Below are 57,671 nucleotides of genomic sequence, written 5' to 3'. Positions count from 1 at the left end.
GCCGATACAGTCGGCAGGTCGAACGCCCAGATTCGCAGCCCCGGCGAGGAAAATCTCCGGGTCAGGCTTGCCATTCCGAATGGCAGTAACATCCACCACACTGTCAAAATAGTGTGCCAGCTCCAGCCGATCCAGTATAAACGCTGCATTTTTGCTCGCAGAGGCGAGCGCGATGCCGATTCGGGCTTCACGAAGCTCCTTCAGAAGCGCTTTAATACCGGGAAGAACGTCTGCGGGCGTTAAAGCTGAGATAAGCCGCTGATACTCGGTGTTCTTTTGCATGGCCAGTTCTTGCTTGCCTTCTTCTGATAACGTATCGGACAGGTTACCACGCACTAGTATTTTTTCGAGCGATTCCGTACGGCTGATTCCTTTTAACTGTTCATTAAATTCCCGATCAAAAGGGATACTGAGCGCTGCCGCCAAGCTACCCCATGCCTGAAAATGATATTCAGCCGTATCTGTAATGACTCCATCCAGATCAAAAATAACTGCTTTCATTTGCTTTCCCCCTATCTGGTCCATTTATGAAGCACTGCTCGCCATTAACGACTGCCCACTGGTAATGTGCGTTGGCTGTCCATACAGCTCCAGCGTCAGCGGTTCTCCGTCCAGCAGGGTAATGATTACTTCATTTTCCTGTACGAGAACGCTTAGCAAGCGGCCACGATAGTTGATTTTAAACGTATATTTGTTCCAGTCCTGCGGCAGAAAGGGGGAGAAGCTCAATGTTTCATTATAGGTTCTCATCCCGGCAAATCCCTGTACAATCGCCAGCCAGCTTCCTGTCATGGAAGTGATATGAAGTCCGTCTTCGGTATCGTTATTATAGTTATCCAGATCTAGACGGGCCGTCCGCTTATACATTTCGACTGCCTTTTCCTCCATTTTCAATTCAGCGGCCAGCACGGCGTGAATGGAAGGAGACAGACTGGATTCATGAACGGTCATTGGCTCGTAAAATGCAAAATTGCGTGCTTTTTCCTCCAGCGTGAACTGGTCTCCAAAGAAATACAGCCCTTGCAGCACATCTGCTTGCTTAATGAAGCAGGAACGCAGGATTTTATCCCATGACCATTTCTGATTAAGTGGCAGATTGCTGGGATCCAGAGTGGATACAGGCTGCAAATCCTTATCCATAAAGGTATCGTGCTGTACGAAGATGTCTCGTTCTTCATCATACGGATAATACATGTTGTTGATGATATCTTGCCAATGTGCAAGCTCATCAGCTGTAACTGCCAGGCGCTGAGCTTTCTCCGTCGAAATTTGCGGCAAGACCGATAATGTATATTTCAGAACCCATGCAGCCAACGTATTGGTATACCAGTTGTTATTGACGTTATTTTCGTATTCGTTCGGCCCGGTAACCCCATGGATCATATACTGCTGACGACTGTTGGAAAAATGCACCCGGTCGGCCCAGAAGCGGCTAATTTCGACCAGTACATCAATTCCGTAGTCATGCAGATAGCTCAAGTCACCTGTATAGTTGGTGTAATTATAAATGGCATAGGCAATGGCACCGTTACGATGAATTTCCTCGAACGTAATTTCCCATTCGTTATGGCATTCCACCCCTGTAAAGGTGACCATAGGATACAGTGCCCCTCGAAGCCCTTGCTGAGCTGCGTTGTGCTTGGCACCCTCCAGTTGTTGATGACGGTACAGCAGCAGATTTCGCGTTACGTCCGGGTCTGCAAGCGCCAGGTACATAGGTACAGCATATGCTTCTGTATCCCAATAGGTGGCACCGCCATATTTTTCACCCGTAAAGCCCTTCGGTCCGATATTCAGACGGGCATCTTCACCGTAGTACGTAGAGAATAGCTGGAAAATGTTAAAGCGTATTCCTTGTTGGGCCTCCGTATCTCCCTCGATTTCGACATCTGCCTTGTCCCAGCGTCTGGCCCAAGCGGCGATATGCTCTTGCTTAAGAGAGTCGTAGCCTTTGTTCACAGCTTCCACGGCGATGCGTTCAGCTTGCGGAATCAATGCATCCTTTTCCATATCGCGTGAAGTGGTGACGGCCACAATTTTTTGCAGTTGGATACTGTCACCCGCAGCGACGGTGTATTGATAGTGGCGAGCAGCATATAAAAAGCCCTCTTCCGTCGTCTGCTCATCCTGTCCCTCGGTTACAATACCCATGGTAGCGTTTACGGTAAAGCGCGGAATACCAAAGGGATTATCTATAGTTGTTGTAGACAGGCTGATGAATTGTTCTTGAACCTCACGGGCCTCTTCCAGCCAGAATACCTCGTCATAGTTCGTGTCCTCATTTTTCGTATTGCCGTCCAAATAAGGAACAAGCTCAATGGCTAAAGGCTGATCGCTTATATTCTTGACCTGGTAATCAATCAGACATAGCTCACGAGTAATAATGCTTAGAAAACGCTCCGTAGTGATACGGACCTGACCGTTCACAGTACAAGCGCGCCGTAGGATCCCCTGCTTCATGTCCAATTCCTGCACAAAATCGCTGATCTGTGCCGTGAATAAATCCACTTCCTGCTGGTTTACGAACAGACGGATGCCGATAAAGTTCATGGCATTGATAACCTTGCCAAAATATTCAGGATAGCCGTTCTTCCACCAGCCTACCTTTGTTTTGTCAGGGAACCACACGCCAGAGATGTACGTTCCTTGATGATGATCACCTGAATAAGCTTCTTCAAAATTGCCGCGCATGCCCATATAGCCGTTCCCTATGGACGTGATGCTTTCTTGTAATCGCATGTGTGTGCTATGTAGAGTGTGTGTTGTCAGCTTCCAACTATCTACGTCAAATAATCGGTTGTAAACCATGATTGCGTACCCCTCTCGGAAAATGAGATCGTTGCTTTAACGAAACCAATATATGAGCGAGTTCAGTATATAGTGCAACCGTTTGCCCTGTCAACGCAAAAAAACTGATTTTATGGATGTCCACAAAATCAGTTTTTGTTCATTCTTTGAACAAATCACAGTGCCCGGCTGGATTCGCGTTCCACAATTCGGTGGGGAACAATGATGTGCTTGGTTAATTCCTTCGGGTCTTCAATTTTTTCGATCAGGCTTTTGGCAGCCTGATAGCCGAGGCTGAAGATATCAATATCCACGGAGGTAAGTGGGGGATTCATCAGCTCCGCCAGCATCAAGTTATTAAAGCTCACCATGGATAGCTGCTCTGGCATGGACACGCTGAGCTGAGCCAGCATTTTTTGTACGGCCATCGCTACAAGGTCGTCGCTAACGATCATCGCAGTAGGTGGCGGGGCAGCCTGCAACAACGTGCGCATGTCCTCCAGATTAAAGGGCTCCCTGACCACGTATTCTTCTGGCAGAGGCAAGCCAGCTTCTCGCAGCGCATCTTGGTAGCCTCTAAGTCTGTCAAGATTGACGATGTGCTCCTGATCACCGCCAACATAAGCGATGCGCTGATGATTCAGCCCAGTCAAATAAGTGACCACATCCTTGGCAGCCTGGTAGTTATCGTTGTCTACATGGGTGGTTTCACTGACAAACTGCTGAGGCTTGCCGATTACGGTATAGGGGATTTTTTCTTTATGGAGATACTCCACGATGCTATCCTTTTGCTTGGAGTACAGGACAATGTAGCCATCCACGCGTCCGGTCCGGGTCATCAGCCTGACGCGGGATAGCAATTCATCACTCGTTTTGCCTGTGACAATCGACAGTGTGTAGTTGTGCTCGTTTACCCATTCGCTGATCCCGCGAAGGCTTTCCGGAAAGAACGGATTCTGAAAAATCGCCACATCCGATTCAGGCATAATAATGCCTATCGACTGTGTGACACGGTTAGCCAGGCTTTGAGCCGAATAGTTGGGTTCATAGCCAAGCGCCTTCATTTCTTTACGGACGCGTGCCTTGGTGGCTTCGCTGATTTTGGGGCTGTCTTGAATGACACGGGATACGGTGGAAGTAGCAACGTTAGCACGCTTTGCGACATCTTTGATGGTTACTGCCATCGTCTTCGTCTCCTTTTGCTATTTCAAGCAGAAAATATTATGTTCTATCATACGATATTGCTCGAAAATCAACAAATTCGCGGCTTTTTTTCGTGTTTATTCATCGTAATTAGCCAAGAAGTTGCAAACAGGGTATTGCCAATAGAAAGCGATATCATTATAATAATCGTGCAACCGATTGCATAATATTTATTGAGTACGAACCATGCTATACATACTATAAGGGATGGAGACTGAAGGAGCATGAAAAAACTTCTATCATTTGATTTTTGGCAAAAGCTTGGGAAAGCACTGCTTGTCGTTGTTGCTGTCATGCCGGCTGCCGGGATTATGATTTCGCTTGGTAAAGTAGTGGCGATGTTGGCTGGCGACATTCATTTTTGGGTGACTGTTGGCGGGGTCATGGAGAATTTGGGTTGGGGGATTATTAACAATTTGCATATCCTGTTTGCCGTTGCGATTGGTGGTTCTTGGGCTAAGGAACGGGCAGGCGGGGCTTTTGCGGCTTTAATTGCTTTTGTTCTCATCAATATATCAACAGGAACGATTTTGGGCGTATCCTCGAAGATGCTAACCCAAGAAGGAGCAACTACTCATACACTCTTCGGTGCATCAATTCCAGTCAGTGGTTATTTCACCTCTATTTTGGGGGCACCTGCGCTTAATATGGGCGTGTTTGTCGGTATCATCTCCGGCTTCGTCGGGGCCGTTGTATTTAATAAATATTATAATTATCGCAAGCTTCCCGATGCTCTAGCCTTTTTTAACGGTAAACGTTTTGTTCCGTTTGTCGTAATTTTGTGGTCTGTGATCGTTAGCTTGATCATGTCTGCTGTCTGGCCATTTGTCCAAGGAGGGATTAACCAATTCGGTGTCTGGTTGGCGACTTCGGGAGAGTCGGCTCCTTTTGTAGCGCCATTTGTCTATGGTACACTGGAAAGACTGCTGATCCCTTTTGGTCTTCATCATATGCTGACCGTCCCTATTAACTATACTCAACTTGGTGGCGTTTACACGGTGCTCACGGGTTCTGGAGCAGGAAGTGTTGTTGCTGGGCAAGATCCACTATGGCTGGCTTGGGCTAGTGATCTCAGTGCGCTTCGTGGTACTGATCCGGCAGCCTACAACAGCTTGCTGGGAGACGTGACGCCTGCCCGTTTCAAGGTAGGACAAATGATCGGCGGAGCGGGTATCCTTATGGGGCTGGCCGTGGCTATGTATCGCCGTGTAGACAAAGATAAACGCAGCAAGTACAAATCGATGATTTTCTCAGCTGCAGCAGCTGTCTTTTTAACAGGGGTGACAGAGCCGCTGGAATTCATGTTTATGTTCGTGGCGCCTGTGTTGTATGTAGTGTACGCTATTCTTACCGGAATCGCGTTCGGAATGGCTGATATCATACATTTGCGTTTACATTCGTTTGGTATGATTGAATTGATGACTCGATTGCCATTGTCTATAAATGCAGGCTTGGTGCAGGATATCATTAACTTTGTGCTGACTTGTGTTGTGTTTGCAGTAGCAACCTACTTTATCGCTTATTTTATGATCGGTAAATTCAAAATGGCTACACCAGGTAGACTGGGGAACTATACAGATGAGGAGCCTCAGGGGACTTCCGAGGCAGAGAGTACGAAGACGGACGGTGTGGCAGCTGCTTCCACCCAAAATCAACTGGCTACAGATATCATTAAGACGCTCGGAGGCGAGCAGAACATTGTCGAGGTGGATGCTTGCATGACCCGTCTGCGTGTGACGGTGAAGGATACGGAAGCCGTCGGGGATGAAAAGACGTGGAAGGCGCTGGGTGCTCTGGGCCTAATTAAAGTAGATAATGGGGTACAGGCGGTTTACGGACCGAAGGCTGATGTGCTTAAATCAGATATACAAGACATACTCAACAGGTGATTAGTTTGAAATTGTTAACCTTAAATGCACATGCTTGGATGGAAGAAAACCAACACGATAAGCTGAAGCAATTGGCTGCTTTTATTGATGAACAGCAGTTTGATGTCATTGCTTTGCAGGAAGTAAACCAATCCATGGAAGAGACTCCGTTGTCGCCGGACGATTTGGGCACTTACTATAGCGCAGACCCTGAAGTTGTCATTAAACGTGATAACTATGCCTATGTGCTGAACAGTCTGTTGTCCGATGCCTACCACTGGACGTGGGCTCCCGCGCATATTGGTTTTGCCAAATACGACGAGGGTTTGGCGATTCTGTCCAAAGCACCGATTACAGCTACGGTGAATGAATATGTTTCCTCACTACAGGATTACGACAACTACCGCTCGCGTAAAATTGTGGGCATTCAGACTGTGGTGGACGGAGCGCAAGCCTGGTTTGTCAGTGGACATTATAACTGGTGGAATGATGAGGAATCCTTCCATGGACTATGGGATCGTACAACCAAAGTGCTCGATTCCTTGGCTCCGACTCCTGTGTTTGTGATGGGGGATTTCAACAACGCGGCTGAAGTGCGCGGAGAGGGATATGACTATGTCCTGCAATCCGGTTGGTCGGACACTTATTCGAACGCAGCTGTACGTGATGCAGGACACACGGTTATCAAGGCTATTGCTGGCTGGGAAAGTAATGCGGAGCCGCTTCGTATTGACTATGTTTTCTCCAGTAAGGCAGCGCAGGTTCAATCCTCAACGGTTGTACTGAATGGGAAAACAGGACCCGTTGTATCCGATCATTTCGGCGTTGCAGTCGAGTTGGAACTGTGATGAACGCAAAAGAAGGCCAATTGCTTATGCGATTGGCCCTTTTCTTCCGAATTTCGATTTTGATCGAATGACATATTGGATAACAACCGCGATCAATACTAACATCATATTGTAATAAAAAGGAGTATTGATGCTAAAACGGTCCATGAGCACGCCTGCAATAATTGGAGACACAATGGCCCCCAATTCGGACAAAGATACGACGTTGCCGATGAATGAGCTTCTATTATCTTCAGGAATAACATCCCCTAGCTGCGAGTAAAAGGAATCCAGATAGCTGGCTCCTCCTATACCTCCGATGAACATCCCCAAGTATACGATCCATGGTTCTGTGAACCACAGAAATAGGATGATTTCCATCATGATCAACAATAGACCGATGATACATAGCAGCAAGCGATCCTTGAGTATATCAGATATTTTGCCAATAAAGGGTGCTGATACAAAGGTCGATATGCCGATGATTGTAAAAGCTAAGCTGATTTCTGCTGGCCTCCAATGGAGCTTGTAGGTCGCATATATAGAAAAGTATGTTAAAAATATAGCAAATGCACTCATTTCAAGAAAATGAACGGTGGAATAAAGCAACAACTGTTTCGTTAATCGAATTGTTTTTTGCGTTTTTTGAAGAGGATGCTGTTGTGGCTTTGAGGGAGGATTGGTGAAGGTCATTCTTGAAACAGCAATGAAGGATATACATGCAAAAATAGCAACGAAGTAGAATGGAACGGATAAAGAAAAATAGGAAACGATGACTCCGCTTATAAGAGGGCCTAAAATCATACCGGCACCTTCACTGCTGCTGATATATCCATTGAGCGTGCCTCGATTCTCTGGGCTACTCATATGGTTGACCGTAACTCTTACAAAGACGGTTAGCCCTATAGCTACCAAGCCTTGAAGAAATCTAAGTATGGATAAAACAATGAAGCCTCTCGCAACCGGGAACAGAAGCATACAAACGACTTCAGCGATGAGTAAGCCTAACCCCAAGCGTTTGGCGCCTATCCTTTCATAAATCCGTCCTGTCATGCCTCCACCAAGAAATCTTCCCACATAAAACAAAGAAAATAAGATGCTCATGCCAAGTGTAGATATCCCGAATTGCTCTACATAAATAGCAAAGAGTGGAAGGATCATACTTCCACTCATGTTAGCAATAAGGCTGATCACGATCATACAGGCAATGTTACGATTTAAATATAAGTGTTTTACCATACCCTCGAAACCTCTCTTTGGTTTGCATCGTGGGAACCGTTATTCGGTTTACACCTGCTTACGGATAAACGGCTTCAAGTCGAGTTAGTCGGTTCCCATATAGAGTACGCAAGTGAGTTCCTCGTGGTACCCAAATCCCAATGCATTGATGGAGGTAGGAGCAGCGGATAAGATGAATTCTTTTGTTTAATTTATGCTCTGCTCGTATGACAAGGGTAGGTGTAGCCTTTAAGCAGGGAAGCCGCCTCCTGGGGGTGGCCAAGCTCCATAAATGCGGCGCAGCAGTACGACTTCACCCAAATGATAGGAATTGTGGGAAGCAATATTCCGCAGCAATCCCGCTTTGGTTTCACCTGGGAAATGAGCCAGTGATTCATCTAGTTGCGCGGTTTCGGCAATTTGCACAGCCCGCTCTACGCCTTGTAAAAATTCATTAATGACAGCCTGCCATGCCTCTTCGCTTTGCGGTCCAGTTTCTTCGGGCCAGCTTTCCATAACATTACCCGGAAGCTGGGGCTTCCGTCCTTCCAAATGCTCCAGCATAAATTGCTGCCAGTAAATCATATGTTTCAGCAGTTGATAAATGCTGTAGGGCATTTCTACATTTTTCTTCCCTGCCAGCTCGACATCAATGTCCGGCAAAGCCCGAGACACACGAATATGTCCACGTTCCCCGACCAGTGATTTAACCAGCGCTTGACCGAATAATTGGTTGGCATCCGACATGTATGATCATCCCTTCTATGTATAACTTATTTCTAGCTTAGTCTTATTTTACGATTATACAATTATATTTTTCAAAATGGAAATGAATGCATAGTTCAAAGTAAAGGGCAGGAATCATTTGAATAAAGTGGTTGATAATCGTTCTCAATTAAATTACAATAATATTGTTTCGTGAGAAACGATAAATGACAGATTGGTGTGTTGTTTAATATATGCGGAAATGTTATGGGGAGCTTTCCGTATGTATATATTGTTTCTGTGAAAACAATTAGGTGGTGGGAATAAAGATGTTAGATAGGAGGGTGAACATGGATTACGATGTGATTGTAGTAGGCGGCGGACCTGTTGGAATGTGGCTGGCTGCTGAGTTGGCATTGGCAAGCGTAAACGTATGTGTAATTGAACGCTTCGAGGAGCCTAGTGGTCAGTCGCGTGCGCTTACAATACATCCACGGACGCTTGAGATGTTTGATATGCGTGGATTGAAGGAGCAGCTTATGAAGCACGGCAGACCTATACGTACGGGTCATTTTTCAATGCTAAATACCCGCTTGGATTTTTCTGTGCTTGACAGTTCCTCTAATTATACGTTGTTTATTCCACAGGTGATTACAGAGCAAGTGATCGAGGAACAAGCGCTCAAGCTGGGAGTTGTCGTTCATCGTGGCATGGAAGTGGTATCTGTGCGAGAGCAGGAGCAGGGCGTAGAGGTGGTGAGTGTATGCGCGTCTGGACCACAAGCCGATGTATCCGTGATGACTGCGGCCTATGTCGTAGGAGCAGATGGAGCCGGGAGTATCGTGCGCAAACAAGCGGGGATTGCTTTTCCAGGCACGGATACTACTCTGACCGCTGTATTAGCGGATGTAGAATTAGCCAATCCGCCTGAAAGTGGCGTACATTCCGAATATAGTGAACGAGGTGGGGTGATGATTGCTCCTGTGTCTCCAGATATTTATCGGGTTATTTTGACTACACCTCGACTGATGGATGTCCCGAAGGACGTACCTCCAACGCTGGAAGAAGTGCAGACAGGACTGTATGATCTGCTCGGTACAGATCTTGGCATATCTAATCCTCGCTGGTTATCTCGATTCGGGAATGCAACACGGCAGGCACAGACCTATCGTAAAGGAAGAATCCTGCTAGCAGGTGATGCTGCGCATATCCACTTCCCGGCAGGTGGACAGGGAATGAATGTTGGCTTGCAAGAGGCTGCAAATCTGGGATGGAAGCTGGCAGGAGTGATTCATGGCTGGGCCCCAGACACGCTGCTGAATAGCTATCATGACGAACGTTATCCGGTTAATACGCGGTTTTTACGGAATACCGAGGTTCAGACCCTCTTACTGGATTTTACGCCTGCTGTCTTGGCACACCGCCAATTACATGAGGAATGGTTTCGTCATCCGGAAATCAATCGGTCTATGGCAGAGCAGATTAGTGCCCTGGATGTATGTTATCCAGCAGCTGGCAATATACCGCAGCATCCGCTGAACGGGAAACGGTTTGCTGATTTTGAATTGCGGTTGCCTGACGGAATGATAACGTATGCTTACAACCTTCTTCATGAAGGCCGTTTTGTGCTTCTTCATCTTGCACAGGATGCTGAGGTATCGAATGAGTTTCGCCATATCTCACTTTCACATATTTCATATGTGGAGGCTATAGCCGATGAATTGCCCGTGGGATGGAGGGATGTGCATACGATTCTCATTCGTCCGGATGGATATATCGCCTGGGCTGTTTCTGTGAAACAAACGGATGTATGGAGTGTTATTAAGGATGCCTTGCTATCCAAAGAAAATAAAGTTCTAGACTGAAAAATAAAGCGTTAGACTGACGTTGCTTCATTAAGCTAACGGGAAACGCTGTTTTAATTTCTAAGCTCAGTCTAAAGCTTATTTTCTGCTGATAATTGCACGTTGCTATACAAGGAAAAAGGTATGATCATGACATGGCCAGATTGTTTCCTACGCAACAAATGTGAGCTATAATGAAAGGAGGAGCATGCCAAAGGAGTGACTACTTGTTAGTATGGAAAAGGCGACATCGGTTCAGCATGTCTATGATTTGCTTATTAAGATGAATCACCAGCTGGAGCAGCATCAGCAGAGAGAGGGCATGATCTTTCTCGAAGAGATCCGCGAGCACTTTGATGGAATGACTTCGCTCAATATGACGGATGTACACGTTATGGATTGTATTGGGAGGCATGAGCCGATCAATGTTACAACTTTAGCGGAACGAATGGAGCTGAGCAAAGGTACCATTTCGAAGGTTAGCACCAAGCTGCTCAAGGAGGGCTGGATTCGCAGAACTCAGCTGAACGACAACAAAAAAGAGATTTATTTTCGGCTAACTCCGTTGGGGAAGAAGCTCTTTCTGGTACATGAGCGGCTGCATGCTAAGGTACAGCATCAGTTACTTCAATTTTTGAATCGCTACAGCTCGGAAGAACTAAATGTATTGAAGCGTCTGCTGTCCGATGGTGTAGGTTTCTTGGAAGCTATGGAGTAGCGGAACAGGAGGCTCAAATCAAGGGACATTTAAATCATCGACAAAGTGCACCTGTTTACTCTCCGTCTGATACCACAGGGAGAGCTACAGGTGCTTTTCTTTTAATGCAATAGTCGTTTTGCTTCCATATAGAGCACCTGCACGAACTTTTTCGTATTAATACGGGCTTGCGACAGTGAAGGCTCTACATTGTTTTGCAGCTCCAGCATTTTTTTGCGGATTTCTGTGAAATCAAAAAATTTGGATGCATAATTTTCAAACTTAGGATGGGTATAGTCGGTCAACCCGAGCGATACAATATGGCTTAATGTCTGGAAAATGGCGCGGCGGACACGCTGCTCCGATGCCTTGATTTCCTTGCTTAGCTCAATTGCTGAAGCTGAGTCTCCTAATCGTTTCAACGCTATATTGGCGAATATATCCTTTAGCGAGGGGAACAGATAGGGGGATAGATTGCCTGTTTCCTCCTCATATTGGTCCAGGTATTCCAGCATATCCAGTAAATCCACACTTCCGGCTTCGCCGATCATTCCCATTTCAGAGAGCAGGAACTGTCCTGAACTCACAATGTTTCGGGTCGGTTCCAGTGTCGCTGTTGGGCCATTGGATGTGAACATCGACAGACCCTGCAGTGTGCGCTGGATATCTGTAATCGATTGCTGCATGCGCAGACGTTCAGTCACCTTTTGAATAACTGCAATAATTTCCAGTCGGTTTAAGGGCTTGGCAATATAATATTCAATACCGAGCGAGTACGCCTCACCGATCATGTTTTTGGATTCAATTCGGGAAATCATAATGATTTTACCGCTAAATTGATCTCCGAGCGCACGCACGGTTTGAATGCCATCACGAAGCGGCATCAGCAGGTCAATCAGCAACACATCAATCCGGTTCAGCTCCAGCAGGCCGCTATTCACGTAGGAACCATCCTCCGCTTCCCCAACAACCTCCCCTAACCCCTCGTCTTCAATAATGTCTGCCAGCATAGAACGAATCCCCTGATCGTCATCTACAATATAAAAACGCATCCGGGCTATCTTCCTTTCTCCGTCAGTTTCCGTAAAGGCAATATGACTCTAAAAGTAGTCTGTAATCTATCTGTATGCTTTTCTTCATCATGTAGCAGTTCAAGCGTTCCATCAAGGCTTTCCGCGACTTCACGCACATAAAATAAACCCATGCCAGTCGAGGGATGTCCTCCCTCATCATACTTGGTCGTGTATCCCGGTGTGAAGATCGTTTCCCGTTTGCGCTGAGGAATACCTGGGCCGTTATCGGTGACACTAAGCGATATTAAATTCTCTTGTCCCGGTAGAAAATAAATGGAGACGTCAATCCTCCCGCTGTCCTTCATCGCTTCCACTGAATTGGATGTCAGGTTGTTAATCAGAGTGAGCACTGTATAAACATGCAATTTGGGTAACGAAGGATCGAAATTCAGCGTGAAACGGATGGATTTGCCCAGCGATTGGGCGTATTTGCTGTTCGTTCGGACGATCAGCTCGCCAAGTTCCTGTGAAGTCATATAATGCACGTCGCTTTCGGAATCAATGAGCTTGGACAAACCAGCAAAAATCCGCTGACTGTCTTTTTTAATCTCATGGACCTGTCCGGAAATACGAAGTGCCTGTCTTGCGTAATGTTCTCTATCTTTCAGAGATTCATCCTGCTGCAGTTCACGGTACAGTTCATAGCTTTCACGGGTAATTTGCTCTGCATGCGACAGGGTTTTGCCTAACTGGACTGACTCCTCATACAAGTCTGATACCAGTAGTAAAATTCGCTCCGTTTGCTGTCTTTGTGCCTCTTCATGCTGAACAGACTGGTTCAGGCGAATCATATTGTAGAACCCAAGCACAAAGAAGCTGCGGATCATGGCCATGAAAGCCACTTTGCTGATCTTAATGATGTCCCAGAAGTCTCCGTCAATGCTTCGCCGGACGCTAAGCTCTGCTACACTTGCGGCAATCTCAATCCCCACAGAGAGGATGCCCACACGGAGTGCGCGGTAAGGCTCAGCATTAATGTTAAGAACCTGAAAGAGCAGGCCGTAAACCATGTAATAAAAAAAGGTAGGTCCATGCAAGGCTATCAACTCTTCAAAGGAAGACCCGGGATGGAGGTAATTATTAAGTGAAATGCGAAAGGCAACTACCGCTATCCCTGCAAGCACTCCTGATAGTGCAGGCGGAATATGGCGTATAGATAACAGAAAGAAAAAAAATACGGGTGTACCGAAGCTGAGACGAAATGTATTATCGAACGGGTGAATATTCAGCTCACCTGCCAGTGGTACAAAGATAAGCATCAGCAGGAAAAGAAGGGTATTTAGCTTCATTTATATTCACCTCCGGGTACTTATTTCAGAAAGGCAATGTAAGATAAATTCACAGGCTCAGCATGAAAGTTTGTGAATTTATAGAAAAAAACAAATAGATGTGTAGATAACTGTCGGTTTTTATAGTTCGGATTGTAGTATAAATAACATCATTTGAATATTAAGAGCTGCATACTGCAAAAATATACAAACCAGCCAGGGGGGACACAAAGTGAAAAAGATTAATTTAACGATGCAAATCTTTATCGGTCTGGCTTTAGGTATTATTATTGGTGCCTTATTTTACGGCAATTCAGGGGTGGAAGTCTACTTAAAGCCGATCGGTGATATTTTCATCCGCTTGATCAAGATGATTGTGGTGCCTATTGTGATCTCGACGCTCATTATCGGTGTAGCTGGCGTCGGAGATATGAAGAAGCTGGGGAAACTCGGCGGGAAGTCGATTCTGTATTTTGAAGTTGTAACGACCATTGCGATCCTGTTCGGTCTGCTTGTTGCCAATCTGGTTCGACCCGGTGATGGCGTGGATATGTCCCACCTGGCTAAGAGTGACATCCATTCCTATGTGGAGACTGCGGAAAAGTCAGGCCATAGCTTTATAGATACGATTGTGCATATTGTACCTACCAATGTTATTCAAGCTCTGGGCGAAGGAGATATGCTGGCTATTATATTCTTCTCCGTATTGTTCGGGCTAGGAGTAGCAGCGATTGGCAACAAGGGCAAGCCTGTGCTGAATTTCTTTGAGGGTGTAGCCGATGCGATGTTCTGGGTAACCAATCAGGTTATGCGCTTGGCTCCGTTCGGTGTATTTGCACTGATTGGCACGACAGTGGCCAAGTTTGGATTAGCCTCGTTGTGGCCGTTGTTGAAGCTTGTACTGTCAGTATATGGATCTATGTTACTGTTTATTGTGATTGTCTTTGGAATTATCGCCAAGCTTTGCGGTACCCGTCTCTGGACTATGGTTAAAATTTTGAAAAGTGAGCTGTTGCTTGCATATTCAACGGCCAGCTCAGAAAGTGTCCTGCCTAAAATCATGGAGAAGATGGAGAAATTCGGATGTCCAAAGGGAATTACGTCCTTTGTCATTCCGATCGGATATTCTTTTAATCTGGACGGCTCCACTTTGTATCAGGCACTAGCTGCAATTTTTATTGCCCAGATGTATGGCATTAATTTGCCGATCACAACCCAAATCACATTGGTACTTGTGCTGATTATTTCCTCCAAAGGGATTGCAGGCGTGCCGGGTGCGTCCTTTGTCGTGCTGCTCGCTACGCTGGGAGCAGTGAATCTCCCGCTGGAAGGTCTGGCCTTTATCGCTGGTATTGATCGCATTCTGGATATGGCGCGTACGGTAGTCAATGTTTTGGGGAACTCGCTTGCGGCTGTAGTCATGTCCAAATGGGAAGGGCAATATGATAAAGAAAAAGGCGAGGAATACGCTGCTTCAATTAAATGAGGTACATTGAACTGAATATCGGATAACAAGAGCACCTTTGCGATGTAAGGCAGAGGTGTTCTTTTTGTTTCCAGACTTGTTAACAGCCTTCCTTTTTCGACATTTTTCGATGTTTTTTGTATGGAAATATAGGTATATGGGCATGAAAAATAAGTCTTAATACCTATGCAATTATAGATTTATTTATAATTATTCTTAATAAAATTCCGATATTAAATTATACCGTTTTATATATTGGCTTAGAAGGGAAGATCATATATGTTTCTCAAGCAAAATAAGTCTCAATCACTTACCCCTTTAGTAGAAGAAAGCCGCAAACTTTCACAAAGAATACAGCAAAAGGATTATTCTGCCGCAATACAAGTCTCCTCAGCATCTCCTGAGGTTCAAGAAATCGCAAACCATGTCAACCAAGCGATAGAGTCCATGAAAAATGACGCTGAGCATGTGGACATCCGTTTGAAGCTTGTTACCAAGGCTATAGAGATTGGCTTATGGGACATGGAGGTCATTGCGGGTGATCCTGTCAATCCAAATAATACGTTCACATGGTCCGAAGAATTCCGTTCTATGCTAGGGTATCAGAGCGAGAAGGAATTCCCCAATGTATTGGACAGCTGGTCATCTCGACTGCATCCCGAAGATTATGACAGGTCTCTGGCCGAATTGTCTGGTCATTTACTGGATTTCACGGGAAAGACCCCTTATGATGTTCAGTATCGTTTGCGGCTGAAGCATGGAGAATACCGCTGGTTCCGGGCTACCGGAACGACGATCCGTGACCAGCAAGGAGTGCCGCTTCGTATTGCGGGGGCGCTGCTGGATGTGCACGATCAGAAGATTAAGTCGGAGGAGCTTCAGGCCCTGGTTACAAGATACGATCTCATCAATCGTGTTTTGGTGGAGGCCCCATATGACGTTATTCTGGCTGATGGAGACATCGAGAACCCGGATAATATATTTTGGTGGTCCCAGCAATTCCGCCATACCTTGGGCTTTACAGATGAGCAGGACTTCCCAAGTGTACTAAGCAGCTGGAGCTCACGCATACATCCTGACGATGCCGAGCATGCATTTAAGGCTGTAGTTGATCATTTGAATGACTATTCAGATCGTACGCCATATGACATGGTATGTCGCCTACAAAGTAAAAATGGAGAATATCGCTGGTATCAAAACAGTGGAAGAAGCATACGCGATAGCAAGGGAGTACCTATCCGCATTGCTGGAACAATCCGTGATATCACCGTAGAAAAGGAAAAGCAGGCTGTTGCGGATGAGCTTACGCTCAAAATTCAGCATCTCTCTGATTCCATTACAGAAATGGTGAACGGTGTTAACTCGGTTAGTAATCAGGCACAGGAGCTGGCTACGGCTCAGGAGCAATCGACAGAGGCAGCGAATCAGGCCAAAGTCAGCGCAGAAGAGACGCAGAATATTTCCAACTTCATTAAAGAGATTGCGAACCAAACGAATCTGCTGGGTCTGAATGCTGCCATTGAGGCATCGCGTGCAGGTGAACAGGGACGTGGCTTTGCGGTAGTTGCAGATGAAGTGAGAAAACTTGCCATTCATAGTGCTGATGCGACTGGGAATATCGAGACCAGTCTGGACGAGATGAAAACACTGATCGAGCGAATTCTGTACAACATCGGAAATATGTCTACACTGACACAAACACAGGCCGCGCTAACGCAGCAAGTGAATGCATCTACGGACGAGATCAACAGTATGTCCAAAGCTTTGTTGGATTTTGCGAGAACGATGTAAGATCTCATGCTAAAGCTAGGCCGAGCCATAGGCTCGGTCTCTTTACTGTTTTTGGCAGATGAACTATACTTTTTGAGGATCAATCAAAAATGACCTCAGAGTAACTTCAGGTGGAAAAGAGGAAACGATTTGAGCCTACTTAGTTCAATATTAGTTGGAATTGTAGCGCTGGAGCACGTGTACATATTAGTGTTGGAAATGTTTTTGTGGACGACTCCACGCGCGATGCGTACGTTCGGCACCTCCAAGGAACTGGCGGGAATGACCAAATCTCTGGCTGCCAATCAGGGGCTGTATAACGGGTTTCTGGCTGCTGGATTAGTGTGGGGCCTGTTCTATCCCGATCCTGTATTCGGACGGCAAATCCAATTATTCTTTGTCATTTGTGTGGTAGTGGCAGCGGTGTATGGTGCATTAACTGCCAATAAGTCTATTTTATTAAAGCAAGGTCTGCCTGCCATTCTGGCATTCATCAGTTTGCTGGTCTTCTAAAGGACACTCTTAACGAGTGTCTTTTTTGTTAATTCGGTCACATAATGTCTGCGATGCTAATGACAAGGGGAATAAACAGTTTTTGAACGATTGTAAATCCGACTATTCCGATTTATAATAATTTTTATTACATATTAAGAGGACACGGAGGCTAGAGTGATGCGTCGTAATTTGACAGGTATATTCGTATTTATCGTATTAATGCTGGTAGTAAGTGCATGCTCCGGCGGAAATCCGGGATCTTCGTCTGCGACGAACGGCAATTCGTCTGGCACAGATGCTACTACAGCGGATAACGGACAGCCCAAAGACGGTGGTAGCCTGATTATTGGTGTGCAAGCCGATCCAGTGGTGTTGAATCCCAACTATGCGGGTGATCGGGTAAGTCTGACGATAGATCAGGCGATATTCGCACCATTGTTCCAGGTGAACAACGGCAAGAAAACATTTTATTTGGCAGATAGCCTGACTCCATCGGCAGACAAGTTGACTTATACATTAAAACTGAAAAAGGATCTGACTTGGCATGATGGCGAGAAGCTGACAGCTGACGATGTCGTTTTCACCATTAATAAAATTTTGGACGAGAAGCAACACAGCTTCTTGAGAAGTAATTTTATGGTTAACGGCAAGCCGGTGCAGGTGAGCAAGGTTGACGATACAACGGTGGACTTCAAGCTTCCTCAGCCAGCCCCAGCTTTTGAGGCGGCCCTGGTACAGGTATCCCCGATTCCAAAGCACATTTTCGAGAACGAAGCGGATATTGAGAAAAGCACGAAAAACAACACTCCGGTAGGTTCGGGTCCTTTCAAATTTAAGGAGTACAAAACTGGCGAGTACGTTACACTCGAACGGTTTGATAACTATTTTGGCGGTAAGCCGCATCTGGATTCTGTAACATATCGGATTGTTAAAGATTCGAATGCTGCCAATTTGGCCCTGCAAAATGGTGAAATCAATGTAAACTATCTCGATCCGCAAAACGTAGACACCATTAAAGCGACAGATAAGTTTGACATTTTCCCTTACAGCGAAGGACGCTTGGCATACCTGATGTTCAATGAAAACAGTGATACAAAGCAGTTGAACAAAAAAGAAGTGCGTCAGGCGCTTTCTTATGCACTGAATCAGGATGAATTGATCCAGGTATCGTATGGCTCCAAAGATTATGCAGATACTGCAAAATCCGCTTTGACACAGGATGTACTGTATCACACGAATGATGTTGCATTTTTCAATAATGATGTGAACAAGGCGAAGGAACTGCTGAAATCGGCTGGCGCTGAAGGGCTGAAGCTGCGCATTATCATTCCGGGCGGCAACAAGGTACAGGAAGCACAAGCGTTGTATATCCAGCAGAAGCTCAAGGATATTGGCGTTCAGTTGGATGTGAACAGCATGGATTCCTCGGCATGGTCGCAAAAATTTGTCGATACGAATGCCAAGGACTTCGATCTGGCGATCAGCGGCTATATCATGGGGTATGACCCTGACGCGTATCGTATTTTGTATAGCACGGGATCGTCCTCCAACTATTCGCATTATTCAAATAAAGAAGTGGATAAGTTGTTGGAAGAAGGTGCGGGTGAGTCGGATACGACTAAACGTGGAGAAATTTATAAAAAGGTACAAGAAATTTTGGCTGATGATGCAGTGATCTATCCGATTGCATACACCAAAACGATTGTGGCCTTCGACAAGCAGTATGGCGGTATTGATCAGGCTGTGTTGAAGCCAGTCGTGATTTTCGAGGATTTGTCCAAAATTTATCACAAATAAGACAGGGTTTTCAAAAAATAAGCTGGGGTAACCAGCTTATTTTTTTCGAAAACAGCAAGGGGAAGGAAAACGTATGAGACAACTCATCGCCAGAAGGTTGCTGCAAGTTATACCGATGCTATTTTTTGTGTCCATCGTCTGCTTCGGCTTGATCAAGCTGGCTCCAGGTGATCCGGTTCTCTCTTTTGTTACACCGAATATGCATCTGGAAGATATCGAACGAATGAGGCATAGCTTGGGGCTGGACCAGCCCGCTTATGTACAGTACATATTGTGGCTTAAAAAAAGCCTGACAGGTGATCTAGGTTACTCGCTAATTAATCATCAGCCTGTACTGGATCAGATTCTCGACCGTCTCCCGGCCACAGCGGGTTTAATGGGCGCCTCCATCATACTCGCTGTGTTGATTGCAATTCCACTTGGTTTGATTGCTGCGGCCAATCGGAATCGCTGGATCGACAAGCTGATTAATCTAATGTCGTACATCGGCATTTCGGTTCCGTTGTTCTGGCTCGGCATTTTGCTTATTTATCTATTTGCGATTTATTTGCATTGGCTTCCAAGCACAGGGATGCGTACGATCGGAACGGACTCGGTGCTGGATGTGATCAAGCATGGAATTTTGCCATGTTTTGTACTGGCCTTTGGCTTTCTGTCTGTATATGTGAGGTACATCCGTTCCAGCACGATTACGCAGCTTAAGGAAGAGTACGTGCAGATACAGTACGCGTTCGGGTCTGGACAGCGACTGGTGTTGTTCCGACATGTGCTCAAGCATGTGCTGCTGCCCATCATTACGCTGCTTGGTATGTCGGTTGCCGATCTGGTAGCGGGAGCCATTGTGACGGAGACGGTATTTTCCTGGCCGGGCATTGGCTCGCTGGGCATGACGGCTGTAAAAGGAATGGATTACCCTGTCATTATGGGGATTACTTTATTTTCCGCTTTGCTGCTGATCCTGGGCAATCTGCTGGCAGATATCTTGTACAGCATGGCGGACCCGAGAATTAAATCAACGAGGTGAAAACATGAATCGGAGCAAATGGCGCAACATCGGGATCGAGCTGATGACGAGCAAAATGGGCGCCGTCGCCCTCATACTATTGATCGTATTCTCGCTGGGAGCGATTTTCGCATTTTTATCGCCGCAGGACCCGAATAAGCTGAACGTACTTGACCGCCTCCAGCCACCGGGAGGCGCACACTGGTTTGGAACAGACGATTACGGTCGGGACTATTTCACAAGAGCGCTGTATGGCGGTCGTGTATCATTGCTGGTGGGCTTTGCCTCCATGATTATTGCAACCAGTATTGGCGCAGTGGTAGGCATTGTGAGCGGCTATTTTGGCGGGTGGATTGACAATCTGCTTATGCGGATTTTGGAGCTGATCATGTCCATTCCGTCTTTTCTGGTTATATTGCTGCTTAGTGTGTTTTTGAAGCCGGGCGTTGGCAACATCATTGTCATTATCGCCTTGCTCATGTGGATGAATATTGCCCGGGTGGTGCGGGCAGAGACGATGACACTGCGTGAACGGGAGTATGTGCTTTATGCCAAGGCTTCCGGACAAAGTACATTTGGCATTATTCTGAAGCACATCGTACCCAATCTGATTCCAGTCATTATTGTAGGAGCAACGAACAATATCGCTTCAGCCATTATGATGGAATCATCACTGAGCTTTCTCGGCTTTGGTGTCCAACTGCCGAACGCTACGTGGGGCAGCATGCTGAATAATGCCCAAGGTTATATTGCACAGGCGCCGTATATGGCATTGTTTCCGGGATTGCTTATTTTACTGACCGTGTTGAGCTTTAATGTATTGGGGGATGTACTGCGTGTAGGCTTTGAACCCAAATTAGTAAAACGATGATTCACAGCATAGATCCATTACCCATGGCTCCAGGAGCGACAGGAAGGGGCGAAAACACAATGACAGAACATCTGCTGTCCGTCGAACAGCTGGAGGTCTCGTTTTTCACTCGTGAGGGGGAGAATCAGGCCGTTCGAGGGGTCAGCTTTCATATTGATGCTGGAGAAACGGTAGGAATTGTAGGAGAATCGGGTAGCGGCAAAAGCGTTACGGCGAAAGCAATCATGTCGATGATTGCCCCACCCGGCAAGCGGCTGCACGGTGATATCCGTTACCGTGGAGAAAGCTTGACCGCGCTGACAGAAAAACAATGGCGTAAAATACGCGGTAACCAAATCGCAATGGTATTTCAGGACCCGATGACTTCACTGAATCCAGTCAAAAAAGTAGGCTATCACCTGGTCGAGGTGATTCGCAGGCATCGAGGACTGAGCAAGGAAGCGGCTACGCAGGCAGCTGTGGAGCTACTGCGACAGGTAGGTATTACTGAACCGGAGCGCCGGATGAATCAATATCCGCATCAATTCAGCGGAGGGATGCGTCAGCGGGTGATGATCGCGATGGCGCTCTCGTGCAGCCCGGAGCTGCTGATTGCAGATGAGCCAACTACGGCGCTGGACGTGACGATTCAGGCGCAAATCCTGGAGCTGCTCAAGACGCTGAAGCAGCAATCCGATATGGCGATTGCCCTGATCACCCATGATCTGGGCGTTGTCGCTCAGGTGTGCAGCCGTGTCATCGTGATGTATGGCGGCATGGTGATGGAGGAGGGGCGTGTGGACGATATCTTTTATCGTCCGGGCCATCCATATACGCAGGGTCTGCTGCGTTCTGTACCCCAGCGTACGAACGGCTTCCGTGAGCGACTGGTGCCGATTGAGGGCACGCCCCCGGATCTGCTGAACCCGCCTTCAGGCTGTCCGTTCATGGAACGGTGTCCGCACGCGTTTGCTCGCTGTGTGGAGCGACCGCCGATGGTGGAGCTGCGCCCAGACCAGCGAGCAGCCTGCTGGCTGAACGAGCCGGACGCTGTGCCTGCCGGAGTCTACGAGACGTCCGAAGCGGACCGTGCAGAGGAGGGGAATGACGGTGAATGAAGCGTTGAGAGAGGCCAACCATGTGGCGGGTGAGGATCAGCCCTTAGTGGAGGTACACCAGCTCAAGAAGCATTTTGTGACCGCAAAAGATTTGTTAGGTCGTAGCTCCGAAGTGCTCAAGGCGGTTGATGGCGTAAGCTTCCAAATCAAGCGCGGCGAGACGTTCGGACTGGTCGGTGAGTCCGGTAGCGGCAAATCGACGGTTGGACGCTGCCTGACACGGTTATACGATTATACGGAAGGTACAGTACGCTTTGACGGTCAGGATATTTCCAAGCTGAACGACAAACAGCTCAAGCCGCTGCGTCGGCGTATTCAGAGCATTTTTCAGGACCCGTACTCCTCGCTTAATCCGGGCATGAACGTGCTTGACCTGATTGGTGAGCCGATGGATATTCACAGGCTGCATCAGGGCAGTGAGCGTAAGGATGCCGTAGTGGCTTTACTGGAGAAGGTAGGGCTAAAGCGGGAGCACCTGTACCGCTATTCGCACGAATTTAGCGGCGGACAACGCCAGCGGATTTCCATCGCTCGTGCCTTGTCCGTAAATCCCGAGTTCATCGTCTGTGATGAACCGATTTCGGCCCTGGATGTGTCCATCCAGGCGCAGGTCATTAACACGCTGGAGGATCTCCAGCAGGAGTTCGGGCTGACATATCTGTTCATCGCTCACGACTTGTCGATGGTGCGGCATATTTCGGACCGAATCGGCGTGATGTACCATGGACGGTTGGTGGAGGTAGCCGATGCAGATGAACTGTATGAGCAGCCTGCTCACCCCTACACGCAAGCGCTGCTCTCCTCCATCCCTGTGCCTGATCCGAGAGCAGTCGGAGAGCGGCAGCATAGCTTGGCCCAACCCGATGGTTCATGGGTATGGGACAAGGACAGCAGCGATACCGGCGAGCTGAAAGAAATTAGTCCCGGGCATTATGTGGCGTACCCGGTTAGCTGTTAGGTTAAGCTCGGTTGCATGGTGTATATTCCCTATAGGAGGTAAAAAACGATGACTGAATCGACGAAAAGAGTACGTATTTCCCAGTGGGATGCGCTCATGCTGGAATCTTTACGTTCATTAGGCTGGTCCCCTGAGGAACTCATCCGTCGGGTGCAGCAAAATGAGCTGCCAACGGACGGGCAGTTTGATTATGCGGAGCTTGCCACCGGGCTGTTGGCCAAAGAGCCGGAGGTGTTTGTCAGCGCGGTAACAGACGGGTATCAGATCAAATATAATACGATCCGTGGCCTTCGTACGTGGATTGCCGTGGCGCTTGGACGTGAGCCTGAGCTGTCTTTGGAGGAAGGAAACGAAGCTGTCACTTCCGAACTGACGCAGGCTGAGTATGATCGGCTGAAGCAGGTACTGTCTTTAGGCTGGGTCATCCAGGAAGTACGTTTTGCGACTGGCGATACTACAGGATTGTACCGCATTGTGCCTGCTACACAGACGAATTAAATTGTGAATATGGAGCAACACACTTTACCAGGAATTGAAACGAGCTGACGGGAGGTCAGCTCGTTTTTTAATACGATTCCGCTTCATCTTTTCCCATACGAATAGCATCAGTTGAAATGATTAGAAAGGTTACATTTTTCACCATATATGACCGAAAAAAGTAACCACAAAGAATAGTTTTGACTCTGGTTACAGGGTTTGCATTATTGATCTTTAGTTTGTTCCTATCGCTAGTCACAGGTATAATTCCTATCAGCTATGCAGAGTTATGGGAAGTGTTGTTTTCTTCAAATCCAGATCCCCTATTAAAGGAAGTTGTATACCAAACTCGTATGCCATTTGCCTTGGATATGTTATTGCTCGGGGGATGTCTGGCCATTTCAGGAACTCTTTTACAATTACGAACAGCTAATCGCTTTGCATCGCCAACCAGTCATTTCCGCTAGAATCCATGAGCCGGTTGGGTTGCCCTTAACCCCGGTGCTGGTCTGCATCGGTATACCCTTTTTGATCTTTATGATGTGGAGAGAATGGAAGAAAAGTCCTATGCCTAAAAGTGGTAAATTCTGAAGCCTATTTGCAGATCATCAGACTCTCTTTTTTATGCTATATTTTATACATAAATAAAATCAGAGGGTTGAGGTGCAGCATGACATCAATGACTATTGTCGAATCATCCGTCAAACCAGGATTAACAGCTTTTCAGGCAAGTGCTGAAGATCAGGCTGAGATTCACGAATTAATTTTAAAGACGGCTAGATGGCTGCACAGCAAGGGTTCCACGCAATGGGGCAAATTACTAAAAGGAGAAGATGACCACAATATGGGCGGAGCTATTGCACGCGGAGAAGTGGTTGTGTTCCGAACCTCAGAGGATCATCGCTTGGCAGGCGCAGTGATCTTGCAGCAGCAACCCAGTGCTTGGGATTGTAAGTTGTGGGGATTAGACGAGACGAATTCCGACGGAGGAACTTCCGTATATCTGCATCGTTTGGTTGTCGATCGTGATAACACTGGGAAGGGACTGGGCCGTGAGCTCATGCAGTGGATTGAGCAAGGCATCCGCTTCGCAGGCAAAGATCGAATCCGGCTAGATTGTATTGCAGGCAATGACAAGCTTAGCGGGTTTTACAAACAATGCGGCTATACTTATATAGGCGAAACGAATGGCTATAACACATTTGAAAAGATGCTAATAAATTCATAGTAAACGGAATCATAACTGTAGGAATACGAAAGAAGAAAGCAGGTGCTCTGCATTCTTCTTTTTTTTGTTGTGCAGCCCTTTACGTTTCGTGGTGCCTTTCTCTTGGTTGCTGTCATATCAGACCCACTCAAAAGAAAAAAATTTATATAAAAATGAAAATGGGGATATCGCGCTTTCTCCTTCTACATATGATGATAGGGAAAGTTTTGTAAGCGCTTCAAAATAACGATGACATACAACGATGCGAAGCTATAGGAGGCGGTTAAGGTGGACAATTACATGAGCTGGATAAAGATTGGTTTTTTCCTCAGCGTTCTGTTTTTACTTGCAGCAGCATGCAGCACTTCTCCCAAAGTGGACAATACTGATGGGCAAAAAGTGCGGCTTACGATGCAGGCATGGGGTAATCCTGCGGAGGTGAAGGTGTATCAGCGGGCATTGGATGCATTTGAAAAGGAGAATCCGAATATCGAGGTTAAGCTGGTACCTGTACCGGGAGACCAATATGAGCAAAAGCTGTTGACACAGCTACAGGGAAGTCGCGGACCGGATGTCTTTTATTCCTATGAACCGACGATTGCACGTTTGATCAGAGCAAAGCAGGTGCAGCCTTTGAGCGAATTTTTAAAAAGTGAGGCAAGTGATGTAAAAGCTGAGGATTTTCCGGAAGGATTATGGGGTCCAGCCAAGCGTGATGGGGAAATCTATGGGGTCACTCCTGACTCCAACCCGATGGTCATGTACTACAACAAAAAGGTATTTAAGGAAGCAGGCGTGAAGACACCGCAGGAATACTATGATGAGGGCAAGTGGAACTGGGACGCCTTTGAGGAGGTTACATCCAAGCTGAAGGCAGCCGGAAAGCAGGGCTATATTGCGGAAAACTGGTGGGCTCACTGGTATTCATGGGTGTGGTCGAATGGCGGCCGGATCTTTGATGAACAAGGCAAGTATGTGCTGGACCACAATGAAAAGGGTAAGGAAGCCTTTACTTTTATGTACGATATGGTGAAAAAGGGAAATGCGGTATATCTTGGCTCGCTTCCCAAAGGACAGGGGGCAGATGCCATGTTCATGTCCAATCAGGTAGGCATGCTGGCAGCGGGGAGATGGCTGGAGCCCTTGTTTAGCCAAAATAAAAGCCTTGACTTTGACTATATCTATTGGCCCTCCAACACCGGTAAAAATGAGCCTGTTGCTATCCCGGTTGCTTATGTAGCTGTAAACAAAAATAGTCCGCATGTGCAAGAGGCCATGAAGCTGGCAGCATTCTACGTCTCTGTGAAAGGGCAGGAGGCGCGGCTGGTGGAAGGCGGCAATGCCATGGGTACGCTTGCTGCCGCAGATGAGAGCATCATGAAAAAGGCGACAATTGAGCACTCGGGCTATCTGACTGAGGGACGTGATAAAGGGCATGCTCATGGTTCTGCATTGGCGTATGATGCACAGGTGCCAGGGCTGAACTCCGATATTACGGAAACCATTGACCTGATGTTCCTGGGCAAGCAGGATGCTGCGACAACCATTGAGAAGTTGAACCAGATCATATCCAAGGCGGTCAAGTAAACACAGGATGCGCCGTGACCGGGGAGGAGAGTGACAAGATGCAGAAAAAGCATCAAGCGCTGTGGGGCTATCTATTCATTGGCCCCCAGTTTCTGGGTCTGTTATGTTTTTCGCTGCTGCCTTTGCTGTATGCGTTGTACTTAAGCTTTGTCAATTGGGATGGTTTTGGAGTGCCCTTGTTTGTCGGCTTGGACAATTTTAGAGGCCAATTGTCTGATCCTGATTTTTGGAAGGCACTCATCAATACGATGTACTATATGGTGCTGGTCATCCCGGCGGGAATTGTGTTGGCTCTGCTCGTAGCCATCGTGCTCAATAAAGTGAAGGGCAGGGAAATCTATCGCTTGTTCTTTTTCATGCCTGTCGTAACCAGCTCGGTATCGGTTGGGGTCATCTGGATGTGGATACTGAACGGCGAATTCGGCATTTTAAACCACTTGCTGCGAGCGATTGGAATTACAGGCCCGATGTGGCTTACCGATACACAATGGGTGATCCCGTCGATTGCTCTGCTTAGCATATGGCTGGGGCTGGGGTACAACATGGTCATTTTTTTGGCAGGGCTCCAGGGCATCTCCAAAAGCTATTACGAGGCAGCCGAAATCGACGGGGCCAGTAAGTTCCAGCAGCTAAGGTATATTACATTGCCGCTATTGTCGCCAACGACCTTTTTTGTGACCATTATGATGGTCATCAGCTCTTTTCAGGTGTTCGATCAGGCGTTCGTCATGACGAACGGCGGACCGGCCAAAGCAAGCTATACGCTCGTGTATCACATTTACGATCAGGCGTTCATTGATTTCACGATGGGAGAAAGTGCGGCAGCGGCAATGATTTTGTTCGTGATTATTCTCATATTTACACTGCTGCAATTTAAAATGCAAAAGAGGTGGGTACACTATGGAGATTAGTCGCAGAGGCAGGGTGTTCCTGCGCCATGTGCTGCTCGCTGTAGGCTCTTTAATTATGTTTTTTCCATTTCTGTGGACCATCCTCAGTTCGCTAAAGGATATCTCTCAAATTTTTGTCGTTCCGCCGCAATGGATTCCCGATCCGTTTGTATGGAGCAACTATCCGGCTTCACTGGAGGCCATGCCCTTCGTGCAGGCGTACATGAACAGCTTTTACATTACGTTTATCATCGTGACAGCGACCCTGATTAGCGCGTCTATGGCGGCGTATGCCTTTGCTAAAATCCGTTTTCCGGGCTCGAATATATTGTTTATTTTGTTCCTCGCTACGATGATGGTGCCTAAGCAGGTAACGATGATTCCGTTATACTTGGTGATGGATCGTATCGGCTGGCTGGATACGCATTGGTCGCTAATCGTACCTGGAGCTTTGTTTAATGCATTCGCGGTTTTTCTGCTCCGTCAATTCGTCATGGGTATTCCGCGTGATCTGGAGGAAGCAGCAGTTATGGACGGGGCGGGATACATTCGGATTTACTGGGGTGTCATTTTGCCACTCATTCGCCCGGCATTAGCGGCGATCGGGATTTTCACCTTTTTGGGTGCCTGGAACAGCTTTCTTGATCCGCTGATCTATCTCAATACACCGGAGAAATTTACGGTTCCGCTTCTGCTCAACAATTTCAAAGGCCTATATACCGCCGACTGGTCGCTGATGATGGCAGGCACCACCATCTCCGTCGTCCCGGTGCTGATCGTTTACGTCATCGCCCAAAAGCAAATTATTGAAGGCATTACCTTAACAGGCATCAAGGGGTAGGGGCGTTTTCCCTACTCCTTTTTGTGTGCTTTCCGGTACTGTAACGGAGTACGCCCGGTGAAATGCTTGAATACACGGCCAAAGTGAGCAATGCTGTCAAAGCCCGTTTTTTCAGCAATGGCGGTCACTTTCCAGTTCGTTTCCTTCAAATAGGCCCGAGCCTGCTGGACCCGTACATCCTGAAGATACTCGACCAACGTAAAGCCTGTGGTCTGCTTGAAGATGCGGCATAAATATGTGCTGCTAATATAAAAATGGCCTGCTAGCTGCTCCAACGACAGCTTCTCGGCATAGTGGGTATGCAGATACTCAATCACCGAGTATACGCGCTGTTGCTTCTCGCTGCGTTCCGGCGCTATGGTGTCAGGAGCCGTTGATTGTATGCGGCGGATTCGGATCAGCAACTGGAGCAGCAGGCTTTGAAGATACATATGGCGGTAGGCATGCTCTTGATGGTATTCATCCAGCATTTGCTGGAACAGCTGCTCCAGCTCGCGTTGTTCATCCACGGAGGGGCGAAGCAAGAAGCTTTTTTCAGGCAAAAGCAGGTGGCTCTGTTCACCCGATGGCGTGACAGACGTAGGCGGGGCTATAAACGCTTCATCAAAGTTGATCAAGATTCGCTCATGACTGCCGCTCCCTTTGTTGCTTGTACGGTGGAAATCATGTTTGCTGATCCAGATCAGATCGCCTTTTTGTAGCGCGTATACACGCTGATTAATGTAGTAGTAGCGCTCTCCTGCCAGCAGATAATAGATTTCATAAGCTTGATGGACATGGTCGGCAGACATGCTAAACGGCACCATCCGAAGCGCTTGCTCAATGGCAAAAAGGGGTGTGACGATCATAGCAGCGTTCTCCTTTATGAAAGTATTCATGAGGATAATATATGTATACTTTTGGGACGAATTCACAATAAAAGCGAAGATTTAGCTCTTTCTTATACTATAAAATATAAGTAATTCATGTAAAGGGTGTGAACCTATTGGCTAAAATCAAATATGCACTTGTGGGCACCGGAGGAAGAGCAGAATTTTTTTACGGTGAAGTTGTTACCGTTTTCAAAGATACATCAGAGCTGGTCGCGTTCTGTGACGTCAACCAGACGAGAATGGACTATGCCAATCGGCTGTTGCAGGAGAAATACGAGCACCAGTCAATTCCAACCTATAAAGCTCACGAATTTGACCGGATGATCGCAGAGGCGAAGCCGGATATCGTCATCGTCACCACCATTGACCGGGTGCATCATCGGTATATTATCCGGGCGATGGAGCTGGGCTGTGATGTTATTTCCGAGAAGCCAATGACAGTCGATGAGGACAAATGCCAAGATATTCTGGATGCCATAGACCGCACGGGACGGAAGCTACGTGTCACCTTTAACTATCGTTATGCCCCGCATAATACGAAAATCCGTGAGGTTATTATGGACGGGACGCTGGGTGACATCTTGTCAGTCAATTTTGAATGGCTGCTGAACACCCAGCATGGCGCCGATTATTTCCGCCGCTGGCACCGGGATAAGCGCAATAGCGGCGGTCTGCTGGTGCACAAATCGACACATCATTTTGACCTAATGAACTTTTGGCTTGGCTCAAAGCCGGAGACGGTGTATGCGCTGGGTGATCTGAAATTTTATGGCCGGGAGAATGCGGAGCAGCGTGGCGTGACAGAGTTTTACCAACGAGCTTATGGCAGCAAGGCGGCGGAAAATGACCCGTTTGCCTTACATTTGGATCGTAACGAGCATCTAAAAAACATGTATCTGGATGCGGAGCATGAGGATGGGTACGTGCGGGACCAAAGCGTATTTGGCGACAATATCAGCATCGAGGATACGCTCAGTGTCATGGTGAAGTATCAAAATAAAACGGTAATGAACTACTCACTGAACGCTTATATGCCTTGGGAGGGCTTTATCATCGTGTTTAACGGCACCAAGGGACGGATGGAGGTGCGAGTATCCGAGCAATCCTATGTCAATTCTGGTGGTAGCAAGGCAGATGAGGGGGCGCTAAAGGAGAAAACCATCACGATCTATCCTCACTTTGCAGCACCTTATGAGGTCGAAGTAGAGGAAGGCGTGGGGGGACATGGCGGAGGAGACCCAGTCATGCTGCGGGACATTTTTGATAAGCCGGCAGAGGATCGGTTTCATCGTGCGGCCTCCCATATCGACGGCGCATGGTCCATTTTAACAGGCATCGCCGCCAACCGCTCCATGCGTACAGGTCTGCCGGTGAAGGTGGAGCAACTGGTGCGATTATAACGAATGTAAGTAGGCAATAGCTTTAATAACAAGAAGCCTCCTCTAATTAGGTGAACAGAGGGGGCTTCTGTTTGTATTTAGAAATAGAAACCGCCTTATACTTAGGGCACTATATTTTATTATTTATCGGTCTTCAGCTCACGGGTTCCCAGTTGTTGTACAGGTCGATGGTTGTCGGGAAAAATGGCAGCAAACTGATTGATTTGGTCTGCGGACATTTCAATAGGCTGGTCTAATACCGTCCAATTCACATGCTCTGTGCATGGTGGAGTAGTCAGCGACCCGTTATAGCGAACGGAGTGCAGGTCCTTTGGCAGCAGCGTGGCAAGATTGATTTCTCCCTCCAAGTTCGCTTCTTGAGAAATGTCCTTGGGCAGTTTGGACCAAATGCGATTGAAGGCTTTGTTTTCTTTGCCACTTTGTATAAGAACGCCTAAGACAGCTGTGCTTCCGTTGTCGCTTTGGTGAACAAAATGAAGCTCCATTTCAGCATTTTTGCCGTCTATTTGGTGTTCACTTGGATGGTGAAAATGAAATTGCTTTAAGGTGAATGTAGTGCCGTCCACGACAATATTATTGCTGGGACTAGCAGCATTAACTTGGACGGTATGTCCATTATTTAGTATGGATACTTTAGTGGTTGAATAATGAACCTGTAACGGCTGCTGCGTATGCGAAGCCTCCAGATGGGAATGCTCTATATTGATGGGAGACTGTTCCTGACCATGACCACAAGCGACAAAATCCTTTTCCAGCTCCCCCCAATGCTCAGGTCCTTCCTCCCCTTCGTAGGACCAGTGCGGACTTTTGTGAACAACTGCATGTGCGTTGTTAGCTGATGACGATGAAGTGCTAGTACTAGAAGTGGCAGATGGTGCTGTACATCCTGTTACTGACAATGCCAAGATCACGGAAAATATGCTGAACAAGCAACCTCTCCATTGTTTTTTCATATTTCTTTATCCTTCTTCCGAATAGAGTATGTGAAACTTTTTACATTGTAAATTATTGTACAAAGTTCCTGCAAGGGTACAAGGACTTAGGAAAAAGGTAGAAATGGTTGCTTATTATTACTGGAGTGCTGAGAGAATACTGGAGTGTTGAAATTATTTGTTTGTCCTCTTTGGGGGAAGTAACTATAATAGTGGGGTGTGTATTACAAAATAATTCCATATCCACTCAAAGGAGAGATCTACATGAAAGCAGCAATTGTTACAAAAGACAAGAAAGTTAGTGTAGAAGAGAAACCTTTGCGCTCCCTGAAACATGGAGAAGCGTTAGTCCAAGTTGAATATTGTGGGGTTTGCCACACAGATTTACACGTAAAAAATGCAGATTTCGGTGATGTCACAGGCAGAGTGCTGGGACATGAAGGTATTGGGAAAGTCATTGAATTAGGTGAAGGAGTAACCAGTCTTAAAATTGGCGATCGCGTAAGTATTGCCTGGATGTTCGAAAGCTGCGGTCACTGCGAATATTGTTTAACCGGACGGGAAACTTTGTGTCGTGAAGTTAAAAATGCCGGATATACGGTAGACGGTGCAATGGCAGAACAATGTATTGTCACAGCTGACTATGCGGTTAAAGTACCAGATAATCTTGATCCTGCCGCTGCGAGTAGTGTAACTTGCGCAGGGGTTACAACATATAAAGCAGTTAAAGTAAGTGATATCAGACCAGGACAATGGATCGGTATTTTCGGTATCGGCGGCTTGGGTAACCTGGCTGTACAATACGCAAAAAATGTGTTCAATGCTAAAGTTGTAGCGTTTGACATCAGTGATGAAAAACTCGAACTGGCCAAAAAAATTGGTGCTGACTATATTGTTAACAGCATGAAAGAAGATCCAGTCGTCCGAGCTAAGGAATTAACGAACGGTGCTGGTCTGGATGCAACTGTGGTTACTGCTGTTGCTAAAACACCTTTCAACCAAGCCATTGACGTTGTGAAGGCTGGCGCGCGTGTCGTAGCTGTAGGTCTTCCAACCGATAAGATGGATCTCGATATTCCGCGTCTGGTTCTGGACGGCATTCAAGTAATCGGCTCCTTGGTCGGTACTCGTGAGGACCTTAAAGAAGCGTTCCAGTTCGCTGCAGAAGGTAAAGTTGTTCCTCTTGTACAAAAGCGTCCGCTTGAAGACATCAATGAAATCTTCGAAGAGATGGAGCATGGCAAAATCCAAGGACGCATGGTCATTGATTTCACAAAATAAAATGATGTCCAATTCGTAACTCTTGGAATTGTAAGAGAGAGAAAGCGTCTGCTGATCTAGTGCAGACGCTTTTTTTCGCTTTACAGCTTATTCAGAATATTATCCTCCAAAACCGCGGATTTATCTCCGTATTCTTTAATAATATGTCTTTCTCCCCAAGCACACAGAGAATCTAAAATGCTTTTCAAACTACATCCATATTCACTTAGCTCATACTCCACTTTGGGTGGAACCTGATTATAGCTAATCCGATTGACAATGCCATCCTCCTCTAATTCACGCAGCTGCTGAGTCAGCATTTTTTGTGTTATGGAAGGCATCATTCGCTTTAATTCACTTGTCCGCATTTTCCCATGGGTCAAATGACACAGAATCACACATTTCCATTTTCCTCCGATCACCTCTAATGTCGCCTCAACAGAGATATTGTATTTCTTCTTTCCCAATGCCGATCCCTCCGTGTATGTCGCGTCTAGGGTACTTTTTGGTACCTATATCACTAAAAAGTACGTACTGTTCATAATGGATTGAATAACTCATAATAACATCTGCTGGTCGAAGATTACTATAGATAGGAGTGAAAAACATGTCGCCAGAATCCAAACGAAGTATCTGGCCATTGCTGGCTTTAGCCGTAAGCGCCTTTGCCATTGGGACCACTGAGTTCATCAGCGTAGGACTGCTTCCCCTGATCGCTGAAGACTTGCACATATCCGTAACGATGTCCGCACTAACTGTAACGCTGTATGCATTAGGGGTTACCATTGGGGCACCTGTGTTAACCTCAATAACATCAAGTGTTCCTCGTAAAACGCTGCTGCTGTGGATCATGATTGTGTTTATAGCAGGCAACAGCCTTGCTGCGGTCTCTAGTGGCATCACCCTGCTGCTGATCGCACGTGTCATTTCGGCGTTCTCCCATGGAGTGTTCATGTCCATCGGGTCCACCATTGCAGCCGATCTTGTTCCGGATGATCGGCGGGCGAGTGCAATTTCGATTATGTTCTCCGGCTTGACCGTTGCCACTGTCACAGGTGTACCGTTGGGTACCTATGTTGGGCAGCAATGGGGTTGGCGGGCTGCATTTATGGCCATTGTGGTCGTCGGTATTGTGGCCCTCATTGCCAATCTGATTCTGCTGCCCTCTACGCTTCGAAAAGGGAACAAGACACCTTTTGGCGAGCAGGTCAAACTGGTTACGAATGGTCGCTTGCTACTTGCATTCATCATTACTGCCTTGGGATATGGGGGCACGTTCGTCGTGTTTACTTATTTATCTCCATTACTTCACGACATAACCGGTTTTAAGCAAAATACGGTAACGTTCATTCTCTTATTGTATGGAATCGCCATTGCTATCGGGAATGTTATTGGTGGAAAAGCTGCGAATCGCAGACCGCTTTCAGCTTTATTTTACATGTTTCTGATTCAAGCTGTGATCCTGTTTCTGCTGTGGTTTACCGTGCCATTTCAAACGGCAAGCCTGTTGACGATTTTCTTTATGGGATTGCTTGCGTTTATGAATGTGCCTGGTCTACAGGTGTATGTAGTTATGTTAGCCGAACGTTTTGCACCCAAAGCTGTCGATGTCGCCTCTGCTGTTAATATTGCGGCTTTTAACGCAGGGATCGCAATCGGAGCATATGTGGGAGGAATTGTGACGGATTCACTGGGTCTCATGCATACGACTTGGGTCGGTGGGGTAATGGTTTTTGTTGCGGTTCTACTGACAGCCTGGAGTCGTATGCTCGAAAAAAGGGATACAACCGCCTTGGTAGGCTAAAACTTTTAAAAAATAGAGAGGAAGATACAAAATGACACAAAACCTACAAAGCACAACAACATTGCACAACGGAGTCCGCATGCCTTGGTTTGGTATCGGGGTATTTAAAGTGGAGGAAGGTTCAGAACTGGTGAATGCTGTGAAGGCTGCTGTAAAACATGGCTACCGCAGTATAGATACAGCGGCAATCTATGCGAATGAAAACAGTGTGGGACAGGCTATTCAGGAAGCCCTCTCAGAGAATAATCTGTCCAGAGAAGATCTGTTCGTCACGTCCAAAGTGTGGAATGCAGATTTAGGCTATGAAGAGACACGAGCAGCTTATGAAGCAAGCCTGAACAAGTTGGGACTGGAATATTTGGATCTATATTTGATTCATTGGCCGGTTCAAGGCAAGTACAAAGAAGCCTGGAGAGCTTTGGAGTCCTTGTACAAAGAAGGACGGATTAAGGCCATCGGAGTCAGCAACTTCCAAATTCACCATTTGGAAGATCTTATGAAGGATGCAGAAATCAAGCCAATGGTCAATCAGGTGGAATTCCACCCGCAATTAACTCAAGCCGAGCTGCTGCAATTCTGTCAAAAGAACAACATCCAAATGGAGGCCTGGTCTCCGCTCATGCAAGGTCAATTGCTCGATCATCCGGTGCTGCAAGACATAGCGAACAAGCACGGTAAATCGGTGGCTCAAGTGATTTTACGCTGGGATGTACAGCAGGGAGTCGTCACTATTCCCAAGTCCACCAAGGCGCATCGAATCGTCGAAAATGCCGATATTTTTGACTTTGAATTGACGCATGAGGATATGGATCGAATTCAGGCATTAAATGCCAATCTTCGGGTAGGTCCAGACCCGGATAACTTTGATTTTTAAAATTCAGTCCATCATAAAACGCCGTTTCCTTCTTTATGGAAGGGACGGCTTATTGTGTAGGATGAATCTGGGGCTACAGCAATCCAATCCCGCCATATGGTATTATAGAATTATATGAAATAAGAAGTTTTGGACGCTTATGAAAATGAAAATCTCCGGGGGACCTCATGAATAAGACGATTGCAGATATAGCCCAAATGGCCGGTGTATCCAAGAGCACGGTATCCCGTTTTTTGAACGGCGGGTCTGTCAGCCTAGATACGAGGCGTAAAATTGAAAAGGTGGTCAAGGCCACGGGGTATGTGCCCAATACGTTTGCCCAAAGTCTGAAGGCAAAACGAACCAACATTATCGGAACCGTCGTGCCACGGCTGGATTCTTTTGCGACATCCCATACGTTAATGGGGATTGATGAGGAACTGCGTTCCCAGCATTATCAGATGCTGATCTCCAATACGAGTCAGGATGTAAAACGTGAAATTGAGGCGATCTATGAGTTCGCACGGCAAAAAATTTCAGGCATCATTCTGCTGGCTGCTCAAATTACAGACGACCATCTGACCGCGATTCAAGACATCAGTATTCCGGTATTGCTGGTGGGCCAGCAACATGAGCAGATCCATAGCCTTATCCATGATGATTATCGTGCCGGATATGATATCGGTGCATATGTCCTGTCACAGGGCCACCGTGAAATTGCCTACGTCGGTGTTACTGAAAGGGACGTTGCTGTCGGTGTGCAGCGCAAAGAGGGCTTTAGGAAGGCCGTTCGCGATGCGGTACCTGCTGCGTGTTATACGGACGAGGCGATGCAAGCGGCAGGATACGATATCAGGTACTATGAGACCGGGTTTAAAATGTCTGATGCACGGCTTGCGGCATCCGCTATTTTGGACCAATTCAAGCCATCGTTAATGGTGTGTGCTACGGATAATATTGCCCTTGGGGTAATCAACGCGGCATATTCCAAAGGCATTACCATTCCGTCGGATTTATCGGTAACTGGCTTTGGGGGATACGATATTACAGAGGTCATTCACCCTGCGCTAACTACTGTTCAATATCCGTATATGGAGGCTGGACGTGTTGCAGCGCAAAATATTGTACGGCTGGTAGAACATAAAACGGTAGAACAAGTGACAGTCATGGATTATTCCCTTATTGAAAGAGAAAGCGTTGACAAACGCTGAACAAGTGGATTATAATTTCTTCGAAACCGGTTCCATTGCATTCTTGCACAATTGGAATCGGTTGCAAATCCATGGATGAGTATTTTTTTTAATCGTATAGGAACCGGTTCCGATATAATATTTTTTTGAATCTTTTGGAACCGGTTCCCTAAATCTAAGTTATTAAAAAATGAGGTACACCTATGAAAATGACAAAAGAACAAAAGTATCGACTGATCGAGCAGGCAGAGCCCGGTGAAATCGCGAGCTTGGAGAAAAAGGTGGAGCAATGTCAGTGGCGGCAGTCGTTTCATATCCAGCCACCAACAGGCTTGCTCAATGATCCGAATGGATTTTCATATTATCAAGGTGAATACCATTTATTTTATCAATGGTTCCCGCTAGGAACGGATCACGGGATGAAATATTGGTATCATTTGAAATCCAAAGATTTGGTCACATGGCAGAGCGCAGGCATTGGCATCACACCTGGCGACTATTTTGACTCGCATGGGGCTTACTCTGGCAGCGCGCTGGAGCATGAGGGCAAATTATATATGATGTATACAGGAAATACACGAGACGAAAACTGGATCAGACATCCTTATCAATGCATGGCTGTTATGGATGAGAGCGGTCACATTACCAAGTGGGAGCATCCTGTTATTGACCATGTGCCAGAGGGTTATACAGACCACTTTCGCGATCCCAAGCTGTGGAAGGACGGCGATAGCTTTTACTGTGTGATTGGCGCCCAGAGAACGAATTTAACAGGCTGCGTTGTCCTTTATCGTTCAACCGATCTCCGTACTTGGCAGTTTGAGGGGGAACTAAACACGGGGCTGGAATCGTTCGGATATATGTGGGAATGCCCGGATTATTTCGAACTGAACGGAGCGGGTGTTCTGGTCTTTTCTCCACAGGGCTTAGAGCCTTCAGGGGATGAAAACCACAATATTTATCAATCGGGCTACGTTATCGGCAAGCCGCTGGATACAGAGACAAGAACATTGAAGCACGGCGCATTCCACGAGCTTGATAGAGGCTTTGATTTCTATGCACCACAGACGATGATTGACCCGCAGGGGCGGCGTATTATGGTGGCCTGGATGGGGCTACCGGATATCGAATCCCCGACAGATCCTAATGGATGGGCCCATTGTCTGACGTTACCGAGGGAGCTTACGCTTCATAAAGGAAAACTGTTGCAGCGGCCAATCCCAGAGCTAACCACACTGCGTAGAAATAGTGAGGATCGGGTAGCTGACACGTTGTCCTCAGAGAGCAAAACCTACGAAGGATTTAAGGGTACAGCCTATGAACTGATCTGTGAAGTAGATCTTCTGGATGCCAAGGCATTTGGGATTGAGTTCCGTGCGAGTGAGACAGAAAAGACGGTGATTAAATACAATGCCGTCAGCCGTAAACTTGTATTGGACCGTTCACAATCGGGTGAGCCTGTAGCCGCTTCGTACGGTGAAGTACGGCAGTGTGCATGGGATAAGGATCATATCAAGCTCCATTTGTTTGTAGATACATCTTCAGTTGAGATTTTCGTCAATGACGGGGAAGAAGTGTTCACCAGTCGTATTTTTCCGCACCCAGAGAGTGACGAAATACGCTTTTTTGCCGACAAGGGAGAGGCTCTCTTCCAAGCGGTAAAATGGAACTTTACATGAGTAGGCTAATTCATCAAGTGGATCGTTAATCATCAAACATAACGGAATGAACGAGGGGATGAACATCATGGCGGAAAACAGAGAAATAGCTAAAGAAGTGATCGAGGCGATCGGTGGTAAGGAAAATATCGCTTCGTTTGCTCACTGTGCAACGCGCCTGCGGATTATGGTGCATGATAAGGAGAAGATTGACCAGAAAAAAGTGGAGGAGATCGACAAGGTTAAAGGGGCTTTCTTCAATTCAGGTCAATATCAAATTATTTTTGGCACAGGTACGGTAAATCGGATTTTTGATGAGGTTGAGAAGCTTGGCGTGACGGGTTCGTCTAAAGAAGAGGTCAAAAGTCAGGCGAAAAAGGAGGGCAATGTCTTCCAACGGTCCATTCGCACCTTTGGCGATGTGTTTGTACCGATTATTCCAGTGCTGGTCGCTACAGGGTTGTTCATGGGGCTGCGCGGTTTGCTCACTCAGCCGCAAATTCTCGCTCTGTTCGGCATGACGCCGCAGGATATTTCACCTAACTTTTTATTATATACACAAGTATTAACGGATACAGCTTTTGCCTTCCTACCCGCGTTAGTCGCATGGTCAGCCTTTAGAGTATTCGGCGGCAGTCCGGTGCTGGGGATCGTTCTCGGCCTGATGCTGGTAAACCCGGCCTTGCCTAACGCGTATAGTGTTGCCGACGGCTCAGCCCATCCGCTGACAATGTTCGGTTTCATTCCTGTGGTTGGTTATCAAGGATCGGTGTTGCCAGCCTTCTTCGTAGGCTTAATCGGAGCCAAGCTGGAACGGGCGCTGCGCAAACGGGTGCCTGAAGCGCTGGACCTGATTCTTACACCATTTTTAACACTGTTGATTATGATCACTTTGGGACTGTTTGCTATCGGTCCAATTTTCCACTCGCTTGAAGAATGGGTACTGCACGGAACAACATTTGTACTTGATTTGCCTTTCGGTATTGCAGGGATTGTCATCGGCTTTTTGCATCAGATTATCGTCGTTACAGGTGTACATCATATATTTAATTTTCTGGAGATCCAATTGCTTGAAAAGAACGGCGTTAATGCCTTCAATGCTATTATTACGTGCGCAATGGCTGCCCAGGGTGCTGCCTGTCTGGCGGTTGGTCTGAAAACGAAGGACAGCAAGCTGAAAGCGTTGGCGCTTCCTTCTTCGTTCTCCGCTTTCCTGGGGATTACAGAGCCGGCTATTTTCGGTGTTAATCTGAGATATATGAAGCCTTTTGTCATGGGTCTCATCGGCGGAGCGGTGGGTGGTTTTATTGCTTCAATCTTGCATTTGGCGGCTACAGGGATGGCGGTTACAGTTATTCCAGGTACGCTGCTCTACATGAACCATCAGCTTCCGTTTTATATTTTGGCAAACTTGGCTGCGATGGCTGTATCTTTTGTCCTGACTTGGATGTTTGGCTTTAACGATAAAATGCTGGAGAAAGTCAAAACAGCGGGTTCCTCCAATTAATATCATCCAGCCAGCACAACTGCACGCAGGTTCATGTGTGTAAGTATAACTATAATGGTCGCCTTTTACATGGATTCCATGTGGGGCGACCATTTTTTTATTCTATGAAATAAAGCTTCAGGCTGTCCGATTAGACGATGGAGGAACGTTCATCCAGAAACTCGGACGGGGAACAGCCTGTTAAGCGTTTGAAGATTCGATGAAAATAAGACACATCACTATATCCCACGTACTCTGAAATCTCACGAACTGTTAGCCGAGACTCCGTTAACATGTAGATGGCGGTTTTAATACGTTGCGTATGTACATGCTCGCTGATCGTTTGGCCTGTAACCTCACGCAGCAGTGTCGCGGCGTAGTTGGGGGTTTTGCGGATGGCATCGCCAAGCTCTTCTTTGGTTACCTTTTCTCTGTAGTGATTCTGAATATACTGTTTCATATGTTCTACATGCCGTTCTTTATCGCGAGGAACGGTACCTTTGTCCCATTCCTGGTTCATATAAATCATGGCTTCGGTCAGCAGACAGTCAGCCATCAGGGCGTAGTAGCTTGGGTGTTCAGTCCATTGATAATACATCGATTTGATCCGTTCATGCAGCAAATCGTAGCATCCGGGCTTGATCCATAATGGCTGGTCTGTATTCAGTATGGGAAGTGTGCTGTTCGTACATGTTTTGCGGCAATGTATCACATACTTGGTATGGAAAAGCGTAGGAATGCTCTTGCCATAGTAATTCAGATGACCGGGTAAAAGCAGAGCTTCACCCTTGCCCAGAATGATCTTACTATCGTTCACCCAATATACACATTTGCCAAAGGTGACCAAAATGAACAGTAAGTCATCGTTGTCGCTATTTGTACTAGCCTTTTCGTACCAGTCTACACCATTGTCCTGCCGTATACTCGTCAATGTAATCACGAAACTCACTCTCCGATGTCTTCAACATTCATCATACTGTAGTACATTCATCATACTATAGTTCATAGTCTTGGTGCACGGGTACAGGTAGAATAGAACTATATAAGTTTAATGTAGATAGAGAAGCAAAGTGGACTAGAAACCATACAGTAAAGACATTCAGGAGGATGACATTACTATGCTTAAAACGAAAATTATTTGTACTATGGGACCTGCCTGCGATTCCATTGATCTGTTAAAAGAAATGATCCAGGCTGGTATGACTGTAGCCCGCCTAAACATGGCTCACGGGGAGCTGGAGGATCATGTTAAACGTATTGAAAATGTGCGGCAGGCTGCGAAGGAAATGAACACCTGTATCCCTGTCATGATGGATATTAAAGGGCCGGAAATACGGATTGGCAAGCTAAAAGAGGCATCTGTTCTGCTGAAGCCAGGTAGCCAGCTCATTCTGACCACGGAAGAGATTTTAGGGGACGAGCATCGTATTTCGGTGAATTATCCAGATATGCCGAAAGACATCAAACCAGGTGATCGTATTCTCATTGATGACGGTCTGGTTGACCTAACTGTAACCTCCATCGAAGGAACGGAAATGATTTGTAATATCGTAAGCGGCGGTATTTTGAAGCCAAGAAAAGGTGTGAACCTGCCAGGGATTCATACGACTCTTCCAGGCGTAACGGAGCGTGATGTGAGGCACATCCAATTTGGGGTGGAGCAGCGCATTGAGCTTATTGCGGCTTCTTTTGTGCGTAAAGGTGATGACATCCGCGAAATCCGTGAGATTTTGAAGGGACACCAAGCTGAGCATGTACAGATCTATTCCAAAATTGAAAATGCCGAAGGTATGGAGAACCTAGATGACATCATCGAAGCTTCAGACGGTATTATGGTAGCTCGTGGCGACCTGGGCGTGGAAGTGCCGATTCAGGATGTGCCTGTAATGCAAAAAGAAATGATCGACAAGTGTAATTTGGTCGGCAAGCCCGTTATCGTTGCTACTCACATGCTGGAATCCATGCAGGTGAACCCACGTCCGACGAGAGCTGAAGTTAGTGACGTGTTCAATGCTGTTATGCAAGGAGCTGACGTAGTGATGTTGTCCGGCGAATCTGCTGCTGGTAAGTATCCTGTCGAGTCCGTACGGACCATGGCTGCGGTAGCTGCCAGAGCAGAATCGCAGTTGGATTATCAGGAGCAGTTCGACAAACGCAGAGCACGCCAAAGCACCAACATTACCGAAGTCATTAGTCAGGGCGCAGTAAGTTCGTCTCTGGAGCTGGACGCCAAAGCGATTATTACCTCGACAGCCAGTGGATTCACGGCACGTATGGTGTCCAAATATCGTCCGAAGGCACCGATCATTGCGGTTACCCCGAATAATACGGTGTTCGCTAAGATTTGTCTGTTGTCCGGTGTAATTCCGATCAAAGGGGATAAAGTAGCAACAACGGACGAAATGTTCGAATCCTCTATCCGCAATGCCCTGAATGCAGGCTATATCCATAAAGGGGATACTGTAGTCCTGTCAGCAGGTGTTCCTGTCGCTGAGGCAGGCACCACCAACCTGATCCGGGTATATCAAGTGTAAGCTGGTCAATACAGAAAAGGCGCTGATCCTCTATGGATTCAGCGCCTTTATTACATTCGGTCATGCCTAGGCTTATAGCCCGAATACACTTTTGGCAACAACTTGAGTCAATTCAGCCTTATGAGCTTGGTATTGCTCAGGTGTAATGCTCTTATCGGCCAGTCGTTGGTTCAATTGCTCCGTTAACTGAGCTACCTGCAAATCAACGATAGCCTGAGCATCCTGATTATGGGTTTGTGCAATATCAGCCAAGGTTTGACCGTTATATAACGCATCATACAGTTGCTCATCCGAGGAAATACCCAGTGTTCGCAACAAATCATCATCCTTGGAAGCTTCATTGTCCTGTACATGAAGGGCTCTCTCTGGAGCCAGTGCAGCAGCATTAGCCCGACTTCCCCAAGTAGAAGACTGCCCAATAGATAACGCCAGCAACAGTGTGCAGATGACCAACATTCGTTTTCGGTTCATAATAGTAAATCTCCTTTGTGTTTCATTAAAATTCTGACAGGGTGGAACGGTATATGGATATCCAACGGGAGTAATGTTTACGCCTTTAGCCCATCCGGCTTATGTAGTTACCAGATTCTTAAATACATCATACACGCCCAATCTTAGCGCCAGCTTAATACTCGTTTAAAATAAACTAAAAGTGAAGATTATAAACAGGTAGCGCAAAAAAAATTCACAGATATCACGAAAAATGAATATGACTTACTCTTTGGATGTTGTTTTTTTGTTTGACCAGATTGTTCGTATCCCATGAATACAGAGCAGCAGCAAGGGAAAGAACAACCCAATGGATAGAGAAAAGGGAATCCACGTCTTGGTATCATAGGTTTGTTGGTAAGGGACATTAGGATACACGATGATGGACAGGATGACTAATAACATCCCGAGAGGAAGCACCAGTTGCCGATCGCTTTTCAGACAAAAGATTTGGGCTATTGCTGTCACTGTGGTGTGCATATACAGCGTGATTCTAAAAAAAAGTGAAATAAACCACATCGTAGCCATGATGGCTTCGATCCGCTGTAGAAAGTTGCCAATGCTAATTTTTTTGGCTAACGCATAACTAGGATATATATTTCTTGCTGTTAGGTCAGGACCAAATACCAAAATTGTCAGTGCAACCACCACGACCAATATCAACCCGCCAAGCAGGCTTCCTATAAAGAAAGCTTTACGGGTTTGATTTGAGTGATTGATAGAAGACGGGAAGATCATGAGCAAAACAATATGAGGTATAAATACTGTGCTAAAAAAGGACAGGGCAGCAGGCCAAATCGGTCCTACTCCTGCCTCCAACACAGGTTGAACATTTTCCAGCTTAATATTGGATACCACTAAACCCACAAAAGAAATATACAGCAAGGTAAATAAAGGAAACATCAGTTCGGCCGAACGAGCCAGGACCTCTAGCCCTAATCGCACAGCGAATACTATAATAAGTGCAAAGAGAATATTGACCGCCAGTATCGGCGTTTCCGGTATCATTTGAGTGGTCATAAAATTCCCTAAATAAAATAACACTGGTACAGGAGCATTAATAAATAGCATGCTGAAAAAAAGAATACCTGCGGTTTTGCCTAACCATTTTCCGAGTAGAGTTTCCATCATCTCAATCAGGGTCATCTTTGGATAAAGCGCCGCAAGCTTGCTGTACAAATATAAGATAAGAAGCCCAGCCCCGACCCCGACGAGCGCAGCAATCCACGCATCTTGCTTGGCTACAAGCGCCATGCCTGAAGGGACGATGAGGATTGCACTTCCGACCGTAAATAAAGTAGTTAATATCATGATCTGCCGTGCTGAGATTTTGATTTGTGCTGGCACCCATTGTTCACCTCGTCTTATTTTATTAGCCCCATATGAATCAAAAAATTGCTGAATGGTCTATATATGGCTGTTATCCAATCCAAGGGGGTGGGAATGTGGAAGTGAAATACTTTGGCACAACTGATCCCAACCGCAAAAAAGAGAAGGGTAAAAAATAACCAGAGCTCTTTTTTAAATCCCTTTTTCCACATGGCGGGGACCTCAATCAAGCTAATGATAGCAGCGATGAGGAATATGCTGATGATTTTTACTATTTGAGATAGCATTTTGAGAAGACCCCTTCTTTTATAAAGCCAGAAACCTGGCCCCCTGGCTTCTGACAATTTATTCTTTCATATCATTCATAAAGGAGCTACCGATAGTGCCCAAGCGCCGAATCTTGAAATCGACCTTGATCGTTACGGGTAATTCTGTAAAGTGTTCTTCATCCCAGTTTTTTTTCAGTGTGTTCCAAGTCTTTGGAGCAGCGCGGTGAATGGCTTCACCGAATCCAAATATGTCAGTTTTGTATGATTTTTGGGCCTTGTTAACGGCTGACTTCATAATATCTTCTATTTTTTCTTCCTCTTTCTTTTCAATATCATGAATCGTTTCAACCTTGGTCAGATCTAGGCCAGTACATTCAACTTCTCCCACGTTGGCCTCAACCTGCATTTTAATATGAATCTGAGGTTCTCCCCTATAGGAACTTCCTTTTACAGTGGTTTGAGTGCGGATGATTTCTGAGACGATTTTGCCGCCTCTGGGACAAGCAACATAGCCGACAGAGCTCTGCACTTTGCCAAGGATGAAATTATAGCCTCGACTCTCAGTTTCATCTAACCATCCGATTAGCCGATCTTCTCTAAATACAGCAAGTCCTGAATACTGTAAACGACTGAATGGGGCGATCTTTTTCACATTGCTGCTGGTTTCTCCCATCTCTTTATCGCCAATGATCCGGAGTCCTGTCAACACAGGCTGTTTTCCTTCACTGGTGACAGCATCAATCAATTCATCCAGGGTTACCGTTGTGCTGGGTGACCAGTTTTTCTGTGATGTTTCCAGGGATGAGAAAAGATCAATGGCGGGAATCGGATTTAAAGGTGTCATAATTTTTAATGTATCCTCCGCACTATTGCCCTTGGACACTACAATATAAAAATCAGTGCGGAACTGATGGTACCTGGAGAGTAAATCTAAAGATTTTGCCATACCTTCGGTAGCTAATGACTCACCAATCACACATATACGCAGGTGAGAAAAATACATTCTCCGGGGGCTGATTGTTGTTATTTTTCGGATCGCTTCAAATATGGTATCCGCTTCCTCTGTATACAAGGTGGCTGGAGCCCCGCCGCTTGTCCCCTTTCTGGATGATGCATTCCCAGGGTCCACCACTTGGATAGAGACACGAAATTGATCCCCTTGTTTATCGATTCCCATACCCACGGCGATGCCAAGCTCATTCAGCTCCCTGCGATTCCAGCAGCCTGTCAGAAGCAAAACGAGTGTAAGGATCAAGAACAGAAATGCCGCCTTCCGTTTCATGATGATCCACTCCTTTCTGACGGTTTCTTTTTCTTCTATTCCCGAGATTTACGGGGCGGGGTGCTGTTTCGACGATTGACATTCTTCTGCTCCACTAACCGGGGACGTGAAGTCATCATCCAGTGAGGGACCCGAAAGATGGTATCTTTGGTGTCTGTCGGGATTAAAGGTGCAAAAGGAGACATATAAGGAACGCCGAACGAACGAAGGCTGCACATATGCAGGATCAGGGCGATGCCTCCGACAATAATTCCGAACAATCCAAAGGAAGCAGCAAGTCCCATCAAGGGGAACCGCAGCATACGAAAAGCGATGGACATATTGTAGGCAGGAAGAACAAAGCTGGAAATGGCGGTAATCGATACAACAATAACCATTGCCGCAGATATGATGCCCGCCTCGACAGCAGCTTGTCCAATGACGAGTGTGCCTACGATAGAGACGGCTGCCCCGATGTATTTGGGCATGCGAACGCCAGCTTCCCGCAATATTTCAAATGTCAGTTCCATCATGAGTGCTTCGATAAAGGCGGGGAAAGGGACAGCTTCCCGCTGTGCCGCTAGACCAATTAGCAGTGAGGTCGGCAGCATTTCCTGATGAAACGTAGTGATGGCTACATATAAGGACGGACCAAGCAGGGAGATAAACACTCCGGCATAACGAAGGACCCGGATGAAGCTGCTAATGTCTGCACGCTGATAATAGTCCTCCGCCGCATGCAGGAAGGACACGAATAATGCAGGCACGACAAGCACAAAAGGGGTACCATCTACCAGGATTGCAATTTTACCTTCCAACAGTTCAGCGGCGATGACGTCTGGGCGTTCCGAATTGTATACTGTGGGAAAGGGGGTGAAGGTTTTGTCTTGGATTAATTCCTCGATATATCCGCTCTCGAGAATGCCGTCTACATCAATGCGATCCAATCGTTCATGTACTTCCTCGACCAATTTAGGATTCACAATTCCCTTTATATACATGACAGCGACATCGGTCTGGGTTACACGACCGATTTGTTTGGTCTCCAGCCATAGATTCGGATCTTTAATCTTACGTCGAATCAAAGTTGTGTTCGTACGCAGTGTCTCAGAAAATCCTTCCCGAGGCCCGCGCACGACATTTTCTGAGGCAGGCTCGGTGACACCGCGATCCTTCCACCCACGTGCGCTGGCCGATATTGCCTGCGTCTCGCCCTCAACCAAAATGATTGCATCCCCCGACAACAGCGCGTTATATAAGGTTTCAAAGTCGGTAATATCCCGGATGCTGCCGATAGTCAGGGCGTAATCCTTTAGAATTTGCATGACACTAGAGGAGGCTTGGAACCTTCCCTCCACGTGCCTGGACGAGCTGCTGTCCAGCATCATCGACTCCATGATGAAGTCGGAGACTATATTTTTGTCTACCAAACCGTCGGTATAGATGATGGCGATGAGTTGGTCACCATCCTTGCCAATACGGATTTCTCTTATGACGATATCGGTGCTGTTGCCGAGTGCTTGTCTGATCTGCTGAAGATTGGTTCCCATATTTGCACTGAGCTGTTCTCCGGAATGCTCAGACTTACCTTCGGCTTGCTGGACGGGCACCTTTCTAAATTTGTTAAGGGGGGTTCTTTTCCGAAAACGCATAAACGTTCTCCCTCTCTTTGAGGATACTTTTTAATCCAGTATGGACGCTGAGGTCTCCTGATAAACTTATGGCTGGAATTTCGAGGAAAAGTGAATAAGAAAAAAACCTCCTTCACATAAGTGAAAGAGGTTTTAGACAACTACAACCATTACAATTTAGGGTTTTTCCCATACTTATTGTCGCCAGGCTGACTGTCTAGGCAGAAGAATACAATCAAAATAATTGACCCTACCAGAGGAACCAGAGCGATGAGAATCCACCATCCGCTTTTGCCTGTGTCATGCAGTCTACGGGCCATAACAGCCAGAGACGGCAGCAGGACAGCCAAAGAATAAATGTACGTCAATATCGGAGTTAAGCCGAAAAGACCGTCAATTATTCCGATCACCACAGTGGCAATTACACTAAATAGAACAAACATCCAGTATTCTGTACGTCTTGCTCTACCTTGGAATCCTACATAGTTTTTTAATCCATTTAAATACCATTGCATATATTTTCACCTCCTTATAAAGTGTAAAATTTTGTATTTATATAATCGTAAAATGAGTCTTTTTAAGTATATCGGCAGGTAACATGTGGAATTTTACTTGTAAAATTATAACTTTAAACCAGTAGTTTAAGCAACACATTTATTAATGTTAATAATTAAATAAATAATTCACAAAAATATAAAATTACGTATTGAATTTTCCATTCCCATTGAATAATATAAAGATACGATGAACCGTCGGGTTTGAATCGTCCTTCTTGTTAGAAGAAGGTTTTATTTTTCAAATCAAATGGAAGCGCTTTAATTTCAGGGAGGAGATGATCAATATTTAATTCGAGGGTAAAGAAGTTAATTCAAACATAATCCTGACCGCCTTACTCCACATTGTTTTCATGTTATCAGGACTGTTCAAAACGAGAGGAGATTGATTTATGAAGCAAATATTCATTCGTAAAGTAACGGCTGCTTCTCTGGCAGGTGCGCTGTTGTTGCCTGCCTCTTTGGCAGGCGCCGAGTCAACACTTAATTCAGATACAGCTGGGATTCAAAGTATAGAGCAGGCCTCCCTTCAAGCACAGGGGCAGGAAAACCTTTTAAGCCAAAGTAAAAAGGCCGTCTCCTTCAAGGAGACTTCCGTACATGATCCATCCATCCTGAAAGTGAAAGACACGTTTTATATTTTTGGCTCACATCTGGCGGCTGCTAAATCCAAGGACCTCATGAATTGGGATACCATTGCGACAGGCGTGGCGAATGGGAATGCATTGATTCCCAACGTGAAGGAGGAATTAAAGGAAGCGCTGGATTGGGCACAGACAGACACGCTGTGGGCAGCGGATGTCATTCAATTGGCGGATGGTAAGTTCTATATGTACTATAACGCTTGTAAAGGCGACTCCCCGCGTTCAGCGATGGGCCTAGCGGTTGCTGATAAAATTGAAGGCCCTTATAAGAATAAAGGGATTTTTCTGAAATCGGGCATGTGGGGGCAACCGAGTGAAGATGGGACGATCTATGATGCAACCAAGCATCCCAACGCCGTAGACCCTGACACTTTCTATGATAAGAACGGCAAGCTGTGGATGGTATATGGCTCCTATTCCGGAGGCATTTTCATTATGCAGATGGATGAAAAAACAGGAAAGCCCTTACCAGGCCAAGGCTACGGGAAAAAGCTGACAGGTGGTAACCATGCTCGTATGGAGGGGCCATACATACAATACAGTCCACAAACGGATTACTATTACTTGTTCCTGTCTTATGGCGGATTGTCAGCGGACGGCGGATACAACTTGCGTGTGGCTCGGTCCAAAACACCGGATGGTCCTTTTTACGATGCCGAAGGCAACGACATGATCAAGGTCAAGGCCAATCCAGACAAACCCCTTTTTGATGACGCTTCCATTGAGCCATATGGTGTCAAGTTAATAGGTAATTACTTGATTCCGAGAGAAATTGGTGACCCGGGAACAGGATTGGGTACAGGCTATGTGTCGCCCGGACATAACTCGGCTTATTATGATCCCAAGACGAAAAAGCATTTTGTCATTTTTCATTCCCGTTTTCCGGGAAGAGGCGAGCAGTTTGAAGTGCGGGTACATGAAATGTTCATGAACGCTGACGGTTGGCCTGTAGTTGCTCCTTATCGCTATTCAGGAGATGAGGATTCACTGAAAAAGCTATCTGAGAAGGATGTTGTCGGTCAATACTCGTATGTTAATCACGGGAAGGAAATTTCGGCCAATATTAAGCAGGCCGTTACCGTCAGTCTGGACCAAGGTGGCAAACTGTCTGGTGGAGTGAACGGTACATGGAAGCTGGGGGCAAACAATCAGCTGGAGATTACAGCAGATGGTACGAAGTACAAAGGGGTATTCCTGCGACACCGTGATCCAGACACAGGAGCCAAGACGCTAGCTTTTACCGCATTGTCCTCCAAGGGTGTTGCGGTATGGGGTTCGCTAAAGCCTGACCTGAAGGCTAGCAAGATTGTAGCTGCGGTGCAGAAGGATTTGAGTCTAGGCGATACGAGCAACGTTTTTTATGATCTCACGCTACCTACTCAAGCTGCACAAGACACCACTATATCGTGGGAATCCTCCCGTCCCGAGATTATTTCTGTCACAGGTGAAGTGTACCGGCCAGAAGCCGGTTCTCAGCCTGTAGCAGTTACATTGACAGCGACTATCAAAAAGGACAAAGCTACAGCAAAGAAAAACTTTACAGCCATTGTTCCTGAGCAGGCTCAGGGTCCTCAGCTCGCACGCTACTCGTGGAATGAGGATCAGGGAACTTCCGTTGTGGACAGCACATACAATCAACTCGACGGTAAGGCGTATGGTGGTACCGCATGGGATAAAGACGGGAAGCTTGGCGGTGCTCTTGTCCTGAACGGCAAGGATGGTTACGTGCAGCTCCCCAATACGGTAACAGATGCGAAGGACTTTACCTTTTCCGCTTGGGTGAACTGGAAGGGTGGAGCCGCTTGGCAACGGATCTTTGACTTCGGCAACGGCCAGGCTCGCCATATTTTCCTCACCCCTTCCCAAGGAGGCGGTGTACTACAGTTTACCATCCATGAGGGTACGGATCAGAGCTTGCTTGCCAAATCATCATTACCTCTAAACCAGTGGACGCATGTAGCGGTTACACTGGAGGGGAATACAGGAAAGCTGTATGTAAATGGTGAAGAAGTAGCTGTAAATGACGGCATTACCTTTAACCCCAATGAGTTGCTAACGAACGAGGCTTATCTTGGTAAAAGCCGCTTTGCCGCCGATGCCTACTTTAACGGCAGTCTGGATGAGGTACAGTTATATAACAAAGCGCTGACAGCAGAGGAAATTAAAGCGCTGGCGGATTAGTAATTAGATTGAGCCAATAAAAGCAGGAGATGGGCTTTGCTCAAAAGGCTCATCTCCTGCGCAATGTTGTGTATATTTATTTTTGGATTACTGGTATAATAGGAAGCAATTGTGGATATAATGTTTTAAGTAGTCGTTAATGACTCACTCTTGTCTAATGAAAACAGCATGAAGCAGCAATAGCTGATATAAGCACTCTGCATAAATTAAATTCACCAGTGCTTGCGTTTTCAATACACTTATGGTAATATGAGTATATTGAAATTGTGACCTGAGATTCACATATTGTAGAGGGTTATTGTTTTAGGTTGAAATAACCTTGTGCAATATGTGAATTTTTATTTGTAAAAAATAAAGGTCATATAAATATATTTTGGAGGTAATTCCATGCAAACAGGTACAGTTAAATGGTTTAACGCAGAAAAAGGTTTCGGTTTCATCGAAGTTGAAGGTGGAAGCGATGTATTCGTACACTTCTCCGCAATCCAAGGCGAAGGTTTCAAATCTTTGGACGAAGGCCAACGCGTAGAATTCAACGTAGTTGAAGGAAACCGTGGACCACAAGCTGAGAACGTTGTAAAACTGTAATTTAAAATTACAGCCTACTTCAGATGCCCCGAACATAGCGTTTGGGGCATTTGTTTTTATCTGTTCACAAGACCGTTTTTGAACTGATTACATCTTATCGCTTTATAAATCATGAAGAAAGAGGGATGTTTATGTACAATTCACGGAAAAAGCCAATGGATGAAATTCCTGAGGAAATTACAACTGTTTGGAATTGCGCCAGTGATACATGCAACGGCTGGATGCGGGATAACTTCGCTTTTTCTGTCGAGCCGACATGCCCCATTTGCGGTTCTGCCATGGTGAAGGGCGAGAAAAAGCTGGCTGTTTTAAATAATACGAGCTTTAATCATACCAAACAATCCTAAGCGGATACATGTTTGTAGTAAAAGATGCCCCATAGCCTAACGGCGCTGAGGCGTCTTTTTTGTTTCTTTTGAGAGAATGAACGGGCTTTCAAAGGTGATGTGTAGAGGATGAGGATAGTATGCTCAGTAAGGTGGAATTAAATTCAGGTAACGCCTCATAAAATACACCGTGACCACTCCGTTCGAAAGGAATAAGCCTGGACCCGATGATTCCTTTTTGAGTTTCGATCGCTAGAGGGAAAGGGCAGACTCGATCCAGCTTACCGTGTAAAATCCACGTAGGCACGTGTATACACGGCAAATCGGACCGTAAATCAGAGTCACGCAGTGAATACAAAGTACAAGCCATGCTATGAACCGAAGCCGCAAAGCCCTGATCACGTAACCAGTCGCGTAAACTCTGGCTGACGGGATTAGCAAACAACATTTCGCCAAATGATGTTACCAGTTGTGGCCGATCTGTATAGGCTTGTTTGATGAGCTTATCTACCTCAGCGACAGGAGTGCCATAAGGAAAGCCGCTGGTTGGAGTGAACCGAGGTGTCGCAGCTCCGATCAAAATTAGCTGGTCAACACCCCATCCCCGGTGCCTGCTCATGTAGCGTGTGACAATAGCGCCTCCCATGGAAAAGCCGATCAACCGTATATGACTTAATTGAAGGAACTGTATAACCGCCAGGAGGTCGTCTGCCAGTCGATCATAATTGTATCCATGCCATGGTCGATCAGACTTCCCGAATCCCCTAAGATCTACTTGAATACAGCGGTATCCGTAAGCAGGCAACAGGGCAACCTGGTATTCGTACATGCGATGGTCCAGCGGCCAGCCGTGCACCATCAGAACAGGGATGCCAGCTCCTATATCTTCTACATACAGCTTAACGCCACGTTCCACTTCAATATAATATCCCATGATGCTCCCCCCCTTTAAAAATCACCAAATTTCGTTCTCTCTCACATATATGTAGCCAGAGCTTAGCCCATTCGAAAAAGGGGTGAGATCGTCGCTATGTAAGCATGGAATTAGTAAAATATGTATGTCATCCTGCAGGGGGATAGGATATACTTATGGAATGAAATAGCATTGGGAGAGTGGAACAATGACACCATCAAAAACATTAAAATGGATTACAGGCGGATTGGAGCTATTTTTTGCTATTCCTGTTCTGGGCGGGCTGATCGTCGTAAATTCTGCGTATACGATATTGTTCTTTATGTTGATTTTCCACATTGTAACGTTGGTGCTATCGGTGACTAATAAAGAGCCTTATTATGGATCTATTTTAGGAATCGTGACATCGGTTGTTGGATGGATTCCATTTGTGGGCTGGTTAATGCACTTGCTCTCAGGAATATTTTTGATGATTACCGCAGCCCAACAGCCGCGTGATCATTATCGCAATCGTAACCCCTATGATAACTATCGCTATTAGCATACATACCGCGCTGAAATGATGAAAGATCCTGTTCGACAGGATCTTCTTTAGTTATAAAATCTCCCCATGACTATGGTGTTGTAGTACTGTCCATCTGAGAGAATCTTGTCGTTTGTTAACACCCCTTCGATTTCGAATCCATACTTTTTATAAAGCTCAATGGCTTTATTATTGGTTTCTAGAACTTGGAGAGTTATTTTCTGGATGCCGTTGGAGTCTGCCCAGGAAATAGATTCTTTTAAAAGATTCGTCCCGATCCCATAACCCCAGAATTCCTTTAGTACACATACACCGAACTCAACTTTATGAGCAAATCTGCGCAGCACATGACCTTCGCATCTTGAAAATCCAACGACTTTATCATGAACGACCGCAACTAAAAATAGATTTTTGCTATGTTCTGTATCGGCTTTGATAAGCTGTTCAAAACCGGCTGCACTTATGAATGCTTCCCCCTTCTCTCTGTCTAAATTTTCAGTCTCTCCATCAATTAGCACGCGAATTTCCGACAAGTCCATCGCATCCTGAACCATGGCAGACCTGATGGTATAGCTTACTCCTCGTACATAAAATTCCTGTTTATTTATTTTCATTACATACTCCTTTTGCTGAATCAGGATAAAAAATGTGATCTTTGGCTTAGGTTAGTTTACCACATATTGTATAAGTATAAGCCTGTCCTCTTCTGTTGTATCTCAGCAGAGGACAGGCTTATTGGTTCTCAATCCGTACAGGGAAGCCGGATGGAGATTTATTATTATGGAGTGGCTGCATCAGATTAACAAATGGTTCTTATGAATGTGACTTATCGAGTTACAGCTATGGAAAAATAGATTTGCAACTATTTTTGCTTAGCAGAGGCTTTAGCTGCATCCGGTTTAGCAGGAGCCTTGTCCGTATCTGGTTTAGCGGGAGCTTTACCTGCTTCTCCTTTAGCCCCGTCTACTGGTGGCTTAGAGGGCTTAACGCCATTCACCATATCGGTAATCATTTGCTTCAGGTTGGAAGTACGTTGGTTATATTCGCTTGCGGTAATTTTGCTGTTTTGTTTTTCCGTAGCGAGCTTCGACTTCATATCCGAAACCATCACATCAATCACGGAGTTTACGCTAACGCCTTGTGCTTTGGCGATCGTAGCCAGGGATTTACCGGCCTTCAACTGTGTATCCAACTGACTGGAGGACAACTTTAATAGTTTGAGGAGAGCCTTGTTCTCAGCGTAGTTTCCTCCTGCGATTTGTGGACCGTTAGCATCGCCGGGGTTACCCTTAGGAGCCTGTGCTTTGTTTGCAGTAGGAGCCTTCTCAGGTGTAGTTGAAGCAGCATGGGCTGCGCCTGTGGAGTACAACGCTCCGCCTCCTAAAAATGCCAACGCCATCGTTCCGGCCAAAATTGCTTTCTTGGTGCTTTTCATCTTCATTTTCCACCTTTCCATTATGGTTTGTTTGGTACCTGATATATCATAAGGGATCAACTTGAATGCTATCTGAGCGCAAGCTGAGCATTTACTGAATGATATTGGGATGGCAGGACTAGCATTTTAATTATTTGTACTTGTATTACGTGTATTAAGTGATATAATACACTACAGGCACGAAAGATACAGCCGAATTAGGGGGAAACACCCATGGAAGAACAACGGGTTGGCTCGTTCCGATTTTTAATTGACTTTAGCCAGCCATTATATGAACAAATATTAAATCAAGTACGAAGCTCCATTGCTAAAGGAGAGATTGAAATGGGAAGCAAAATGCCATCTGTTCGTGATCTGGCGCAGGAATTGCGTATGAACCCGAATACTGTGATGCGGGCATATCAGGAGCTAGAGCGGGACGGTTTGACTGAGAAGCGACGCGGCTTGGGCACATATGTAACTTCGTCCAGTGAGCGGATTGCGGTCTTTCGGGAACAACTGGCTATGACGTATATAGATCAGTTTCTCGGACAGATGAGCAGCCTGGGATTATCTTGGGAAGATGTGCAGCATTATATAAGAAACCGACAGGACGAAGATCATGAGGAAGGAGGCGAAAAGGCATGACGGAGTCTGTGGTAATTGCCAAGCAACTGGTGAAGCAATATGGCAGTAAAAAAGCATTGGACCAACTGGATGTCGTCATTCCGGCAGGACGTATTGTGGGTGTGCTTGGGCCCAATGGCTGTGGGAAGTCCAGCTTCTTTCGAGCCATCACGGGGTTGATCCAGCTGGACGGGGGCGAGCTTCAGGTGCTGGGCCAACAGCCTGGCTGGGAAACCAACCGGAATATATCCTATCTTCCTGACCGGGCGCGATGGTATCCCAATCATACAGTTCAGCAGACGCTGGAATGGGGGAACTCCTTTTTGCCTGGCTTCAATATAAAGGATGCCTATAAACTAGCTGAACATATGGACGTGGAACTTGGGCTGAGGATGGCTGGATTGAGTCGCGGACAGGAGGCACGTGTACTGCTGATTCTGTGCCTGGCACGAGAAGTACCGCTTATGATCCTGGATGAACCTTTTGTAGGCATTGATGTGCTCTCTAGAGAAGCAATCGTAGCAGGGATTATTGATTATTTGGAGGATCGGCAACAGTCCATACTCATTAGCACACATGATATTCAGGAAGTGGAAGGCTTGTTTGATTACACGGTTATGATGGACCGGGGGCGAGTGATATGGTCCGGTGAATCGGATGATCTGCGTGCAGAGCATGGCTCGCTAAATCAGGTGTTCCGCAATTTGTACAAAAGGGAGTGGAAGGCGTGAACTCATCCGAGCTGTTCAAAGATTTGATACGCCATGAATTTCGAAATAAAGGGAGCTGGAGAAAGCAAAGCCGCAATCGACTGCCCAGATCGTGGAGACTTGTATATTTCTCACTATTTCTAATCGCGGCGTTCGCGATTTCCTTGTACTTCGCTCTTCACAACCAACTCGAATTGACGCGGCTGTGGTATGTCACCCTGGGCTTGCCGTACATGATCGTTTTCATGGGTGTGGGAATGTTGAGAAGAGAATGGGAAAATGATACCTACGGATGGTGGCTGACCCTTCCCTATCCGCGCATGTGGCTGATTAGCGCCAAATGGATTGCAGCTATTTTACAAACCATTGTCGTGATATTGCTTTTGTTTGTGGTAGGTTCTCTATACGCGCTGTTCATCTCGTCGACCCTACAAGCTTATACGTTTGCGGATGCAGCGTCATTTATGATAGCTGGCCTGAACTGGTTTGTGATGATTATCGCCTTCACGCCGTTGGTTATTGCGCTGGGGCTGCTAACGGCCAGTACCAAATACAGCACCTTGCGGCCGCTTAGCCCGATATTGTGGATTCTTTTGATGGGGGGAGGGAGTGTCTTTTATTGGTCAGGCGATCAGCGGATCTATGAGCAATTTCATGATGTTCAGAACGGTCACTGGTTTCCCTTTACTTGGCATTTCCCGGTTGCAGCATTGATTAGTTGGATTGTTGCATATGTCTTAATTCGATTGAACGCTTATTTACTAGAGAAAAAGCTGTCACTCTAACTTAAATAAATAACTATATAGTAGAAAGGAATTTCACCATGACGACAATCTTTATTTATGCATTGATGGCTGTTCTGGTGGGTCTGATGATCTGGTTAAGAACCAAAAGACGAAGGGGTCCAGTAAAAGGAAACGGATTCCGGATTTTGCTTCCCATGTTTATCGCTTTCCCAGTCATGATGCTGTCCGTTTATCAATTGATGCATATTCCTGGCCAAACGTACGCGCCCCCCGCCCTTTGGGAGCTACTGGTTGCTGGGTTATTAGGAGCTCTGTTTGGCTACGTTATTTTGCTGCATACGGCGTATGAAAGACGAGATGACGGTCTCATCTATCCCAAGCCGAACCAATATTTTAAGTATATTATTATCGCTATTATTTTGATTCGCGTTGTTCTGACCCAGTACCTCAGTAGTTTGGGCACGAGCGAAATTAGCATGCTGGCCATTACGATGGCGCTCGTGTATATCTCAATCTGGCGAATTGGGAGCTTTATCAAGTATCGGAGGACGGTATCCATAACACAATATTAATGAGGCTAACAGCGGCTTTCTATTCACAAAGCGTTCATTCGCTTGGTGATAGGAGCCGCTTTTTTTGAGCTAACTCATTAGTACATGTAATTTATAATAAAACGATGAGGATGATCATACATTGTTATTGCTTTCCATATCCTTTATTCGAGGGTTGGTGGCTTGCATGGCAACGGTCATAAGTATAAACATTTAAGGAGGTTTTTTAAGGTTTCAAATGATTTGAATGGGGGTTAAAGTAAGATAGGTAGGGAAAAGTTTATTCCTTCGCGGTTAACTGCAACTATAATAGTTACATAAAGAGAAATCGTACTCCATATTCTATTTTACAGGTTGAGAGGGGCTTACATTCATGAAAAAACATACGGTTACTGCTGCAATTGCTGGCTTGCTGGTTCTGTCTTCTGCTGTACCGGCTTTAGCGGCCGACGTAAAACCTGCTACGGGGATTCAGGTTTGGGTAGATGGCAAGAAGGAGGCTTACAAAATTGCGCCTATTGTTGAAAATAAGCAGGTTTTGATTCCTTTAAGACAGTTGGCCTCCAGTTTAGGTATTCCCCTGGACGCCAAGCACATTACGTTCAATACAGCGCGTCAAAGCACGACAATTCGTTATGATCAGGCGACCGTTGTCCTGGTGTCAGGAAATCCGGAAGCGCAGATCAATGGGATTAAGGTACCACTGTCCACCTCTCCCATCTTGACCAAGCAAGGGGTAACCTATGTGCCGGTCGATGTCGTCAAAGAAGCGTGGGGCAAGCAAGTGATTTGGGACCCGGCCAGCCAGACCTTGCAAATCGGGGTGAGTAATAAGGATAAGGTTGTTGAGATTCTGAAGAGCTTTGAAACGGGTGATACGAAAGCAGCCGAGACTTGGATCAGCAAAGATCAGTACATTCAGCATAATCCAAGCTTTGCTAGCGGAAGAGATGCCTTGTTGCAAGGAATTAGCCAATC

Annotated in this window: 54 protein-coding genes (2 of these 54 cut by a window edge); 35 read left to right on the top strand and 19 right to left on the bottom strand. The window is 46.2% G+C overall.

The features are described 5' to 3' along the window. From pgmB to ABEW32_RS14270, 3 genes are all read right to left on the bottom strand, one after another. A protein-coding gene (pgmB, locus tag ABEW32_RS14280; RefSeq protein WP_430188650.1) for a beta-phosphoglucomutase crosses the window boundary here: on the bottom strand, positions 1-501 show its 5' portion. The gene continues 159 nt to the left of window position 1, outside the view; 501 of the gene's 660 nt are visible here — the first part of the coding sequence; the start codon lies at positions 499-501; the stop codon falls past the left edge of the window. Between the two features lie 24 nt (positions 502-525). Beyond that, positions 526-2,808: a glycoside hydrolase family 65 protein gene (locus tag ABEW32_RS14275; RefSeq protein ID WP_430188649.1), complete on the bottom strand. Its 2,283-nt coding sequence runs from the start codon at positions 2,806-2,808 to the stop codon at positions 526-528. A gap of 155 nt (positions 2,809-2,963) precedes the next feature. Next, entirely contained in the window at positions 2,964-3,971 is a 1,008-nt protein-coding gene (locus ABEW32_RS14270) for a LacI family DNA-binding transcriptional regulator (protein ID WP_430188648.1), read from the bottom strand. A gap of 243 nt (positions 3,972-4,214) precedes the next feature. Between ABEW32_RS14270 and ABEW32_RS14265 the strand changes: the two genes are divergently transcribed. Both ABEW32_RS14265 and ABEW32_RS14260 read left to right on the top strand, forming a co-directional pair. Then, on the top strand, positions 4,215-5,879 hold the full coding sequence (locus ABEW32_RS14265; RefSeq protein ID WP_430188647.1) for a PTS transporter subunit IIBC: 1,665 nt from the start codon (positions 4,215-4,217) through the stop codon (positions 5,877-5,879). 5 nt (positions 5,880-5,884) lie between these two features. Next, positions 5,885-6,706 (top strand): endonuclease/exonuclease/phosphatase family protein, encoded by an 822-nt coding sequence (locus tag ABEW32_RS14260; protein ID WP_430188646.1) that lies wholly within the window; start codon positions 5,885-5,887, stop codon positions 6,704-6,706. 24 nt (positions 6,707-6,730) lie between these two features. Here the strand turns inward: ABEW32_RS14260 and ABEW32_RS14255 are convergent, their stop codons facing one another. Further along, positions 6,731-7,924, bottom strand: a complete 1,194-nt coding sequence (locus ABEW32_RS14255) for an MFS transporter (RefSeq protein ID WP_430188645.1) — start codon at positions 7,922-7,924, stop codon at positions 6,731-6,733. A gap of 228 nt (positions 7,925-8,152) precedes the next feature. Continuing rightward, entirely contained in the window at positions 8,153-8,650 is a 498-nt protein-coding gene (locus tag ABEW32_RS14250) for a DinB family protein (protein WP_430188644.1), read from the bottom strand. Positions 8,651-8,958: 308 nt separating this feature from the next. On the opposite strand from ABEW32_RS14250, the gene ABEW32_RS14245 reads away from it, so the two are divergent. Further along, a complete protein-coding gene (locus ABEW32_RS14245) occupies positions 8,959-10,473 on the top strand; it encodes a monooxygenase (protein WP_430188642.1) in 1,515 nt (504 codons plus the stop codon). A 214-nt stretch (positions 10,474-10,687) separates the two neighbouring features. Continuing rightward, positions 10,688-11,170 (top strand): MarR family transcriptional regulator, encoded by a 483-nt coding sequence (locus ABEW32_RS14240; RefSeq protein WP_430188640.1) that lies wholly within the window; start codon positions 10,688-10,690, stop codon positions 11,168-11,170. Positions 11,171-11,271: 101 nt separating this feature from the next. Here ABEW32_RS14240 and ABEW32_RS14235 read toward each other — a convergent pair whose 3' ends face one another. Both ABEW32_RS14235 and ABEW32_RS14230 read right to left on the bottom strand, forming a co-directional pair. Next, positions 11,272-12,201, bottom strand: a complete 930-nt coding sequence (locus ABEW32_RS14235; RefSeq protein WP_430188638.1) for a response regulator — start codon at positions 12,199-12,201, stop codon at positions 11,272-11,274. 5 nt (positions 12,202-12,206) lie between these two features. Then, positions 12,207-13,511: a sensor histidine kinase gene (locus ABEW32_RS14230; RefSeq protein WP_430188636.1), complete on the bottom strand. Its 1,305-nt coding sequence runs from the start codon at positions 13,509-13,511 to the stop codon at positions 12,207-12,209. Positions 13,512-13,722: 211 nt separating this feature from the next. Here ABEW32_RS14230 and ABEW32_RS14225 point away from each other — a divergent pair, with 211 nt between their 5' ends. The 14 genes from ABEW32_RS14225 to ABEW32_RS14160 all read left to right on the top strand — a co-directional run bounded on the left by ABEW32_RS14225 (position 13,723) and on the right by ABEW32_RS14160 (position 27,948). Then, entirely contained in the window at positions 13,723-14,976 is a 1,254-nt protein-coding gene (locus ABEW32_RS14225; protein ID WP_430188634.1) for a cation:dicarboxylate symporter family transporter, read from the top strand. Between the two features lie 258 nt (positions 14,977-15,234). Beyond that, the gene (locus tag ABEW32_RS14220) at positions 15,235-16,746 is read left to right on the top strand and encodes a methyl-accepting chemotaxis protein (protein WP_430188632.1); all 1,512 of its coding nucleotides are present in this window, start codon (positions 15,235-15,237) and stop codon (positions 16,744-16,746) included. A 129-nt stretch (positions 16,747-16,875) separates the two neighbouring features. After that, the gene (locus tag ABEW32_RS14215; protein ID WP_430188630.1) at positions 16,876-17,238 is read left to right on the top strand and encodes a DUF1304 domain-containing protein; all 363 of its coding nucleotides are present in this window, start codon (positions 16,876-16,878) and stop codon (positions 17,236-17,238) included. 159 nt (positions 17,239-17,397) lie between these two features. Beyond that, positions 17,398-19,017 (top strand): ABC transporter substrate-binding protein, encoded by a 1,620-nt coding sequence (locus ABEW32_RS14210; protein WP_430188628.1) that lies wholly within the window; start codon positions 17,398-17,400, stop codon positions 19,015-19,017. Positions 19,018-19,090: 73 nt separating this feature from the next. Further along, positions 19,091-20,041 carry an ABC transporter permease gene (locus tag ABEW32_RS14205; RefSeq protein WP_016820190.1) on the top strand — a complete coding sequence of 317 codons (951 nt, stop codon included), beginning with the start codon at positions 19,091-19,093 and terminating at the stop codon, positions 20,039-20,041. Positions 20,042-20,045: 4 nt separating this feature from the next. Beyond that, on the top strand, positions 20,046-20,891 hold the full coding sequence (locus ABEW32_RS14200; RefSeq protein ID WP_430188625.1) for an ABC transporter permease: 846 nt from the start codon (positions 20,046-20,048) through the stop codon (positions 20,889-20,891). Between the two features lie 59 nt (positions 20,892-20,950). Continuing rightward, on the top strand, positions 20,951-21,988 hold the full coding sequence (locus ABEW32_RS14195; protein WP_430188623.1) for an ABC transporter ATP-binding protein: 1,038 nt from the start codon (positions 20,951-20,953) through the stop codon (positions 21,986-21,988). Continuing rightward, positions 21,975-22,946: an ABC transporter ATP-binding protein gene (locus ABEW32_RS14190; protein WP_430188621.1), complete on the top strand. Its 972-nt coding sequence runs from the start codon at positions 21,975-21,977 to the stop codon at positions 22,944-22,946. The genes ABEW32_RS14195 and ABEW32_RS14190 overlap by 14 nt, the downstream gene beginning before the upstream one ends. 48 nt (positions 22,947-22,994) lie before the next feature. After that, positions 22,995-23,444: a hypothetical protein gene (locus ABEW32_RS14185; RefSeq protein ID WP_430188619.1), complete on the top strand. Its 450-nt coding sequence runs from the start codon at positions 22,995-22,997 to the stop codon at positions 23,442-23,444. Between the two features lie 179 nt (positions 23,445-23,623). Further along, on the top strand, positions 23,624-23,890 hold the full coding sequence (locus tag ABEW32_RS14180) for an iron chelate uptake ABC transporter family permease subunit (RefSeq protein ID WP_430188618.1): 267 nt from the start codon (positions 23,624-23,626) through the stop codon (positions 23,888-23,890). Positions 23,891-24,093: 203 nt separating this feature from the next. After that, positions 24,094-24,651, top strand: a complete 558-nt coding sequence (locus ABEW32_RS14175) for a GNAT family N-acetyltransferase (RefSeq protein WP_430188616.1) — start codon at positions 24,094-24,096, stop codon at positions 24,649-24,651. Positions 24,652-24,918: 267 nt separating this feature from the next. Then, positions 24,919-26,217 (top strand): ABC transporter substrate-binding protein, encoded by a 1,299-nt coding sequence (locus tag ABEW32_RS14170; RefSeq protein WP_430188614.1) that lies wholly within the window; start codon positions 24,919-24,921, stop codon positions 26,215-26,217. Positions 26,218-26,255: 38 nt separating this feature from the next. Then, positions 26,256-27,128, top strand: a complete 873-nt coding sequence (locus ABEW32_RS14165) for a carbohydrate ABC transporter permease (RefSeq protein ID WP_430188612.1) — start codon at positions 26,256-26,258, stop codon at positions 27,126-27,128. Beyond that, positions 27,118-27,948: a carbohydrate ABC transporter permease gene (locus tag ABEW32_RS14160; RefSeq protein ID WP_430188610.1), complete on the top strand. Its 831-nt coding sequence runs from the start codon at positions 27,118-27,120 to the stop codon at positions 27,946-27,948. The genes ABEW32_RS14165 and ABEW32_RS14160 overlap by 11 nt, the downstream gene beginning before the upstream one ends. Before the next feature lie 11 nt (positions 27,949-27,959). Here ABEW32_RS14160 and ABEW32_RS14155 read toward each other — a convergent pair whose 3' ends face one another. Further along, on the bottom strand, positions 27,960-28,796 hold the full coding sequence (locus ABEW32_RS14155) for a helix-turn-helix transcriptional regulator (RefSeq protein WP_430188608.1): 837 nt from the start codon (positions 28,794-28,796) through the stop codon (positions 27,960-27,962). Positions 28,797-28,933: 137 nt separating this feature from the next. Between ABEW32_RS14155 and ABEW32_RS14150 the strand changes: the two genes are divergently transcribed. Next, a complete protein-coding gene (locus ABEW32_RS14150; protein ID WP_430188606.1) occupies positions 28,934-30,220 on the top strand; it encodes a Gfo/Idh/MocA family protein in 1,287 nt (428 codons plus the stop codon). A 119-nt stretch (positions 30,221-30,339) separates the two neighbouring features. Here ABEW32_RS14150 and ABEW32_RS14145 read toward each other — a convergent pair whose 3' ends face one another. Further along, positions 30,340-31,173 carry a carbonic anhydrase gene (locus ABEW32_RS14145; protein WP_430188605.1) on the bottom strand — a complete coding sequence of 278 codons (834 nt, stop codon included), beginning with the start codon at positions 31,171-31,173 and terminating at the stop codon, positions 30,340-30,342. Positions 31,174-31,416: 243 nt separating this feature from the next. Here ABEW32_RS14145 and adhP point away from each other — a divergent pair, with 243 nt between their 5' ends. Continuing rightward, positions 31,417-32,433 (top strand): alcohol dehydrogenase AdhP, encoded by a 1,017-nt coding sequence (gene adhP, locus ABEW32_RS14140; protein ID WP_430188603.1) that lies wholly within the window; start codon positions 31,417-31,419, stop codon positions 32,431-32,433. An 80-nt stretch (positions 32,434-32,513) separates the two neighbouring features. On the opposite strand, the gene ABEW32_RS14135 is transcribed toward adhP, so the two are convergent. Then, positions 32,514-32,879, bottom strand: a complete 366-nt coding sequence (locus ABEW32_RS14135) for a winged helix-turn-helix transcriptional regulator (RefSeq protein WP_013368959.1) — start codon at positions 32,877-32,879, stop codon at positions 32,514-32,516. Between the two features lie 140 nt (positions 32,880-33,019). Between ABEW32_RS14135 and ABEW32_RS14130 the strand changes: the two genes are divergently transcribed. The 5 genes from ABEW32_RS14130 (at position 33,020) to ABEW32_RS14110 (ending at position 39,424) form a co-directional block, all read left to right on the top strand. Continuing rightward, positions 33,020-34,216 carry an MFS transporter gene (locus ABEW32_RS14130; RefSeq protein ID WP_430188601.1) on the top strand — a complete coding sequence of 399 codons (1,197 nt, stop codon included), beginning with the start codon at positions 33,020-33,022 and terminating at the stop codon, positions 34,214-34,216. Between the two features lie 31 nt (positions 34,217-34,247). Continuing rightward, complete coding sequence (locus ABEW32_RS14125; RefSeq protein WP_430188599.1) at positions 34,248-35,090, top strand: aldo/keto reductase; 843 nt, start codon at positions 34,248-34,250, stop codon at positions 35,088-35,090. A gap of 167 nt (positions 35,091-35,257) precedes the next feature. Next, positions 35,258-36,280, top strand: coding sequence for a LacI family DNA-binding transcriptional regulator (locus tag ABEW32_RS14120; RefSeq protein WP_430188597.1), 1,023 nt, complete (start codon positions 35,258-35,260; stop codon positions 36,278-36,280). Positions 36,281-36,462: 182 nt separating this feature from the next. Beyond that, positions 36,463-37,938 (top strand): glycoside hydrolase family 32 protein, encoded by a 1,476-nt coding sequence (locus ABEW32_RS14115; RefSeq protein ID WP_430188595.1) that lies wholly within the window; start codon positions 36,463-36,465, stop codon positions 37,936-37,938. A 67-nt stretch (positions 37,939-38,005) separates the two neighbouring features. Further along, a complete protein-coding gene (locus ABEW32_RS14110; protein ID WP_430188593.1) occupies positions 38,006-39,424 on the top strand; it encodes a sucrose-specific PTS transporter subunit IIBC in 1,419 nt (472 codons plus the stop codon). A 130-nt stretch (positions 39,425-39,554) separates the two neighbouring features. On the opposite strand, the gene ABEW32_RS14105 is transcribed toward ABEW32_RS14110, so the two are convergent. Further along, on the bottom strand, positions 39,555-40,343 hold the full coding sequence (locus tag ABEW32_RS14105; RefSeq protein WP_430188592.1) for an AraC family transcriptional regulator: 789 nt from the start codon (positions 40,341-40,343) through the stop codon (positions 39,555-39,557). A gap of 178 nt (positions 40,344-40,521) precedes the next feature. On the opposite strand from ABEW32_RS14105, the gene pyk reads away from it, so the two are divergent. Then, entirely contained in the window at positions 40,522-41,937 is a 1,416-nt protein-coding gene (pyk, locus tag ABEW32_RS14100) for a pyruvate kinase (RefSeq protein WP_430188590.1), read from the top strand. A gap of 72 nt (positions 41,938-42,009) precedes the next feature. Here the strand turns inward: pyk and ABEW32_RS14095 are convergent, their stop codons facing one another. The 5 genes from ABEW32_RS14095 to ABEW32_RS14075 all read right to left on the bottom strand — a co-directional run bounded on the left by ABEW32_RS14095 (position 42,010) and on the right by ABEW32_RS14075 (position 47,431). Then, on the bottom strand, positions 42,010-42,408 hold the full coding sequence (locus tag ABEW32_RS14095) for a hypothetical protein (RefSeq protein WP_430188588.1): 399 nt from the start codon (positions 42,406-42,408) through the stop codon (positions 42,010-42,012). Between the two features lie 243 nt (positions 42,409-42,651). After that, entirely contained in the window at positions 42,652-43,773 is a 1,122-nt protein-coding gene (locus ABEW32_RS14090) for a GerAB/ArcD/ProY family transporter (RefSeq protein WP_430188586.1), read from the bottom strand. A gap of 327 nt (positions 43,774-44,100) precedes the next feature. After that, positions 44,101-45,306 (bottom strand): Ger(x)C family spore germination protein, encoded by a 1,206-nt coding sequence (locus ABEW32_RS14085; RefSeq protein ID WP_430188584.1) that lies wholly within the window; start codon positions 45,304-45,306, stop codon positions 44,101-44,103. 35 nt (positions 45,307-45,341) lie between these two features. Beyond that, positions 45,342-46,937, bottom strand: a complete 1,596-nt coding sequence (locus ABEW32_RS14080) for a spore germination protein (RefSeq protein ID WP_430188582.1) — start codon at positions 46,935-46,937, stop codon at positions 45,342-45,344. Between the two features lie 149 nt (positions 46,938-47,086). Continuing rightward, positions 47,087-47,431 (bottom strand): DUF805 domain-containing protein, encoded by a 345-nt coding sequence (locus ABEW32_RS14075; protein ID WP_430188580.1) that lies wholly within the window; start codon positions 47,429-47,431, stop codon positions 47,087-47,089. 431 nt (positions 47,432-47,862) lie between these two features. On the opposite strand from ABEW32_RS14075, the gene abnB reads away from it, so the two are divergent. The 3 genes from abnB to ABEW32_RS14060 all read left to right on the top strand — a co-directional run bounded on the left by abnB (position 47,863) and on the right by ABEW32_RS14060 (position 51,230). Next, complete coding sequence (abnB, locus tag ABEW32_RS14070) at positions 47,863-50,295, top strand: arabinan endo-1,5-alpha-L-arabinosidase AbnB (protein ID WP_430188578.1); 2,433 nt, start codon at positions 47,863-47,865, stop codon at positions 50,293-50,295. Between the two features lie 387 nt (positions 50,296-50,682). Continuing rightward, positions 50,683-50,883 (top strand): cold-shock protein, encoded by a 201-nt coding sequence (locus tag ABEW32_RS14065; RefSeq protein ID WP_007428290.1) that lies wholly within the window; start codon positions 50,683-50,685, stop codon positions 50,881-50,883. Between the two features lie 131 nt (positions 50,884-51,014). Next, entirely contained in the window at positions 51,015-51,230 is a 216-nt protein-coding gene (locus ABEW32_RS14060) for a cold-shock protein (RefSeq protein WP_013308357.1), read from the top strand. Between the two features lie 88 nt (positions 51,231-51,318). Here ABEW32_RS14060 and ABEW32_RS14055 read toward each other — a convergent pair whose 3' ends face one another. Further along, positions 51,319-52,143, bottom strand: coding sequence for an alpha/beta fold hydrolase (locus tag ABEW32_RS14055; RefSeq protein WP_430188576.1), 825 nt, complete (start codon positions 52,141-52,143; stop codon positions 51,319-51,321). 187 nt (positions 52,144-52,330) lie between these two features. On the opposite strand from ABEW32_RS14055, the gene ABEW32_RS14050 reads away from it, so the two are divergent. Beyond that, positions 52,331-52,663 carry a hypothetical protein gene (locus ABEW32_RS14050; protein WP_430188574.1) on the top strand — a complete coding sequence of 111 codons (333 nt, stop codon included), beginning with the start codon at positions 52,331-52,333 and terminating at the stop codon, positions 52,661-52,663. A 50-nt stretch (positions 52,664-52,713) separates the two neighbouring features. Here the strand turns inward: ABEW32_RS14050 and ABEW32_RS14045 are convergent, their stop codons facing one another. Then, on the bottom strand, positions 52,714-53,259 hold the full coding sequence (locus ABEW32_RS14045) for a GNAT family N-acetyltransferase (RefSeq protein WP_430188572.1): 546 nt from the start codon (positions 53,257-53,259) through the stop codon (positions 52,714-52,716). A 248-nt stretch (positions 53,260-53,507) separates the two neighbouring features. Beyond that, on the bottom strand, positions 53,508-54,080 hold the full coding sequence (locus ABEW32_RS14040; RefSeq protein WP_430188571.1) for a hypothetical protein: 573 nt from the start codon (positions 54,078-54,080) through the stop codon (positions 53,508-53,510). A 213-nt stretch (positions 54,081-54,293) separates the two neighbouring features. Between ABEW32_RS14040 and ABEW32_RS14035 the strand changes: the two genes are divergently transcribed. From ABEW32_RS14035 to ABEW32_RS14015, 5 genes are all read left to right on the top strand, one after another. Further along, complete coding sequence (locus ABEW32_RS14035) at positions 54,294-54,707, top strand: GntR family transcriptional regulator (protein WP_430188569.1); 414 nt, start codon at positions 54,294-54,296, stop codon at positions 54,705-54,707. Beyond that, complete coding sequence (locus ABEW32_RS14030; RefSeq protein WP_430188567.1) at positions 54,704-55,417, top strand: ABC transporter ATP-binding protein; 714 nt, start codon at positions 54,704-54,706, stop codon at positions 55,415-55,417. Before ABEW32_RS14035 ends, ABEW32_RS14030 begins: the two co-directional genes overlap by 4 nt. After that, positions 55,414-56,181 carry an ABC transporter permease subunit gene (locus ABEW32_RS14025; RefSeq protein ID WP_430188565.1) on the top strand — a complete coding sequence of 256 codons (768 nt, stop codon included), beginning with the start codon at positions 55,414-55,416 and terminating at the stop codon, positions 56,179-56,181. Before ABEW32_RS14030 ends, ABEW32_RS14025 begins: the two co-directional genes overlap by 4 nt. A gap of 38 nt (positions 56,182-56,219) precedes the next feature. Beyond that, positions 56,220-56,714 (top strand): CcdC protein domain-containing protein, encoded by a 495-nt coding sequence (locus tag ABEW32_RS14020; RefSeq protein ID WP_430188564.1) that lies wholly within the window; start codon positions 56,220-56,222, stop codon positions 56,712-56,714. 352 nt (positions 56,715-57,066) lie between these two features. Further along, a protein-coding gene (locus tag ABEW32_RS14015; RefSeq protein WP_430188562.1) for a stalk domain-containing protein crosses the window boundary here: on the top strand, positions 57,067-57,671 show its beginning. It continues 613 nt past the right edge of the window; only the first 605 of its 1,218 coding nucleotides appear in the window; it begins with the start codon at positions 57,067-57,069; its stop codon lies beyond the right edge, outside the window.

The sequence above is a fragment of the Paenibacillus jamilae genome (assembly GCF_050482105.1).
In the GTDB taxonomy this organism is placed as follows: Bacteria; Bacillota; Bacilli; order Paenibacillales; family Paenibacillaceae; genus Paenibacillus; species Paenibacillus jamilae_B.
This window is presented reverse-complemented; position numbering and strand designations above follow the sequence as displayed.

What these genes read in the sequence shown, in the direction of transcription:
- ABEW32_RS14275 (WP_430188649.1), bottom strand. Translation starts at nt 2,808, where the DNA reads ATGGTTTACAACCGATTATTTGACGTAGATAGTTGGAAGCTGACAACA.
- ABEW32_RS14270 (WP_430188648.1), bottom strand. Translation starts at nt 3,971, where the DNA reads ATGGCAGTAACCATCAAAGATGTCGCAAAGCGTGCTAACGTTGCTACT.
- ABEW32_RS14265 (WP_430188647.1), top strand. Translation starts at nt 4,215, where the DNA reads ATGAAAAAACTTCTATCATTTGATTTTTGGCAAAAGCTTGGGAAAGCA.
- ABEW32_RS14255 (WP_430188645.1), bottom strand. Translation starts at nt 7,924, where the DNA reads ATGGTAAAACACTTATATTTAAATCGTAACATTGCCTGTATGATCGTG.
- ABEW32_RS14250 (WP_430188644.1), bottom strand. Translation starts at nt 8,650, where the DNA reads ATGTCGGATGCCAACCAATTATTCGGTCAAGCGCTGGTTAAATCACTG.
- ABEW32_RS14245 (WP_430188642.1), top strand. Translation starts at nt 8,959, where the DNA reads ATGGATTACGATGTGATTGTAGTAGGCGGCGGACCTGTTGGAATGTGG.
- ABEW32_RS14240 (WP_430188640.1), top strand. Translation starts at nt 10,688, where the DNA reads ATGGAAAAGGCGACATCGGTTCAGCATGTCTATGATTTGCTTATTAAG.
- ABEW32_RS14235 (WP_430188638.1), bottom strand. Translation starts at nt 12,201, where the DNA reads ATGCGTTTTTATATTGTAGATGACGATCAGGGGATTCGTTCTATGCTG.
- ABEW32_RS14230 (WP_430188636.1), bottom strand. Translation starts at nt 13,511, where the DNA reads ATGAAGCTAAATACCCTTCTTTTCCTGCTGATGCTTATCTTTGTACCA.
- ABEW32_RS14220 (WP_430188632.1), top strand. Translation starts at nt 15,235, where the DNA reads ATGTTTCTCAAGCAAAATAAGTCTCAATCACTTACCCCTTTAGTAGAA.
- ABEW32_RS14210 (WP_430188628.1), top strand. Translation starts at nt 17,398, where the DNA reads ATGCGTCGTAATTTGACAGGTATATTCGTATTTATCGTATTAATGCTG.
- ABEW32_RS14205 (WP_016820190.1), top strand. Translation starts at nt 19,091, where the DNA reads ATGAGACAACTCATCGCCAGAAGGTTGCTGCAAGTTATACCGATGCTA.
- ABEW32_RS14200 (WP_430188625.1), top strand. Translation starts at nt 20,046, where the DNA reads ATGAATCGGAGCAAATGGCGCAACATCGGGATCGAGCTGATGACGAGC.
- ABEW32_RS14195 (WP_430188623.1), top strand. Translation starts at nt 20,951, where the DNA reads ATGACAGAACATCTGCTGTCCGTCGAACAGCTGGAGGTCTCGTTTTTC.
- ABEW32_RS14190 (WP_430188621.1), top strand. Translation starts at nt 21,975, where the DNA reads ATGACGGTGAATGAAGCGTTGAGAGAGGCCAACCATGTGGCGGGTGAG.
- ABEW32_RS14185 (WP_430188619.1), top strand. Translation starts at nt 22,995, where the DNA reads ATGACTGAATCGACGAAAAGAGTACGTATTTCCCAGTGGGATGCGCTC.
- ABEW32_RS14175 (WP_430188616.1), top strand. Translation starts at nt 24,094, where the DNA reads ATGACATCAATGACTATTGTCGAATCATCCGTCAAACCAGGATTAACA.
- ABEW32_RS14165 (WP_430188612.1), top strand. Translation starts at nt 26,256, where the DNA reads ATGCAGAAAAAGCATCAAGCGCTGTGGGGCTATCTATTCATTGGCCCC.
- ABEW32_RS14160 (WP_430188610.1), top strand. Translation starts at nt 27,118, where the DNA reads ATGGAGATTAGTCGCAGAGGCAGGGTGTTCCTGCGCCATGTGCTGCTC.
- ABEW32_RS14155 (WP_430188608.1), bottom strand. Translation starts at nt 28,796, where the DNA reads ATGATCGTCACACCCCTTTTTGCCATTGAGCAAGCGCTTCGGATGGTG.
- ABEW32_RS14145 (WP_430188605.1), bottom strand. Translation starts at nt 31,173, where the DNA reads ATGAAAAAACAATGGAGAGGTTGCTTGTTCAGCATATTTTCCGTGATC.
- adhP (WP_430188603.1), top strand. Translation starts at nt 31,417, where the DNA reads ATGAAAGCAGCAATTGTTACAAAAGACAAGAAAGTTAGTGTAGAAGAG.
- ABEW32_RS14130 (WP_430188601.1), top strand. Translation starts at nt 33,020, where the DNA reads ATGTCGCCAGAATCCAAACGAAGTATCTGGCCATTGCTGGCTTTAGCC.
- ABEW32_RS14125 (WP_430188599.1), top strand. Translation starts at nt 34,248, where the DNA reads ATGACACAAAACCTACAAAGCACAACAACATTGCACAACGGAGTCCGC.
- ABEW32_RS14120 (WP_430188597.1), top strand. Translation starts at nt 35,258, where the DNA reads ATGAATAAGACGATTGCAGATATAGCCCAAATGGCCGGTGTATCCAAG.
- ABEW32_RS14115 (WP_430188595.1), top strand. Translation starts at nt 36,463, where the DNA reads ATGAAAATGACAAAAGAACAAAAGTATCGACTGATCGAGCAGGCAGAG.
- ABEW32_RS14110 (WP_430188593.1), top strand. Translation starts at nt 38,006, where the DNA reads ATGGCGGAAAACAGAGAAATAGCTAAAGAAGTGATCGAGGCGATCGGT.
- pyk (WP_430188590.1), top strand. Translation starts at nt 40,522, where the DNA reads ATGCTTAAAACGAAAATTATTTGTACTATGGGACCTGCCTGCGATTCC.
- ABEW32_RS14095 (WP_430188588.1), bottom strand. Translation starts at nt 42,408, where the DNA reads ATGAACCGAAAACGAATGTTGGTCATCTGCACACTGTTGCTGGCGTTA.
- ABEW32_RS14085 (WP_430188584.1), bottom strand. Translation starts at nt 45,306, where the DNA reads ATGAAACGGAAGGCGGCATTTCTGTTCTTGATCCTTACACTCGTTTTG.
- ABEW32_RS14080 (WP_430188582.1), bottom strand. Translation starts at nt 46,937, where the DNA reads ATGCGTTTTCGGAAAAGAACCCCCCTTAACAAATTTAGAAAGGTGCCC.
- ABEW32_RS14075 (WP_430188580.1), bottom strand. Translation starts at nt 47,431, where the DNA reads ATGCAATGGTATTTAAATGGATTAAAAAACTATGTAGGATTCCAAGGT.
- abnB (WP_430188578.1), top strand. Translation starts at nt 47,863, where the DNA reads ATGAAGCAAATATTCATTCGTAAAGTAACGGCTGCTTCTCTGGCAGGT.
- ABEW32_RS14065 (WP_007428290.1), top strand. Translation starts at nt 50,683, where the DNA reads ATGCAAACAGGTACAGTTAAATGGTTTAACGCAGAAAAAGGTTTCGGT.
- ABEW32_RS14060 (WP_013308357.1), top strand. Translation starts at nt 51,015, where the DNA reads ATGTACAATTCACGGAAAAAGCCAATGGATGAAATTCCTGAGGAAATT.
- ABEW32_RS14055 (WP_430188576.1), bottom strand. Translation starts at nt 52,143, where the DNA reads ATGGGATATTATATTGAAGTGGAACGTGGCGTTAAGCTGTATGTAGAA.
- ABEW32_RS14050 (WP_430188574.1), top strand. Translation starts at nt 52,331, where the DNA reads ATGACACCATCAAAAACATTAAAATGGATTACAGGCGGATTGGAGCTA.
- ABEW32_RS14045 (WP_430188572.1), bottom strand. Translation starts at nt 53,259, where the DNA reads ATGAAAATAAATAAACAGGAATTTTATGTACGAGGAGTAAGCTATACC.
- ABEW32_RS14040 (WP_430188571.1), bottom strand. Translation starts at nt 54,080, where the DNA reads ATGAAAAGCACCAAGAAAGCAATTTTGGCCGGAACGATGGCGTTGGCA.
- ABEW32_RS14035 (WP_430188569.1), top strand. Translation starts at nt 54,294, where the DNA reads ATGGAAGAACAACGGGTTGGCTCGTTCCGATTTTTAATTGACTTTAGC.
- ABEW32_RS14030 (WP_430188567.1), top strand. Translation starts at nt 54,704, where the DNA reads ATGACGGAGTCTGTGGTAATTGCCAAGCAACTGGTGAAGCAATATGGC.
- ABEW32_RS14020 (WP_430188564.1), top strand. Translation starts at nt 56,220, where the DNA reads ATGACGACAATCTTTATTTATGCATTGATGGCTGTTCTGGTGGGTCTG.